Annotated in this window: 52 protein-coding genes (1 of these 52 only partly in view); 29 read left to right on the top strand and 23 right to left on the bottom strand. The window is 59.9% G+C overall.

What is annotated here, in order from left to right:
• Window positions 1–8 precede the first annotated feature (8 nt).
• From JZY08_RS11625 to JZY08_RS11615, 3 genes are all read left to right on the top strand, one after another.
• Entirely contained in the window at window positions 9–683 is a 675-nt protein-coding gene (locus JZY08_RS11625; RefSeq protein WP_216330209.1) for a response regulator transcription factor, read from the top strand.
• 35 nt (window positions 684–718) lie between these two features.
• A complete protein-coding gene (locus JZY08_RS11620) occupies window positions 719–2,119 on the top strand; it encodes a HAMP domain-containing sensor histidine kinase (RefSeq protein WP_253204015.1) in 1,401 nt (466 codons plus the stop codon).
• A 283-nt stretch (window positions 2,120–2,402) separates the two neighbouring features.
• Window positions 2,403–3,032 (top strand): outer membrane protein, encoded by a 630-nt coding sequence (locus tag JZY08_RS11615; protein ID WP_216330207.1) that lies wholly within the window; start codon window positions 2,403–2,405, stop codon window positions 3,030–3,032.
• 115 nt (window positions 3,033–3,147) lie between these two features.
• Here the strand turns inward: JZY08_RS11615 and JZY08_RS11610 are convergent, their stop codons facing one another.
• The gene (locus JZY08_RS11610; protein WP_216330206.1) at window positions 3,148–3,534 is read right to left on the bottom strand and encodes a hypothetical protein; all 387 of its coding nucleotides are present in this window, start codon (window positions 3,532–3,534) and stop codon (window positions 3,148–3,150) included.
• Window positions 3,535–3,638: 104 nt separating this feature from the next.
• A complete protein-coding gene (locus JZY08_RS11605; protein ID WP_035241856.1) occupies window positions 3,639–4,070 on the bottom strand; it encodes a MarR family winged helix-turn-helix transcriptional regulator in 432 nt (143 codons plus the stop codon).
• Between the two features lie 206 nt (window positions 4,071–4,276).
• Between JZY08_RS11605 and graD the strand changes: the two genes are divergently transcribed.
• The 7 genes from graD to JZY08_RS11570 all read left to right on the top strand — a co-directional run bounded on the left by graD (window position 4,277) and on the right by JZY08_RS11570 (window position 10,931).
• Complete coding sequence (gene graD, locus JZY08_RS11600) at window positions 4,277–4,816, top strand: FADH(2)-dependent resorcinol hydroxylase reductase component (RefSeq protein ID WP_003492118.1); 540 nt, start codon at window positions 4,277–4,279, stop codon at window positions 4,814–4,816.
• 52 nt (window positions 4,817–4,868) lie between these two features.
• Window positions 4,869–6,098, top strand: coding sequence for an FADH(2)-dependent resorcinol hydroxylase oxygenase component (gene graA, locus JZY08_RS11595; protein WP_216330205.1), 1,230 nt, complete (start codon window positions 4,869–4,871; stop codon window positions 6,096–6,098).
• A 45-nt stretch (window positions 6,099–6,143) separates the two neighbouring features.
• Window positions 6,144–7,127, top strand: a complete 984-nt coding sequence (gene tsdA, locus JZY08_RS11590; protein ID WP_216330204.1) for a gamma-resorcylate decarboxylase — start codon at window positions 6,144–6,146, stop codon at window positions 7,125–7,127.
• Window positions 7,128–7,130: 3 nt separating this feature from the next.
• Complete coding sequence (gene graC / locus JZY08_RS11585) at window positions 7,131–8,186, top strand: maleylacetate reductase (protein WP_216330203.1); 1,056 nt, start codon at window positions 7,131–7,133, stop codon at window positions 8,184–8,186.
• A 12-nt stretch (window positions 8,187–8,198) separates the two neighbouring features.
• The gene (gene graB / locus JZY08_RS11580) at window positions 8,199–9,089 is read left to right on the top strand and encodes a hydroxyquinol 1,2-dioxygenase (protein ID WP_216330202.1); all 891 of its coding nucleotides are present in this window, start codon (window positions 8,199–8,201) and stop codon (window positions 9,087–9,089) included.
• Window positions 9,086–9,424: a YciI family protein gene (locus JZY08_RS11575; RefSeq protein ID WP_216330201.1), complete on the top strand. Its 339-nt coding sequence runs from the start codon at window positions 9,086–9,088 to the stop codon at window positions 9,422–9,424. Before graB ends, JZY08_RS11575 begins: the two co-directional genes overlap by 4 nt.
• Window positions 9,425–9,644: 220 nt before the next feature.
• Window positions 9,645–10,931, top strand: coding sequence for an aromatic acid/H+ symport family MFS transporter (locus tag JZY08_RS11570; protein ID WP_035224413.1), 1,287 nt, complete (start codon window positions 9,645–9,647; stop codon window positions 10,929–10,931).
• Between the two features lie 103 nt (window positions 10,932–11,034).
• On the opposite strand, the gene JZY08_RS11565 is transcribed toward JZY08_RS11570, so the two are convergent.
• The 3 genes from JZY08_RS11565 to mprF all read right to left on the bottom strand — a co-directional run bounded on the left by JZY08_RS11565 (window position 11,035) and on the right by mprF (window position 16,573).
• Window positions 11,035–12,357 carry a telomere resolvase gene (locus JZY08_RS11565; RefSeq protein ID WP_035224416.1) on the bottom strand — a complete coding sequence of 441 codons (1,323 nt, stop codon included), beginning with the start codon at window positions 12,355–12,357 and terminating at the stop codon, window positions 11,035–11,037.
• A gap of 233 nt (window positions 12,358–12,590) precedes the next feature.
• Complete coding sequence (locus JZY08_RS11560; protein WP_080835925.1) at window positions 12,591–13,961, bottom strand: virulence factor; 1,371 nt, start codon at window positions 13,959–13,961, stop codon at window positions 12,591–12,593.
• An 11-nt stretch (window positions 13,962–13,972) separates the two neighbouring features.
• The gene (gene mprF, locus JZY08_RS11555; RefSeq protein ID WP_216330200.1) at window positions 13,973–16,573 is read right to left on the bottom strand and encodes a bifunctional lysylphosphatidylglycerol flippase/synthetase MprF; all 2,601 of its coding nucleotides are present in this window, start codon (window positions 16,571–16,573) and stop codon (window positions 13,973–13,975) included.
• Window positions 16,574–16,852: 279 nt separating this feature from the next.
• Between mprF and JZY08_RS11550 the strand changes: the two genes are divergently transcribed.
• Window positions 16,853–17,146 carry a hypothetical protein gene (locus JZY08_RS11550; RefSeq protein ID WP_080835919.1) on the top strand — a complete coding sequence of 98 codons (294 nt, stop codon included), beginning with the start codon at window positions 16,853–16,855 and terminating at the stop codon, window positions 17,144–17,146.
• A 58-nt stretch (window positions 17,147–17,204) separates the two neighbouring features.
• Here the strand turns inward: JZY08_RS11550 and JZY08_RS11545 are convergent, their stop codons facing one another.
• A complete protein-coding gene (locus JZY08_RS11545) occupies window positions 17,205–18,245 on the bottom strand; it encodes a dipeptidase (RefSeq protein WP_216330199.1) in 1,041 nt (346 codons plus the stop codon).
• A gap of 238 nt (window positions 18,246–18,483) precedes the next feature.
• Between JZY08_RS11545 and JZY08_RS11540 the strand changes: the two genes are divergently transcribed.
• From JZY08_RS11540 to JZY08_RS11510, 7 genes are all read left to right on the top strand, one after another.
• Window positions 18,484–20,079, top strand: a complete 1,596-nt coding sequence (locus JZY08_RS11540) for an ABC transporter substrate-binding protein (protein ID WP_216330198.1) — start codon at window positions 18,484–18,486, stop codon at window positions 20,077–20,079.
• A 2-nt stretch (window positions 20,080–20,081) separates the two neighbouring features.
• Window positions 20,082–21,095, top strand: coding sequence for an ABC transporter permease (locus tag JZY08_RS11535; RefSeq protein WP_035241041.1), 1,014 nt, complete (start codon window positions 20,082–20,084; stop codon window positions 21,093–21,095).
• Entirely contained in the window at window positions 21,092–21,994 is a 903-nt protein-coding gene (gene nikC, locus JZY08_RS11530) for a nickel transporter permease (protein WP_216330197.1), read from the top strand. Before JZY08_RS11535 ends, nikC begins: the two co-directional genes overlap by 4 nt.
• A 3-nt stretch (window positions 21,995–21,997) precedes the next feature.
• Window positions 21,998–22,828 (top strand): ABC transporter ATP-binding protein, encoded by an 831-nt coding sequence (locus tag JZY08_RS11525; protein ID WP_003492102.1) that lies wholly within the window; start codon window positions 21,998–22,000, stop codon window positions 22,826–22,828.
• Window positions 22,825–23,565: an ABC transporter ATP-binding protein gene (locus JZY08_RS11520; RefSeq protein WP_216330196.1), complete on the top strand. Its 741-nt coding sequence runs from the start codon at window positions 22,825–22,827 to the stop codon at window positions 23,563–23,565. The genes JZY08_RS11525 and JZY08_RS11520 overlap by 4 nt, the downstream gene beginning before the upstream one ends.
• Before the next feature lie 227 nt (window positions 23,566–23,792).
• Window positions 23,793–25,304 carry a serine hydrolase gene (locus JZY08_RS11515; protein WP_216330195.1) on the top strand — a complete coding sequence of 504 codons (1,512 nt, stop codon included), beginning with the start codon at window positions 23,793–23,795 and terminating at the stop codon, window positions 25,302–25,304.
• Window positions 25,305–25,507: 203 nt separating this feature from the next.
• Window positions 25,508–26,404, top strand: a complete 897-nt coding sequence (locus JZY08_RS11510) for a LysR substrate-binding domain-containing protein (protein ID WP_216330194.1) — start codon at window positions 25,508–25,510, stop codon at window positions 26,402–26,404.
• A 6-nt stretch (window positions 26,405–26,410) separates the two neighbouring features.
• Here the strand turns inward: JZY08_RS11510 and JZY08_RS11505 are convergent, their stop codons facing one another.
• The 9 genes from JZY08_RS11505 to JZY08_RS11465 form a co-directional block, all read right to left on the bottom strand.
• On the bottom strand, window positions 26,411–27,277 hold the full coding sequence (locus JZY08_RS11505) for a D-amino-acid transaminase (protein WP_216330193.1): 867 nt from the start codon (window positions 27,275–27,277) through the stop codon (window positions 26,411–26,413).
• 20 nt (window positions 27,278–27,297) lie between these two features.
• The gene (locus tag JZY08_RS11500; RefSeq protein ID WP_216330192.1) at window positions 27,298–28,356 is read right to left on the bottom strand and encodes a P1 family peptidase; all 1,059 of its coding nucleotides are present in this window, start codon (window positions 28,354–28,356) and stop codon (window positions 27,298–27,300) included.
• Between the two features lie 142 nt (window positions 28,357–28,498).
• Window positions 28,499–29,461, bottom strand: a complete 963-nt coding sequence (locus JZY08_RS11495; protein WP_216330191.1) for a sugar kinase — start codon at window positions 29,459–29,461, stop codon at window positions 28,499–28,501.
• 21 nt (window positions 29,462–29,482) lie between these two features.
• On the bottom strand, window positions 29,483–30,541 hold the full coding sequence (locus tag JZY08_RS11490) for an ABC transporter ATP-binding protein (RefSeq protein WP_003492088.1): 1,059 nt from the start codon (window positions 30,539–30,541) through the stop codon (window positions 29,483–29,485).
• A gap of 29 nt (window positions 30,542–30,570) precedes the next feature.
• Window positions 30,571–31,392 (bottom strand): carbohydrate ABC transporter permease, encoded by an 822-nt coding sequence (locus JZY08_RS11485; protein ID WP_216331555.1) that lies wholly within the window; start codon window positions 31,390–31,392, stop codon window positions 30,571–30,573.
• A gap of 14 nt (window positions 31,393–31,406) precedes the next feature.
• Window positions 31,407–32,345, bottom strand: a complete 939-nt coding sequence (locus JZY08_RS11480) for a carbohydrate ABC transporter permease (protein WP_059755090.1) — start codon at window positions 32,343–32,345, stop codon at window positions 31,407–31,409.
• Entirely contained in the window at window positions 32,345–33,676 is a 1,332-nt protein-coding gene (locus JZY08_RS11475; protein ID WP_216330190.1) for an ABC transporter substrate-binding protein, read from the bottom strand. The genes JZY08_RS11480 and JZY08_RS11475 overlap by 1 nt, the downstream gene beginning before the upstream one ends.
• Before the next feature lie 104 nt (window positions 33,677–33,780).
• A complete protein-coding gene (locus tag JZY08_RS11470) occupies window positions 33,781–34,437 on the bottom strand; it encodes a GntR family transcriptional regulator (protein WP_216330189.1) in 657 nt (218 codons plus the stop codon).
• Window positions 34,438–34,458: 21 nt separating this feature from the next.
• A complete protein-coding gene (locus tag JZY08_RS11465; protein ID WP_216330188.1) occupies window positions 34,459–35,343 on the bottom strand; it encodes a dihydrodipicolinate synthase family protein in 885 nt (294 codons plus the stop codon).
• 308 nt (window positions 35,344–35,651) lie between these two features.
• On the opposite strand from JZY08_RS11465, the gene JZY08_RS11460 reads away from it, so the two are divergent.
• The 7 genes from JZY08_RS11460 (at window position 35,652) to rutF (ending at window position 40,929) form a co-directional block, all read left to right on the top strand.
• On the top strand, window positions 35,652–36,263 hold the full coding sequence (locus JZY08_RS11460) for a biliverdin-producing heme oxygenase (protein ID WP_216330187.1): 612 nt from the start codon (window positions 35,652–35,654) through the stop codon (window positions 36,261–36,263).
• 462 nt (window positions 36,264–36,725) lie between these two features.
• The gene (gene rutA / locus JZY08_RS11455) at window positions 36,726–37,817 is read left to right on the top strand and encodes a pyrimidine utilization protein A (protein WP_216330186.1); all 1,092 of its coding nucleotides are present in this window, start codon (window positions 36,726–36,728) and stop codon (window positions 37,815–37,817) included.
• Window positions 37,814–38,554 carry a pyrimidine utilization protein B gene (rutB, locus tag JZY08_RS11450; protein ID WP_216330185.1) on the top strand — a complete coding sequence of 247 codons (741 nt, stop codon included), beginning with the start codon at window positions 37,814–37,816 and terminating at the stop codon, window positions 38,552–38,554. The genes rutA and rutB overlap by 4 nt, the downstream gene beginning before the upstream one ends.
• Window positions 38,555–38,579: 25 nt before the next feature.
• A complete protein-coding gene (gene rutC, locus JZY08_RS11445) occupies window positions 38,580–38,966 on the top strand; it encodes a pyrimidine utilization protein C (protein WP_003492069.1) in 387 nt (128 codons plus the stop codon).
• A 13-nt stretch (window positions 38,967–38,979) separates the two neighbouring features.
• Window positions 38,980–39,771 carry a pyrimidine utilization protein D gene (gene rutD / locus JZY08_RS11440; protein ID WP_216330184.1) on the top strand — a complete coding sequence of 264 codons (792 nt, stop codon included), beginning with the start codon at window positions 38,980–38,982 and terminating at the stop codon, window positions 39,769–39,771.
• 16 nt (window positions 39,772–39,787) lie between these two features.
• Complete coding sequence (locus JZY08_RS11435) at window positions 39,788–40,378, top strand: malonic semialdehyde reductase (protein ID WP_216330183.1); 591 nt, start codon at window positions 39,788–39,790, stop codon at window positions 40,376–40,378.
• Window positions 40,379–40,404: 26 nt separating this feature from the next.
• Window positions 40,405–40,929, top strand: a complete 525-nt coding sequence (rutF, locus tag JZY08_RS11430) for an NADH-dependent FMN reductase RutF (protein WP_137038202.1) — start codon at window positions 40,405–40,407, stop codon at window positions 40,927–40,929.
• A gap of 271 nt (window positions 40,930–41,200) precedes the next feature.
• Here the strand turns inward: rutF and JZY08_RS11425 are convergent, their stop codons facing one another.
• The 3 genes from JZY08_RS11425 to JZY08_RS11415 form a co-directional block, all read right to left on the bottom strand.
• On the bottom strand, window positions 41,201–42,646 hold the full coding sequence (locus JZY08_RS11425) for an NAD(P)(+) transhydrogenase (Re/Si-specific) subunit beta (protein WP_216330182.1): 1,446 nt from the start codon (window positions 42,644–42,646) through the stop codon (window positions 41,201–41,203).
• Between the two features lie 19 nt (window positions 42,647–42,665).
• On the bottom strand, window positions 42,666–44,240 hold the full coding sequence (locus tag JZY08_RS11420; RefSeq protein WP_142170144.1) for a Re/Si-specific NAD(P)(+) transhydrogenase subunit alpha: 1,575 nt from the start codon (window positions 44,238–44,240) through the stop codon (window positions 42,666–42,668).
• Between the two features lie 196 nt (window positions 44,241–44,436).
• Window positions 44,437–46,320: an MFS transporter gene (locus JZY08_RS11415; protein WP_035224467.1), complete on the bottom strand. Its 1,884-nt coding sequence runs from the start codon at window positions 46,318–46,320 to the stop codon at window positions 44,437–44,439.
• 507 nt (window positions 46,321–46,827) lie between these two features.
• Here JZY08_RS11415 and JZY08_RS11410 point away from each other — a divergent pair.
• Both JZY08_RS11410 and JZY08_RS11405 read left to right on the top strand, forming a co-directional pair.
• Window positions 46,828–47,862: an aspartate-semialdehyde dehydrogenase gene (locus JZY08_RS11410; protein ID WP_035241030.1), complete on the top strand. Its 1,035-nt coding sequence runs from the start codon at window positions 46,828–46,830 to the stop codon at window positions 47,860–47,862.
• A gap of 216 nt (window positions 47,863–48,078) precedes the next feature.
• Window positions 48,079–48,894, top strand: coding sequence for a lytic transglycosylase domain-containing protein (locus tag JZY08_RS11405; RefSeq protein ID WP_216330181.1), 816 nt, complete (start codon window positions 48,079–48,081; stop codon window positions 48,892–48,894).
• A 242-nt stretch (window positions 48,895–49,136) separates the two neighbouring features.
• On the opposite strand, the gene JZY08_RS11400 is transcribed toward JZY08_RS11405, so the two are convergent.
• Both JZY08_RS11400 and pdxY read right to left on the bottom strand, forming a co-directional pair.
• Window positions 49,137–49,778, bottom strand: a complete 642-nt coding sequence (locus JZY08_RS11400; RefSeq protein WP_035224474.1) for a carbonic anhydrase — start codon at window positions 49,776–49,778, stop codon at window positions 49,137–49,139.
• A gap of 74 nt (window positions 49,779–49,852) precedes the next feature.
• Entirely contained in the window at window positions 49,853–50,728 is an 876-nt protein-coding gene (pdxY, locus tag JZY08_RS11395) for a pyridoxal kinase PdxY (RefSeq protein WP_035224685.1), read from the bottom strand.
• A 284-nt stretch (window positions 50,729–51,012) separates the two neighbouring features.
• Here pdxY and JZY08_RS11390 point away from each other — a divergent pair, with 284 nt between their 5' ends.
• Window positions 51,013–52,473 (top strand): phosphatidylserine/phosphatidylglycerophosphate/cardiolipin synthase family protein, encoded by a 1,461-nt coding sequence (locus JZY08_RS11390; RefSeq protein ID WP_216331554.1) that lies wholly within the window; start codon window positions 51,013–51,015, stop codon window positions 52,471–52,473.
• A 16-nt stretch (window positions 52,474–52,489) separates the two neighbouring features.
• On the top strand, window positions 52,490–53,335 hold the full coding sequence (locus JZY08_RS11385; protein WP_216330180.1) for an endonuclease/exonuclease/phosphatase family protein: 846 nt from the start codon (window positions 52,490–52,492) through the stop codon (window positions 53,333–53,335).
• Between the two features lie 40 nt (window positions 53,336–53,375).
• Here the strand turns inward: JZY08_RS11385 and JZY08_RS11380 are convergent, their stop codons facing one another.
• The 3 genes from JZY08_RS11380 to JZY08_RS11370 form a co-directional block, all read right to left on the bottom strand.
• Window positions 53,376–53,579: a hypothetical protein gene (locus JZY08_RS11380; RefSeq protein WP_065114108.1), complete on the bottom strand. Its 204-nt coding sequence runs from the start codon at window positions 53,577–53,579 to the stop codon at window positions 53,376–53,378.
• A gap of 289 nt (window positions 53,580–53,868) precedes the next feature.
• The gene (locus JZY08_RS11375; RefSeq protein ID WP_216330179.1) at window positions 53,869–57,063 is read right to left on the bottom strand and encodes an efflux RND transporter permease subunit; all 3,195 of its coding nucleotides are present in this window, start codon (window positions 57,061–57,063) and stop codon (window positions 53,869–53,871) included.
• A 133-nt stretch (window positions 57,064–57,196) separates the two neighbouring features.
• Window positions 57,197–57,671: the 3' end of an efflux RND transporter periplasmic adaptor subunit gene (locus JZY08_RS11370; RefSeq protein WP_003491925.1), read on the bottom strand. The gene runs 716 nt beyond the window's last position; the window shows 475 of its 1,191 coding nt (coding positions 717–1,191); its start codon lies off the right edge, out of view — the gene reads right to left on this strand; the stop codon is at window positions 57,197–57,199.

Here is a 57,671-nt window from a genome sequence, read left to right as displayed (position 1 = left end):
AAAAGTCGTTGCGAATCCTGCTGCTTGAGGATGAACCCGAAATGGCGCGAGCACTGCTCGAGGCCCTGCGCCGGCGCGATGTGCTTGCGGATCACGTCAGCACCATCAGCGATGCCGATGCTCTCGCCCGCGACGGGTCCTATGATGTGCTCGTTCTGGATCGCCGCCTTCCTGATGGTGAGGGGCTGAACCTCGTGTCGTCGCTTCGTCGACGCAAACATTCCGTGCCGATCCTTGTGCTGACGGCGCTTGGCAGCGTCGATCACCGCGTTGATGGGCTCGATGCCGGGGCGGATGATTATCTCGCCAAGCCCTTCGCGATCGAGGAGTTGCTGGCTCGCCTTCGCGCACTGCACAGGCGCGGCCCTTCGCTTTCCGACAAATATGTGAGTTTTGGAAATCTGAGCATCGATCCGAAAAGCAACGAAATCAGTATTGCCGGTTCCATCATCGAGTTTCGGCGCCGGGAGTATCTGGTGCTTGAAGCCCTGATGCGCCGGCCGAACCGTATCGTCACACGATCCAATCTGATCGAGGCGGTTTACACCCTGGATGACGAGATCGAGTCAAATGCTCTCGATGCCCATATCTCCCGGATCAGGAAGAAGCTTGCGCAAGCCGAAGCCACGGTCGAGATAAGGGCCGTGCGCAACATCGGCTATCTTATCCGGTTGAATACATGAAGGAAAAACGAAACGGATCCCTGCGATGGGCGCTGATGAAGCGCCTTTTCGCCCTGCAGGCATTCCTGCTCGTCCTCTTTGTCATCCTTCTCGTCGGCTGGATCTGGATCATTGATCCACGGCTGGAGGGCGCCAATGAAGAGGCTGTTCGGATTGTTGCGGAAAGCGTGACAAGGGATGCGCAGGGGCGCGCGCAAGTGTCGCCCACGCCCGGCTTGGTAGAGCTGAAACAGCGCTATCCCAATCTTTGGTTCGTGGTGCGGAATGCGGATGACATCGTCCTGCAATATGGAGAAATCCCCGCACCCGCCTTGGCGGCGGATTTTCCCCGGAGCATCGAAAGAGCGCGCCTTGACGCCGGGGAAACTGTCCGGGCCACCATGGAAAACCGCGATACGCCCGCAGGCCGGCTGCAATTCATTGCCGGGACGGAGAAAGGTTTCCCGAATGACGGCCTCAGTCTCTGGATCAGTATGCAGCTTGATCTGGAAAAGGATGCCAATGGCGACATACGCTGGCTTACCGTGCTGCCGGGTGTAGGTTTCATCATCCTTATCGTCGTCGTGCCCATGCTGATCCTGACCGGCATCGCGACGTTGCTCGTGACCCCGAGAGCGGTCGGCCGTTCATTGAGTGGTCTGATTGAAACGGTCAAACAGGCGAAGTCGATCAATTTCGAGAACCGTTCCGCCCGTATCGATCGTTCGAAGGTGCCAAGTGAAATCATTCCTCTGGTCGACGCCTTCAATGTGGCGCTCTCCAAGCTGGATGAGGGATATAATCGCCGTAACCGCTTTCTTGCCGATGCCGCGCATGAGTTGAGAACGCCAATTGCGATTGCGCGTATCCGGGCCGACCTTTTGCCCGATGACGCGCTGAGCCGGCAGCTCCGGGTGGATATTGATCGCCTCTCACGCGTCGCGCATCAGCTTCTCGAAATGCAGGCGGTCGGCGCGGTGGAGCTGCCCGCCGTGCAGCAGGATCTCAACATTCTCGTCGAGCGTATCGCGACCGATCTCGCACCGATTGCTATGGATGCCGGTTACGAGTTTGATTTCGAACCGAGCGAAAGCCATGTCGTGTTGACGATGCAGACGTCGATTGTTGAGATGGCGGTCGTCAACCTCGTCCGCAACGCCATCGATCATGGCGGCGGCAGGGGCGCGATCACGATCCGGGTTAGCGCTGCGGGCTTCATTGATGTTTGCGATGAGGGGCCGGGCATACCCGTCTCGGAACGCGAGCAGGTGTTCGAGCCGTTTCACCGCGTCAACACGAACGCGCCGGGAGCCGGCCTCGGGTTGAACCTGGTTCAGAAGGCAGCGGAGCTTCATGGCGGGCGAGTGCTTTTTCTCGATCTCAATCCCGGTTTTTGTGTGCGGCTGGAAATTCGATCGGTTGCGTCGAAAGATGCAGCGGCTGACACTGTCTGCTGACGAGGTTCGAGCGATTGGAGGCGCCGCGATAACGATATTTCTTACTATTTAGTTAAAGAAATTCGTGTAACTCATTTAAATAAATAAATTATTCCTAATAAATCTCGATGCATGCAATGCAGGCGCAATTCTCGCGGGGAAAATGCCTCTATCTGCTGCACTCATCCGCACGTCGTGCTGAGCGGCGCAGCAGGCCAACGGGAGCCGGATTCCGGTTCTTTAACGCGAACTGAAACCTTGCGTGCGCCAGAAGACGGCGCATCGGTTTCGTCTGGAGTCATTCATGTCGATCATCAAGAAATCGCTTGTCGCCGTGACCATTGCCATTGCGGCTGCAACCAATGGCTATTCCGCCGATCTTACGAATTACAATTCGCAGCAATCCTTCGACTACGGCAATCAGCCGGCATTCTCATGGGGTGGCGCCTATGTCGGTGTGCACGGTGGTGTCGCTTCCCCAAGGCTGAATCCACTGGCCAGCGGCCGTGGACTGACAGGCGGTGTGCAGGCCGGCTATAACTTCCAGTTCGGCTCCGGCGTTGTCGGTGCGGAAATCGAAGGTTCCTATCTTGGGAACGATGCCCGCGTGCCGAACGGCCGGTTGAGGGAGCGTTTCCGCGGGGCTGCCAAGATGAAGGCCGGCGTGGCGCTCGACCGCACGCTTCTTTACGGCACCGCCGGCCTGACCACCACCAAGTTCAAGGATGGAAATGGCGTCACGGGTCCCGATGGCTGGAAACAGGGCTACCTGGTTGGCGCAGGCGTGGAGCAGAGCTTTGGCGGCGGCCTGTCGGCCAAGTTTGAATATAACTATGTAGGCACCGGAAATGTGAGCACGACTACTTCCAGTGGCAGGTCGAAGACCGATGTGAGCGATCACGTCATCAAGGCCGGCCTGAACTATCGCTTCTGACCGGTTCATCCGATGACAGATTTCAGGGAGAATGTTCAAAAGAAAGCCGCCGCTTTAAGTGTCAAAGCGGCGGTCAAACACAGGGTAGAGGGCGGAGTTTGAAATCCCGAAAAGGTCATTCGCATTCGAGCGAAGGCTGCCGGAAACTCGTGACGTACCATTCGTTGCCGGAACTGCGTGTGTAGAAAGTGTAAAAGCAGTCTATGCGCTCGACATAACCCGGCGTCTCGGACACTTCGTAACGCTCTCCACGCCGTGTTGTCCGCACTTCACCACTTGATGATCCGGCGACAGCCTGTGTCTTGTTCTTCCGCCACTGGTAGGCCTGCTGTCCGCCGCCCAGGCTATAGATATTGTCCGGCGGCCCATAGTCCAGCATCACGCTGGTGATGGGCGCGCCGATGTAGCCTTTCATGACTGTCGAGGCGCAGGCCGAAAGCAGGATCGAGCCCGTGACAAGGGTGACCGCTGCCGAAAAGGCGGGTGAGGATCTGTCGGACATCGGTAATTTCCTCCGCTGTGGTAAGTTTCCACAGGGATAGGAACCGGCCATTACAAGTACATTGCACGTGAAAACCGCGTTGCGGGCAGTGCACCCCCGGTTGATCAGAGACCGGCGATGTTGCGGCCGATATGGCGCAGGATGCTCTTGAAAAGTTTCACTTCCGCAGGATCGAGGCCCTCGATTGCGGTTTTTTCGAACATGGCCGCGATGGGCATGAGTTCGTCGGCAAGTTCCTCGCCCTTTGCTGTCAGCGTGATGCGCACGATGCGCGCGTTGTCGGCCGGCCTGACACGGCTGACGAGATTGCGCCTGACGAGCTGGCCAACGAGCCGGGAGAGCGTGGAAATCTCCACCGATACCATGTCGGAAAGCTCTGTCAGTGTCTTGCTCTCATCTTGTCTCAACGCCGCCAGCACGCGGTACATTGGCAGGGTCATATCGTAGGATGCCAGCCTTACGGAGAAGCGCTCTCCAAGCCGAACGCCCACCCAGTTGAGCAGATAGGGTACAGAGTCAGTGAACTGATAGGACACAAGCAAAACCCCGTTTGAGAACCACGTGCGCAGAGGATGCGACGCACCCATCGGCTGTACCGGCATAATCCATCTGTTTCAATAGCTTCGCTCCAGAAGATGGGGGAATGCGAGGCAAAATCGCGGCATTTAGCAGTGGAAAAACATTTGCATTGACAAATGTTGCAAATGAAAATAATTAAGAATGCAGGATTTGGGAGGATCTCATGACATCAGCATTGTTTGGCCTGAACAATCTTGCGCCTGAGGGTGTCGGCCAGAATTTCCGCACGACGATGCGCCGGTTTCCGGCGACCGTGACGGTCATCACCGCCTGTGCCTCGGGTGATCAGCGCGACCACGGCATGACGGTCACGGCCGTTACATCGGTCTCGATGGAGCCGCCCTCTCTTCTGGTTTGCCTGAACAATCGCACGCTGCTGCACGAATTGCTGCTCTGCCGGCCCGATTTCATCGTCAATGTGCTGACGCAGGATCAGATCGCCCTGTCCGACGCTTTCAGCGGCAAGGTGTCGCCGGAAGAGCGTTTCCGTAACGGCGACTGGCAGCGCCACGAAAACGGCGTTCTCTATCTGCCCCAGGCCCATGCCGCCATCGCCTGCCGCCGTGTCGCGGCAATGCCATATGGAACGCATACTGTGTTTATCGGGCAGGTGGTTTCGGCCGATGTCAGCGAGACGACGCGGCCGCTGCTTTATGAAAACGCCCAATATTGCGCCGCGAGCCCGGCAGGCGTGCCCGCCTGATATTTCCCGGCCATATTATTACCGGCCAAGTCATTTCCGGAAGGAGACAATCATGAACGATATGAGCCATGCGCCGCAGTCGGCGCAAACGAACCCGCATGTCCGCCTCGCCAGCCGCGTTGCCGGCATAGCCGATCTTTTCCGGTCGAGCGCCAGACAGACCGAGGAAGCCCGGCGCGTTCCCGCCGCCCATATCGCGGCGCTGCGCGGCATCGGTTATTTCGATATCGTCAAGCCCCGGGCTTTCGGCGGCAAGGGTGGCGAATTCGCTGAACTTGTCGAAGCCAATATAGAGCTTTCGGCCGCCTGCGCGTCGACCGGGTGGGTTGCCGGCCTGCTTTCCGCCCATCAGTGGCTGCTGGCGATGTTTCCCGAAGAGGCGCAGGCCGATGTCTGGGGTGAAAACCCCGACGCACTTCTGTGCGGTTCCTATGCGCCGGTGAAGATGGCGGAGGCGGCCGATGGCGGTTATCGCCTGAGCGGCAAATGGGCCTTCGCCTCGGGCTGCGAGAATGCGCAATGGTCTCTCTGCGCAGCCATCCTGCCGCCGCAGGGCGAGGGCAAGCCGGTTCCCGCCTTCCTTCTCGTGCCCGCAAGCGAATATGTCGTTGAAGATACCTGGCATGTGGTGGGTCTGGCCGGCACGGGCTCCAAGACGCTCGTTCTCGATGACGTCTTCGTTCCCAAACACCGTGTTCTGACCTTTCCCGACGCCACCAGCGGCAACACGCCCGGCGGACGCTACTATGAGGAAGAAGGCCTCTTCAACATGCCGCTGCTGACCGGCATTCCTTCCTGTCTCGCCTCAACGGGCGTCGGCGCGGCCAAGGGCGCGCTTGCCGCCTATGTCGACCATGTCGGCGGCCGGGTGACGCGCGGTGCAGTGGCCGGCGGCAATAACCGCATGGCTGAATTTCCCACCATCCAGCTGCGTGTTGCGGAAGCGGCGGCGAGTGTGGACGCGGCCTGCGAAATCCTGCTGCGCGATGTTGCCCGGGCACAGGCGCTTTCGCAGGCGAGGGTCGAGGGCCGGGCGGAATTTACGGTGGATGACCGCCTTGTCAGCCGTCGCGGCCAGTCCTTTTCCGTCTCTCTGGCGCTGCGCGCCGTGCAGGCGCTCAACGATTCCACCGGCGGTGTCGGGCTTGATCTTTCCAATCCCGTCCAGCGGGCCTGGCGGGATGCCAATGCGGTCGGCCGCCATATCAGCATGAACTGGGATGCCGTGGGCACCATGATCGGCCAGAGCATGCTGGGTCTCGAACCCAAGGGCCAATATTGACCGCTCATCTGGCGGCACATGAACAGCGATTTCGGAGGAAACAACATGCAAGGCAAGGTCGCTCTCGAAGAGCATTTCGCAATCCCGGAAACACTTCAGGATTCGGCCGGGTTCGTGCCCGGTGACTACTGGAAGGAACTGCAGCATCGCCTGCTCGACATTCAGGATACGCGCCTGAAGCTGATGGATGCGCATGGCATCGAGACCATGATCCTGTCGCTGAATGCACCGGCGGTGCAGGCCATTCCCAACACGAAGAAGGCGATCGAGATTGCGCGGCGGGCCAATGAGGTTCTGGCCGAGGAATGCGCCAAGCGGCCGGATCGTTTCCTCGCCTTCGCGGCTCTGCCGTTGCAGGACCCGGATGCGGCGACCGAAGAGCTTCAGCGTTGTGTCAACGATCTCGGTTTCGTCGGCGCGCTCGTCAACGGTTTCAGCCAGGAAGGTGACGGCCAGACGCCGCTTTACTACGATCTGCCGCAATATCGCCCGTTCTGGGGTGAGGTGGAAAAGCTCGATGTGCCTTTCTACCTGCATCCGCGCAATCCGCTGCCGCAGGATTCGCGTATCTATGATGGTCACCCCTGGCTGCTTGGCCCCACCTGGGCATTCGCGCAGGAAACGGCGGTTCACGCGCTGCGCCTCATGGCGTCTGGGCTGTTCGACGAGCATCCGCGTCTCAACATCATTCTCGGCCATATGGGCGAGGGCCTGCCCTACATGATGTGGCGCATAGACCACCGCAATGCCTGGGTGAAGCTGCCGCCGCGCTATCCGGCCAAGCGCCGTTTCATGGATTATTTCAACGAGAATTTCCACATCACCACCTCGGGCAATTTCCGCACCCAGACCCTGATCGACGCCATTCTCGAAATCGGCGCCGACCGCATCCTGTTCTCCACCGACTGGCCGTTCGAGAACATCGACCACGCTTCGGACTGGTTCAACGCGACGAGCATCGCCGAGGCCGACCGGGTGAAGATTGGCCGCACCAATGCGCGCCGCCTGTTCAAGCTCGACGGAGCCTGAGCCATGCAGCCGTTCGTCTATACGGCCGCCCCCGCCCGCATCGTCTTCGGTGCGGGCAGTTCAGCGGGGGTGGCGGAGGAAATCCGCCGCCTCGGCTTATCTCGGGCGCTGGTGCTTTCCACCCCCCACCAGAAGGGTGATGCGGAAGCCTTGGCCGCTCGGCTCGGTCCACTGGCTGCCGGTGTCTTTTCCGATGCGGCCATGCATACACCGGTCGAGGTGACGAAAAGGGCGGTCGAAGCCTATCGCGCCGCCGGTGCCGATTGCGTGGTGTCGCTCGGCGGTGGTTCCACCACCGGTCTCGGCAAGGCCATTGCGCTGCGCACCGATGCGGCGCAGATCGTCATTCCGACGACCTATGCCGGCTCCGAGGTGACACCCATTCTCGGCCAGACGGAAAATGGCGTGAAGACCACCATGCGCGGGCCTGAAATCCTGCCGGAAGTGGTGATTTACGATGCGGAGCTGACACTTGGTCTGCCTGTTGCCATCAGCATGACGAGCGGGCTGAACGCCATGGCCCATGCGGCGGAGGCCCTTTATGCGCAGGACCGAAATCCGATCATCAGTTTGATGGCGATGGAGGGATTGCGGGCGATGGTCGAGGCGCTTCCCGGCGTGAGTGCGCAGCCGCAGGATATCAAGGCGCGGGAAACGGCACTTTACGGCGCATGGCTGTGCGGCACGGTGCTGGGCGCTGTGGGCATGTCGCTGCATCACAAGCTTTGCCATACGCTGGGGGGTAGTCTGGACCTGCCGCATGCGGAAACCCATGCGGTGCTTCTGCCACATACCGTCGCCTATGTGGAAGAGGCGGTGCCGGATCTGTTGGCGCCGCTTGCGGCACTGGTTGGCGGCAGGGCCGGGGCAGGACTTTACGACTTTGCCGCCCGGCTTGGTGCGCCGGTTAGTCTTGCCGCGCTCGGCGTGCGGCCGGAAAATCTCGACCCTATGGCCGAGCTTGCGACGGCCAATCCTTACTGGTGCCCGCGGCCAATCGAAAAGACCGCGATCCGCGCCCTGTTGCAACGCGCCTTCGAGGGCGCACGGCCGGAGTGATGGGAGGAAGACATGACGGACATGAACACGACCGGTGACGACGGCTATTTTGTCGAGGAACGTTCGGCCGAAACCGTGATCGCCCGTATGCGCGATTGCGACGATCCGCGCCTCAAGGAGATCATGGCGGTCGTTACCCGCAAACTTCATGAGGCGGTGAAAGAGATCGAACCGACCGAGGAAGAATGGATGAAGGCAATCCATTTTCTCACTGAGGTCGGCCAGATCTGCAATGAATGGCGGCAGGAGTGGATCCTGTTTTCGGATATTCTCGGCGTCTCCATGCTGGTCGATGCGATCAACCATCGCAAACCGAGCGGCGCTTCGGAATCCACCGTTCTTGGGCCTTTTCATGTGGCCGATGCGCCGGAAATGCCGATGGGCGCCAATATCTGCCTGGACGGCAAGGGCGAGGACATGCTGGTGACCGGCCGCATCCTCGATACCGATGGAGTGCCGGTCGCAGGCGCCCGCATCGATGTCTGGCAGGCCAATGACGAAGGTTTCTACGACGTGCAGCAGAAGGGTATTCAGCCCGATTTCAACCTGCGCGGCGTCTTCATCACCGGTGATGACGGGCGCTACTGGTTTCGGGCGGCGAAGCCGAAATATTACCCGATACCGGATGACGGCCCTGTCGGGCAGTTGCTGCGGGCCATGGGGCGTCATCCCTACCGGCCAGCGCATCTGCACTATATCGTTTCAGCGCGGGGGTTTACCACGCTGGTCACGCATATTTTCGATCCTGATGATCCCTACATCCGTTCGGACGCGGTTTTTGGCGTGAAGGAAAGCCTGCTGGCCGATTTCCAGCGGGTGGAAGATGCGGAAAAGGCTGGGGATCTGGGTTTCACCGGCGACTGGTTCTGGTCGGTGACCCACGATTTCGTGCTCGCCAGATGACCGGCGCGAGTGATCGTCCGAGGTTTTACGTGCGCTTTGCCGAAAGCGATCCCGCTGCCGTGGAGCAACGGGCGGCACAGATGGATGCCCACAAGGCTCATTTGCGTAACGAGGTCGGTTTGCCGCAAGGGTTCAGAATTCTTGCATCCGGGCCGATGCAGGCTGGGAGCGGCGGGTCTGCAGCCGCCCTCATCATTGCCGAAGCTCTCTGCATTGAGGATGTGATTGCTTTCAGCGACGCCGATCCTTTTGTCATCCACGGCGTCTATAACCGCATTCGTATTTTGAGCTGGACGCCGACGCTATCGAGGATTTCAGGGCTGCAGCGCGACTGAAACCCATGTCTGTCATGGCAGCTGTTGGCCGTTAATATTTCAATTGCAATTTTTGCAAATGCAACATTTAATCGAAGGCGGGTAATATCGGCGATAGGTGTCTTGACAGGAGCGGGACACACATCAGGGTGGAGCAAGCCGGGTACCCACGGAGCAATCGCAAGAACGGGAAGACGCCGATCCATTCCGGATGGCGCGGTCGTGCGTGAAAGGGAGGAATATGTCCACGAATTATATGAGCGCCGCTTCAGTGCGGACGAAGAACCCGGCCGGCGTCATCGCGACATGCGGTCTGATGATCATGTTCGATGGGTACGATCTGGTCGTTTACGGCGCGGTTGCACCGGCATTGCTGAAAGAAGGCGCATGGGCGCTCAATCCCGCCATGGTTGGGCGGGCCGCGGCGCTGACGCTGTTCGGCATGCTGCTCGGCGCATTATTCGCCGGCACCATGGCGGACCGCATCGGCCGCCGGAAGGTCGTTCTCATCAGCCTCGCCGGATTTTCAGCAATGATGATCGCCTCGGCCATGACGCCGAACTTCCTCGCTTTTGAAATCACGCGGTTTCTCGCCGGTCTGGGGCTCGGCGCTCTCCTGCCGACGGTGACGGCACTGGTGCTGGAATTCTCGCCGCCCAAACGCAGGGCGCAGGCAAATTCCCTGTCGTTCCTCGGCTACCTTATCGGCGGCATCATTTCCGGCCTCATGGGCATCCTTCTTCTGGAAAGCTATGGCTGGCGTCCGCTGATGCTGATCGGCGGCCTGCCGCTCATTCTTCTGCCGCTGTTCATGCGGTTCCTGCCGGAATCGCCGGAATGGCTGGCGAGCAAGGGCCGGCAGGCGGAAGCTGACGGAATTTGCGATACCTACGGCCTGCAACGCATCGTGCCGCATGCCAAGATTGAAAAGGGCGGCGTGAGCGCCCTGTTTTCGGAAGGCCGGCTGCTTTCGACACTGAATGCCTGGGGCATTCACTTTTGCTCGCTGCTCTTGACCTTCGGCATGGTCAACTGGCTGCCCACCATCATGAACAAGATGGGCTACGATATCAGCTCGGCACTCAGCTTCTCGATCATGCTCAATGTCGGGGCCGCGATCGGCATTCTCGTGGGCGGACGCTTTGCCGACAAGGGGAACGTCAAGGTGGTCGTGGCGGTTCTCTTCGCCATCGGTGCCGCCTCCATCTGGGCCCTGACAGTCAACAAGGGGCCGCTTCTCTATTTCTTCGTCGCCCTTGCCGGTGCCGGAACGATTGGAACCCAGATTCTTGCCAATGTTCTGGTTGGACGGCTTTACCCCGTCCATATTCGTGGCACGGGTCTCGGCTTTTCGCTGGCAGTCGGGCGGCTGGGCGGCATTGCCGGTCCCATGATCGGTGGCCTCGTCCTGCAACGGGGGCTGGCGCCTGAGTGGAACTTCTACATTTTCGGCTCGGTGGCGCTGGTGGGGCTGGCGCTGACCGTCTTGACCCTGCTTTACCGGACGTCCAACGACGGACGAGCTTGACGGAGACCCTGCTGGCCGCGGGATGAAACCTGTGGCCAGCAGCGGCAAAGAACAGTGCCTCAAGCCATGCATTGCCGATGACCGGTTGCCGCGCTACGGGATTTTACCTGGAGACGGGCGCGATGGCAGCCATTTGCTGCAATGTCCGTTCATTCGTGCGCTTGGCTCGTGCCAGCGCATCGTCGCGATCTTCCGGTAGCGTGTAGGTCATATAGGATAGCGATGTTTCGAGGTCGTTGTTGTTGTGGCCGAGAATGGCGGCGAAATAGCTGTTCTTGGTGACGTGGGGCGGCGCGAAATTATGATAGGCGACCTCGGCGTATAGGTGTCTGAGGCCATAGGGCTTGGGAAGTTCTTGCCGCGGCCAGAGATCCTCGAACAGATTAAAGACCGTGTCCCGCAGCAGCAGGCGGGTTTCGGACGAAAAATCGTCGATCGACATGCCGTGCCACAGTTTTCCCTGCCCGCTCGTGCGCAGGCGCTCATAGGCGGACAGAATGGTGGCGGAGCGGGCAAGAACCGGAATTTCGTAGGTAATCCCGAACTTCGTTCCTTCGCCCTGTTTTGTCTTGGCCTGGCCGTTGAAAAGGATGCTCCATTTGGAAACGCCCTTGCCATAGGGCGCCGGCGAAAACTCGGCCTGGGTAAAAATCTCATAGGGTCGTCGCCCCGTCATGCCGATCAGGCCGATGCCGATCATCAGGGGATCGGCGGAGAGGAGTTTATCGGCGCAAATCTTCAGAACCTGCTGGTAATTGTCGAAGGTGATCAGCGCGCCATGCTTGTTGGCGATCTTCTCCATCTTCACCCGGCGGGCGTCTTCATACATGGCGGCATCGCCGGTGGCGATCTTCAGCATCGGATGGTCGTCGCCGAAGGCTTCGCGGATGGCGTTGCGATATTTCGTGATGTAGGAAATGATCGTCGTCTGCGCCCGGCCCTTCATGGTGTCGATTTCAGCGTTCCACAAAGCCTGCATCTCTTCTTTGGCACCCATGCCGTTCATTGCCGAAATGAAATCGGCGATGCGCAGAAGAACGGTCGGCTTGCGACCGGCGGTATTGAATTCCGCCCGTTCGATTTTTTCGACAATGGATGTCGCCACGCCGGTTTTCGGATAGTCCGCCCGCTCGATATAGGTGTTCAGCCGCTCACGCAGCTTTTTCATGTTGCAGATGGCAAGCGGCGTGCTCTTTGGGCCGAACTCGGCCTTCAGCGCATAGCGATATTTCATGATGTAAAGTTCGAGCGTCTTTTCCGTGCGGCCATTGTCGAAATGGTAGCGAACCTCGGCGTCCCACAGATCGCGGATTTTCCGGTTTCGCAAGGTGTCGTCGCTTTTCATCGCCTCCCTGACCCGGCCGACGAATTGATCGATCCGTTCCACGAGAACTGGTGTTTTTGTCTTTCTTTTTGACGTGGACATGCGGCGGCTCCCTGAACCGGTCGGGAAATATAAATCTGTGGTTGGCAATCAACAGAAGCATGGTTGTGGGAATACCATGAACATCCAGCGCCGGCCGGTTTCTTTTGAATAATACTTTAAGCGATTCCGCAAGCAGGGCCGCGAAGCGGGAACCATCAGGCAAGGTATTGGAGCCACATCGTCCATTCGGCAATGCCTGAAAGCCGCCAGTCTGGGCAGTCAGTCTGGTCAGTTTATTTGGGAAGCCGGGTCTTCAGCGATGTCACGATCCTGTTGGCAAGCGCTTCGTAATCCTCGTCGAAATGGTGGCCGCCTTCAATGCCGAGCGTTTCCACGCCCTTCGCCTTCAGGCCGGGGCAGGGGTCTTCATCCTCTTCCTCCGTGCCGTAAATGCACTGCACCAGTTTCGGATCGATCTTGGCGATGTCGTCCACCGTCTTGCCGCCCTTGCCTTCGCCGGCCACGCCGAGCCAGCCCTGAACGGAAATCTCGAAATCCACCTCCGTGGACAACCCCATGAGCGTGAGCTGTACGACATGCGATTTCGCGCGTTCCGGCAGCAGGTTGAAGGTCGCCGGAATGATGTCGGCACCGAAAGAATAGCCGATCAGCACAACGTTTCGAACCTTCCATTCCTTGCGGTAGGTGTCGATGATGCGTGCAAGGTCGCCTGCGACTTCCTGTGGCTGTTTTTCTTTCCAGAAATAACGCAGGGCATCGACACCGATCACGGGTATGCCCTGCTTCTGCAATGCGCCGCCCACTTCTTCATCGAGATCGCGCCAGCCGCCGTCACCGGAATAGATCACCGCCATGGTGTCCATCACAGGGCTTGTTTCCAGAACCTTGATCGGCAGGCCGAGCGGGCTGTCGGTATCGCCGGCGGCATCGACCTGATCGGACAAGGTCTGGGTCAGGACCTCGTCCGCCTTGTCGGTCACGTCCGTCACGTCGATATCGGGATGCAGCTTCACAAGCGCATTGACATGATCGCGGCCCTTCTGGTCCGCAGCGGGTGTGAACAGCACGCTGACCGGCGCAGGCAGCGGGCCATCGGTCAGGCCATAGACCGTTTCACCATCCACCTTGTCCTTGGTGGCGGGAGTGCAAAGTATCTTTTCAAGCGGCAGGCCTGCCTTGGGGTCGACGGCGATGGCTTCCCGCACGGTGGAGACCGGGCTTTGCGCGATCATCGCCAGCGCCAGTGTCCCGCCCTTGCCGATGCCGGTGAGGATGGGCTGGCGGTAGCTGCTGGTGCCGGCGGTGCGCTGGATCTGCTGCGACAGCGACTCGATGTCCGAGATCATATAGATGCACTCGTCCTCATCGGCCTCGAGCGCCTTCAGATACTCCTTGAAATCGATACCGACCACGGCGGCACCTTTTTCCACCAGCGCCTTGGCGCGGGTCTCATCGGCGGCCGTCCATCCGTCAGCATCGGAAATCAGGAAGACGCTGGCGAGAATTTCGCCATCCGGCACCATGATATGCTCGGAAGGGATCATGCCAGTCTCATAGGCCGGCTTATCCTGCGCAAAGGCGGCGCTGGACATGAACAGCGAGGAAGCGAACAGGGCGGAAGCGGCAAGCGCGGCCTTCAACATGGTGGGTTTTCTCATTTTCCGATCACTCCTCTGACGCCGCCGCTGATCAGAACCGTCGCATCCATCAACGCCAGAGCGGCGTCCGCACCGTTTTGCACGGCGAGGTAACGGGGTTCCCATTTCGGGTGGAACTTCGCCTTGAAGGCGCGAAGGCCCTTGAAGTTATAAAAACGGTCGCCGTGTTCGAACAGCGTGCTGCCGATACGGTCCCAGACCGGGGCCGCATCACGCTTCGACATGCCGGACATGGGCGCCATGCCGAGGTTGAAGCTTTCATATCCAGCCTCGCGCAGATGCTGCATGATGCTGACGAAGAGAAAATCCATCGCGCCGCGCGGCGCATCCGGCGAAAAACGCATGAGATCGACGGTGGCTTCCTTTTTCGTGTCCGTTACCATCAGATTGGCGAAAGCGGTGATCTTTCCATCCTTGCGCAATACGGCGACGGGCTGCGACAGGATGTAATCCGGCTCGAAAGCGCCAAGCGAAAAGCGCTTTTCCCGTGTGTTGTGATGCGCAAGCCAGCTGTCGGAGACCTGTTTCAGCTCGTCCAGAATATCCGCCACATGCGCCTGTTCGACGACCTCGAAGCTCAGCCCGTCCCGCGCACCGCGGCTCAGCGACTGGCGAAGGGTCGCGAGCTTGCCGCCCTTCAGTTCGAAGGCGGTGAGATCGACCAGCGCCAGTTCGCCGAGCTTGAAGGCGCGCAGGCCGGCATCGGCACAATGGGAGAGAAGGAAAGGCGATATCTGGTAGAAGGCGGCGCGTGCGCCCGCCGAACGTGCGGCTTCGACGAATTGCCAGACCAGATCGGGGAAATCCTCCTCGTCGCCCACCGGGTCGGCGAAGGCGATCCAGGAGCGGCCCTGAATACCATACATGATGAAGGCATTGCCGCTTTCCGAGAACATCACGTGCTTGTCGCCCATACGCACCAGATTGGCGTCGGCCGCGTCCTGTTTCAGCACGATTTCGGTGGCGCTTGCCACGTCGTCGGCCTCGATTGCGTCCGGCCTGTAGGCCACCGGCCGCATGAGGCTGAAGATGGCGATTGTGGAGGAGGCGAGCACGAGGCCGAGAAGCGCGCGCAATCCGCGCGGCGCTTCCTCGGAGAATTCGAACTGCCACCACAATGTCTGACTGTAATCCGTATCGCGATAGACGAAGAGCAGAATGGTTGCCGCGCCCGCGACGATGACCGCCATGGCCGCAAGCCAGCTCGGCCCCAGCGCCTGTTTCACCAGCGAGGCATGGCGATTGAAGCTGCGCATATTGGCGGCAAGGGCGGCGATGAAGACACCGAGAATGGCCGCTTCGAAAACCGCGATGGCCTTGAGGAGGGACAGAACCAGCGCCAGCGACGCAGCCACGAGGGCGATCCACCAGGCGCCGTCCAGCCGCTGTCCGAGGCCACGCGAGGCGACGACGAGCACGAGGCCGAGAATGCTGGTGAGAAAATGCGCCGCCTCGATGATCGGCAGCGGCACGAAATTGGACAGGAAATCCAGATTGCTGTCCGGCGTCGGCGTCACGCTCGAGAAGATCAGCATGGTGCCGAGGATCATCGCGAAGGTTGACAGCAATGGCGGGGCAAGGCGCACGGCAAGCTGGCTGATGTCGGAGACAACAGGCTTTGCCGCAAACTGCTTCATCTCCGAGACGAGCATCACCAGAATGGCGACCACCAGCGGCAGGACGTGATAGATCACGCGGTAAAGCACGAGGCTTCCGAGCAGCTGGTCAACGCTGATGGCGTTGCCGAGCCCTGCGACCATTACGGTTTCGAAGACGCCGAGACCGGCCGGCACGTGGCTGAGGACGCCGAGGCCGACGGCGGTGGCGTAGATCGCGAAGAATGTCGGCCAGCCGAGATGGGTGTCGGGCAGGAGCACATAAAGCACGGAGGCGGAGGCGGCGATATCGAAGGCCGAGACGAGGAACTGGCGGGAAGAGGTGCGGCTGTCCGGGAGGCGCAGACGCCAGGCGCCAAGCTTGATCGTGTGGCCGTTGCGTCCGATATAGGCCGCAATGACAAGCGCCGCGATGACGGCCAGCGCGGCCCCTCTGAGGATCAGGGCATCGACGCCGATGATGGAGGCGATGCGCGGTGCGACGATGAAGGTGGAGATGGCGCTGACCGAAAGCAGACCAAGCCCGAAGGACAGGGTGACGAAGGCGATGACGCGGGCGATTTCGCCGGGTGAAAGCCCAAGCCGCGAATAGGCGCGAAAGCGGATTGCGCCGCCGCTCAAGGGTCCGAAACCGGCGGTATTGCCGATGGCGTAGGCAGCAAAGGCGGTTGCCGCCATGGGCGGAAACGGCAGCTTGCGGCCGATATATTCGATGGCATTGGCGTCGTAGAGTATCAGCGCGAAAAAGCTGAGCGCCGTGAAGACGATGGCGAGCAGGACCGCGGAGGTCGAGGTCTGCGTCAGCGCGTCGATGACATCGTCATAGCGGACTTCCGACGTCAGGTGATAAATGGCGAAGGTCATCATCACGAAGACCAGTGTGATGGCGATCGCGGTCAGATAGGGTCGGTTTCTGGTAAAGAAGCTTTCAACCGCGGATTCTGCGAGGTCGGTCTGTGTGATTTCGCTCTTGTCTGCCATGTGCTTTATCCAGCGCCCGTTCCCAAGGTTGGCGAACCACAGGAATGTGTCGCTAATTCGTTTCGGTTGAGGAAATGTGATTAGCAGAAAAGCATGAAGTGTCGATGTGAAGTTTGTGACCGATTATCCCTGAATTGCGCCAAGTCTAAAGGTAAAAATGCAACTATGGAATGCATGATTTGCAGGATTGTTCCTAAAGGCGGCCAATTGACCGTTACGGTTGCTTGGTGGTGAGGTTTGATGCGACTACACGCTCCTTTCAATTGAAGGAGAATGCAAATGAACATGCCCACAAGAATAGTGCTTTCGCTCGTCGCCGCCATCGTGGCGGGCGGCGGCTTCATGACCTATGACAAGATGCGGGGTGCCGAATGGGTCGTTTCGCCGCAGCAGATCGACGACGCCAGGGCCAGCGGGCAGGCCGGTTATGAATCGCGTCCGGGTACCGTGACCGTTCGCCCGATCCGCAGTGAAACGGCGGATGTGCTGCCGATGAAATGGGCGATGTTTGCTCTGGTCGCAGGCCTTCTTGCCTTCCGGGCGACGGGCAAGAAAAAAGCGGCGAAGGCTTAAGGCCTGCTGCTTCATGTCTCCGGCGTTTCTGCGCCGGAGATGAATCTCAATTTATGCCTCACGCGCCCCAGGTCTTTTCCAGCACACGGATCCAGTTGCCGTGGCAGATCTTGGCAAGCGCCTCGTCGTCATAACCGCCCTTGCGCAGAGCCTCGACCAGCAATTGCAGGTCGGCCGCATCCTTCATGGCGGCGGGAATGGTGGTGCCGTCGAAATCCGAACCGAGGGCGACGTGATCGATGCCGATGCGGTTGACGATATAGTCCACGTGGCGGACCAGTTCGTTCAGGTCCGTATTCGGGTTCTTCACGCCGTCCTGACGCAGGAACAGAACGCCGAAATTGATGCCGGCAAGGCCGCCCGTGTCGCGGATGGCGTCCAGTTGGCGGTCCGTCAGATTGCGGCTGTGATTGCACAGCGCATAGGCGTTGGAATGCGATGCCACTAGCGGCGCATCGGAAATCTTGGCGATATCCCAGAAACCCTGCTCGTTCATGTGCGACAGGTCGACCATGATCTTCAGTTCGTTGCAGGTCTTCACCAATCGCTTGCCGGCATCGGTGAGGCCGGGGCCAATATCCGGCGTCGACGGGAAACGGAAGGGAACGCCGTAAGCGAATATGTTCGGGCGGCTCCAGACCGGCCCGAGCGTGCGAAGGCCCGCTTCGTAGAGAACGTGGAGTGCATCCAGATCGGCGCCGATCGCTTCCGCACCTTCGATATGGAACACGGAAGCGAAAGCGCCCTCGGCTATCGCGTTGCGGATATCGGCGGCCGTGCGGCAGACCTTCAGAGCGCCCTTCGACTGCTTCTCGGCACGGAACAGCAGCCCCGCCATCGCAAGCGTCGCCTTCAGCGCGTCTGCCTCGGTCGGTGTCGAGTAATCGCCGTTTGCGTCCTTTTCCATGCTGGGCGAGGGCACATAGGCGGCGCAGAGGCCGCCGGCCAAGCCGCCCTTCTTCGCGCGCGGCAGGTCGATGTGGCCGACCGTATCCCCTTCGATGAGAAGCGTTTCGGGAGAAGCATTGCCCGATCGCCATAACCGCAGAAGCACGTCGTTGTGGCCGTCGAAGACGGGTACGGTTTTTTCATCGGTCATGGTCATTCACCTTTGGATATGCGGAGCCGCGCGGGCGCGCGTCCGTCAGACTTTGTGGGAATTGGTAGAGGAAAGGTCAAGGCGGGAGCAAATGCAATCCGTGCATAGGCTCTGCCAAATTTGGAATTGGTCGCGCCTCGTTTGCTCATGGTAATCGCGGGGAAACATAAAAAAAATGACTGGATTGGGGCAGACCCATACCGTTTTCCGAAAAATAAGGTCCGAAAGGGGATTTTCGATGATTTCAAGACGCAACCTGCTGATTGCTGGCGCAGCCGTACCGTTCCTGTCCTATGCGCGCATTCCGGCATTCGCCGCAACGCCCAAGGATATTCTGGTCGTTGCGCAGCAGCTGGACAACATGACGAGCCTTGATCCGCATGAAGGCTTCGAAGCCGTCGGCGGTGAAATCATGTCCAACATGTACCAGAAGCTCGTGCGCGCCAATCGCGAAGATTCCACCAAGGTCGATCCGGTCATCGCGAAATCCTGGGAAGCCGATGCTGGCAGCAAGGTCTTCACCTTTGTCATCGGTGACGAAGCGACCTTCTCCAGCGGCGCGAAAGTCACGGCGGAAGATGTTGCCTTCTCGCTGCAGCGCGCCATCAAGATGAACAAGAGCCCGGCCTTCATCATCAGCCAGTTCGGCTTCACGGCTGAGAATGCCGAGACGACCATCGTTGCCGCCGATGACAAGACGGTGAAGCTGACGACGGCGAAGCCGACCGCCATCTCCTTCCTGCTCTATTGCCTCTCCGCCAATATCGGCGCCATCGTCGAAAAGAAGGCGGTTCTCGCCAATGCTTCCGGCGAAGATCTCGGCAATGGCTGGCTGCAGAAGAACAGCGCCGGTTCCGGCGATTTCATGCTTCAGGCCTGGAAGCCGAGCGAAAGCGTCGCACTCACGGTCAACCCGAACGGCCCCTACAAGGGTAACATCAAGCGCATCATCCTGCGCCACGTCACCGATCCGTCTTCCCAGCTTCTGATGCTGCAGAAGGGCGATATCGACATTGCCCGCGACCTCACCTCGGAACAGCTGCGCAGCGCCCAGAATGACGCGAACATCGAGCTGGATCGCAAGAGCATTGCCTCGCTGGTGCTGATCTCGCTCAACCAGGGCAATGAGAACCTTGCCAAGCCACAGGTCTGGCAGGCCATCAAATGGGCGCTGGATTACAAGGGCATGCAGGAAAACATCGTTCCGCTGTCCCACAAGGTTCACCAGAGCTTCGAGCCGGAAGGTTTCCCTGGCGCCGTCAACGACATCCCGTTCCAGCGCGACGTCGAAAAGGCCAAGGCACTGATGGCGGAGGCCGGTCTTGCCGACGGTTTCGAAATCAGCATGGACCACTATTCCGCGCAGCCCTATCCGGACCTGGCGCAGGCCATCCAGGCAAACCTTGCTGATATCGGCATCAAGGTACGTCTGCAGTCGGCTGAAAACCGTCAGGTCCTGACCAAGATGCGCGCCCGCGAGCACCAGATGGCGCTTTCTGCATGGGGTACGGATTATTTCGATCCGCATTCCAACGCGGATGTCTTCAACATCAACAAGGACAATGGCGACGACGCCAAGTCGAAGCCGTTCCTGTGGCGTTCGCGTTTCAAGAACGACGATTTCGCTGCCAAGGCGGAAGCCGCCCGCGACGAGAAGGACCCGGCAAAGCGCGTGGAGCTTTATGAAGCCCTGCAGCGCGAGCACATGCAGAACAGCCCGTTCGTCTTCATGTTCCAGACGACAAAGACGGCCGCCTTCCGCAAGGGCGTATCCGGTTTCGAACTCGGCGTTCTCTCCGAGGGCAATTCCTACCACGATGCGAAGAAAGCGTGACATTGAACAAGCGCGTCAAAAGCATATCGTCGATACTGAGCAGCGTCATTCTGACGCTGTTCGGTTTGATGGTCATCACCTTCATGATCGGGCGCGTCATGCCCGTCGATCCCGTCATTGCGGCGGTCGGCGACAACGCGCCTGAAGACGTCATCGTGCGCGTGCGTGCGGAAATGGGCCTCGACCAGCCGCTGGTCGTGCAGTTCTTCCATTATGTCTCGCAGGTCCTGCACGGCGATTTCGGCAATTCCATCCTGACCCGCAATCCGGTCTGGGTGGATATTACCCGTGTCTTCCCCGCCACGTTCGAACTTGCCACGGCAGCCCTCATTCTCGCAGCCCTGATCGGCATTCCGCTCGGCGTCTGGGCCGCCGTCAGGCAGGGCAAGACGACCGACCAGATCATCCGCATCGTCTGCCTTGCCGGCCATTCCGTGCCCGTCTTCATGCTGGCGCTGATTTCGCTGCTGGTATTTTACGCCACGCTCGGCGTCGCGCCCGGACCGGGCAGGCAGGACATCATCTATGACGGCATGATCTCGCCGGTCACCGGCCTGATGACGGTCGACACGCTGCTTGCCGGCGACTGGGGCGCGTTTTACGACGCACTTGCCCATATGGTGCAGCCGGTCTGCATCCTCGCCTATTTCAGCATGGCCTATATCACCCGCATGACGCGCGCCTTCATGATCGATGCGCTGAAGGGCGAATATGTCATTACCGCCCGCGCCAAGGGGCTTTCGGCCACGACCGTCATCTGGGGACACGCCTTCCCGACGGTTGCCGTGCAGCTCGTCACGGTTCTCGCACTCACCTATGCCGGCCTTCTGGAAGGTGCCGTGGTGACGGAAACCGTCTTCAGCTGGCCGGGCCTTGGTCAATACCTCACCGTCTCGCTCATGAACGCGGACATGAACCCCGTCGTCGGAGCAACCCTGTTGATCGGCCTGATCTATGTTGGCCTCAACCTGCTCGCAGACGTGCTTTACCGAGTAATGGATCCCCGCGTTCGATGATGTTAGCTAATTTCAGAAACTGGGCTCTGGATGAGACTCCGCATTCCCGCAGCCAGGCTGCCTGGGGAAACCGGTACCGCATCTGGCTGAACCTCAAGTCCAACCCGCTGGCGGTGATCGGTCTGACCATCATCGTCGTCTTCATTGCGCTGTCTTTGCTGGCGCCGCTCATTGCGCCTTACGATCCGGCCGCGCAGAACCTTGGCAACCGCCTTGCCTTCCCGAATGCCGAGCACTGGTTCGGCACGGATGAGCTGGGCCGTGATATCCTTTCGCGCATCCTTTACGGCGGCCGCGTCACGCTCGGCATGGTCATCGCCGTCGTTGTTCTCGTCGCGCCGATCGGGCTCGCCATCGGCTGCATCGCCGGTTATTTCGGCGGCATCGTCGATACGGTGCTGATGCGGGTGACGGACGTGTTCCTGGCCTTCCCGCGCCTTATCCTCGCGCTCGCCTTTGTTGCGGCGCTGAAGCCCGGCGTCGAAAGCGCCATTCTCGCCATAGCGCTCACCGCCTGGCCGCCCTATGCGCGTCTTGCGCGCGCCGAAACAATGACGGTTCGCGGTAGCGATTTCGTCGCGGCTTACCGGCTGACGGGTGCTTCCGCCTGGCGCATCATTGCGCGTCACATCGCGCCGCTCTGCGTGCCGAGCCTTATCGTGCGCATCACGCTCGACATGAGCTCGATCATCATCACCGCCGCCAGCCTCGGCTTCCTCGGCATGGGCGCACAGCCGCCTTCGCCGGAATGGGGTGCGATGATCGCAACCGCCAAGCGCTTCATTTTCGAACAATGGTGGGTCGCCACCATTCCGGGCATTGCCATCTTCCTCGTTTCGCTCGCCTTCAACTTCCTTGGTGATGGCCTGCGCGACGTGCTCGACCCGAAGGGACATTGAGCCATGCTGGTCGAAATCGAAAATCTGAAGATCGCTTTCCAGACCCGCACCAGCCGTTTCGAGGCGGTGCGCGGTGTTTCCATGAAGCTTGGAACCGAAAAGCTCGGCATCGTCGGTGAATCCGGTTCGGGCAAGAGCCTCACGGCGCGTGCACTGATGAAGCTTCTGCCCTCCAATGCCGATATCAGGGCCGACAAGCTCTCCTTCGACGGTATCGACGTGCTTTCCGCCAGCGAAAAGCAGATGCGCCAGATCCGGGGGAAACGGGCGGGTTTCATCCTTCAGGATCCGAAATATTCGCTGAACCCGGTCAAGACCATGGGTGCACAGATCGCGGAAGCATGGCGCGCCCACAAGGGCGGCAGCAAGCGCGCGGCCATGGAAGCGGCAATTGCGCTGCTCGATCAGGTGAAAATCCGAAATCCGCGCCAGGTCGCTTCGTCCTACGCGCATGAGGTTTCCGGCGGCATGGGCCAGCGCGTGATGATCGCCATGATGCTGGCGCCCGATCCGGAACTCCTGATCGCCGACGAACCGACGAGTGCGCTCGACGCCACGGTACAGGCGGAAATCCTGCGGCTGATCGAGGAACTGGTGTCGGAACGCGGCATGGGTCTCATCCTCATCAGCCACGACCTGCCGCTCGTTTCGCATTTCTGCGACCGCGTCGCCGTCATGTATTCCGGCCGGGTGATGGAGGAGCTGAAGGCTTCCGAACTCCTGAAGGCCGAACATCCCTATACAAAGGGACTTCTGAACTGCATTCCCTCGCTGACGCATCCGCGCGAGCGTCTTCCCGTTCTCAACCGTGATGCAGCGTGGTCCAGCCTATGATCGACGTCGAAAACCTCCGTATCAAGTTCGGCGACCGTGAAGTGGTGAAGGGCGTGTCCTTTTCTGTCGAAAAGGGCGGCAGCTTCGGCATTGTCGGCGAAAGCGGCTCGGGCAAGTCCACCATCCTGCGCGCCATGGCCGGCCTTAATGAAAGCTGGGAAGGCCGCATTGCCTTTGCCGGCAAGGACGCACCGCTGAAGCGCACGCCGGAATTCTTCCGGCAGGTGCAGATGGTGTTTCAGGATCCCTACGGTTCACTGCATCCGCGCCAGACCATCGACCGCATTCTCAGCGAATTGCCGCTGGTGCACGGCATGGACAATATCGAAAAACGCATCCAGCAGGCCTTGTCGGACGTGGCCCTTCCACAGGCGGTGCGCTTCCGTTACCCGCACCAGCTTTCCGGCGGCCAGCGCCAGCGCGTTGCGATTGCCCGTGCGTTGATTGCCGACCCGCAGGTGCTGCTGCTCGATGAGCCGACTTCGGCGCTCGACGTTTCGGTTCAGGCGGAAATCCTGAACCTGTTGCAGGACCTGCGTGCGGCGCGCAACCTCACCTATATCCTCGTCAGCCACAATCTGGCGGTCATCGCGCATCTCTGCCCGCAGGTGGGCGTGATGCTGAACGGTGAAATGGTTGAACAGTTGAGTGCAGGCGATCTGCGCGAGGGCCGTATCAAACACCCACATACGGAAGAGTTGCGCAGCCTGAGCATCAGGTTGGAAGAGCCGGCCTGAGGGCCAGCCCCGTAGCCCGCGTTGCGCATAGATCGAGCGGGTGCCGCTCGCTTCTTCTCCCCGCCGGGGAGAAGGTCGCGGCAGCGGGATGAGAGGGCAAGCTCTCCGAAATCCGGCAACGTTGCCCCCTCATCCGACCCTTCGGGCCACCTTCTCCCCGGCGGGGAGAAGAAACAAGTGGTGACGTCGAGGCTATCGACGTCGAAACAAAGACACGAGACCGAACAATGTCACAGCAATTCGACTGGAACGCCGCTTCAACGCTTGCCGAGACCTTCGTCTCGCACTGGGCAGCCAACGAGCCGGGCGGGGCAGTCATCGGTTTCGATCTCGACGGCATCCGTTTCGCCCATGCGGGTGGCGTGGAAAGCCTTTCCACCTTCACACCCTTCACGCCGAAAAGCGTGGTGCGTTATGCCTCCGTCACCAAACACGCCTTCTGCGCCATGGTGCTTGCCCATTCCGATCTGATCGGCCTTGACGATCCGCTCGGCAAGCATCTGCCGGAGCTGCAATCGCCACTCCGCGACGTCACTGTCGGGCAGGCGCTGGATATGAGCGGCGGCCTGCCGGACACGCGCGAATGCCTCTCTCTGCTCGGTCTTTCCGTCTACACCGAAACGAAGGCCGGTCCGCTGCTAGACTATATCTCGCGGCTGATCCGACTGAACTTCGATGCCGGCAGCGAGGTTTCCTATTCGAATACTGGCTATCGTCTGGTGGAAGCGGCGCTGGAGCGTCATGGTTTCCGTTTCGATGATTTCGTGCAGGCGCAAATTGCCGGTCCGTTCGGCGTTTTCCTGAAGGCGCCGGATGTCTGGAACGATCCGGTCGATGGATTGGTACCCGGCTACTGGAAGGCGGAAAGCAACTGGCAGCTCTCGGCAGCCGGCCTGCATATTTCCGCTTCGGGCAGTCTTGCCGGCAGTGCCGAAGCGCTGACCCGCTGGCTGCAGGGCCTGATGCGGGGTGAGGGCAGCTTGGCGGGCGTTCTGGACGGGCTTTCCACCGAGCGGCCGCTCGCCGATGGACGGATGAGCGAATATGGTCTCGGCCTGCGCTGGTCGCACCTTGGCGACAGGCGCTTCGTCGGTCACGGCGGTTCGCATCCGGGATACAAGACCTATTTCTTGCTCGATCCGGAAAACGGCACGGGTTTCGTCGTGGTGTCTAATCGCGAGGATACCAATGGCTTCAAGATCGCGCTGGAAAGCATGGCAGCCCTGACAGGTCTGCCTTTGCCCAAACCCGCCGCCAGCCTGCCGGAAGGCCTTTATGTTACTGAAAGCGGACCGTGGTGGCTGGAGATCAAGGGCAGCACATCCGCTTTCATCGATGGCGACGACACGCTTTATGAAGATGCCGATGGCTGGGTGTCGTCGCGTTCGGCATCGTCGCCCATGCACCTGAAGCTCGAGGATGATGCGATTATTGGGGAGGCTGGTCACGCCGCCCGCCGCTTCCTGCCGGTAGGCGATCATGCTGTGCCCGATGATCTTTCGGGGTCGTGGCGCTCCGATGAGGGAGCGGAATTTGCGATCAGCGGCTCCTCGCTGACGATGGGCATCGGCCCCACGCGACGCAGCATGCCTCTGAAGGCACTCGGCAATGGCCGTTTCCTCTTCACGCTGGTTGACGGGCCATGGACGAAGCGTGTCTGCCTCAATCGTCTCGGCGATGACCGGATCGAGCTGGTTTCCAGCCGCGCGCGGATGATCGAATATTCGCGAAGCCGCTAACGGTCTGAAATCGATCCCGTTGGCTCCTACAAACTCAACGTCATCCTCGGGTCAGGCCCGAGGATGACGGAAGAGAGTTTCGTGGCCGTTTATCCGCATTTTCGGCCTTCCTAAAAGGGTTTCAATCAGCCCTTATTGCTCCTAATAAAGACCCCATGTTCCGGTTGAAGGCCGGGACGACATCTTTGTGGGAGAACAGGCCCTTGGAAGTCAAATGGCTCGAGGATTTCCTGGCGCTGGCCGGAACGCTCAATTTTTCGAAGGCGGCGGATGAGCGGCATGTGACGCAATCCGCTTTCAGCCGAAGGATCAAGCAGCTGGAAGCCTGGGTGGGCGCCACGCTGGTCGACCGCGCGTCTTATCCCTCCCGGCTGACCGAAGCGGGGGTGAAATTCGTGCCGGTGGCGCAGGAAACGCTGAAACAGCTTTACCACGCCCGGCGCACACTGCTTCAGGAGGAGGGGGCGGATGCGAAGACCGTGCGGCTGACGGCGCTGCACACGCTGTCTTTCACCTTCTTTCCAGACTGGCTGAAAAGGGTAAACGAGACGGCGGGGCCGCTGTTTTCGGTTCTGCGGCCCGATTCCGGCAGCATGGAGGAAAACCTCAATTCGCTGGTGGATGGGCAGAGCGATTTTCTTCTGACCTATGCCCATCCCGAAGTGCCGATGCTGCTCGATGCGCAGACCTTCGAGTTCCGCGTGCTGGGTGCAGAAAATATCATTCCCGTTTCCGCGCCGGCGAAAGATGGTTCACCGCTGCATGAACTCGTGGAAAACGCGAAGAAACCCTTTGCCTATCTGGATTACGAAAAGGCGTCGTTCTTCGGGCCGCTGCTGCGCGATCTCTTGAGCGCGCGCCTGCCGCAGTTCGAGCGGGTGCATGAGGGCAGCATGTCGGTGGGGCTGAAAGCCATGGCAATGGCTGGCTGGGGTGTCGCCTGGGTGCCGGAAAGCCTGATGCGGCACGAGCTGGACAGCGGCACGCTGGTGCGTGCCGCCGATCACAGTTTCGATATTGCCGTCGATATCAGGCTTTATCGCTCAAGAGAGAACCGCCGCCCCGTTGTCGAGCGCATATGGGCGGTTCTCGAAGGTTGATCTTGGTCAGATCGCCGTGCGGCGGGCGTTTTCGAGATAAAGCGCGCGCAGGCGGCTCACCAGCGGGCCGGGCTTGCCATTGCCAACCGGCTTGCCGTCGATCTTCGTCACTGAAACCACGAAGTTGGAGGCGCTGGTGAGGCAGGCCTCATCGGCATTCAGCGCCTCTTCCAGCGTGAAAGGCCGCTCTTCCAGCGTGAAGCCGGCTTCCTTGGCCAGTTGCAGGGCGGCAAGGCGGGTGCAGCCGGGCAAGGTCTTGTTGCTGTTGCCGCGGGTGATGATCTTCCTGTCGCCGGTGATGATATAGGCGGTGGAGGATGCGCCTTCGGTGACAAAACCGTCCTCGATCATCCACGCCTCGTCGCAGCCTTCGGCCTTGGCGATGCGTTTTGCCATCACCTGCGGCAGAAGGCAGACGGTCTTGATGTCGCGGCGCTCCCAGCGCTGGTCGGGAACGGATTTGACCGCAAGGCCCGCCTCTTCGACAGGGGTGCCGATGAGTTTCTTGGCCTGGGTGAACATGACCAGCGTCGGCTTGATATCAGCGGAGAACAGGAAGTTGCGGTCTTCCGCACCACGCGTCAGCTGCAGGTAGATCATGCCTTCGGCGAGGTTGTTGTCGGCGATCAGGCGGCGTTCGGCCTCGACGATTTCCTTCGTCGTGACCGGCAGCGGCACGTCGATTTCACGGGCGCTGCGTTCAAGCCGGGCCATATGCAGGTCGCTGTCGATCAGCTTGCCTTCCAGAACGGAGGTGACTTCATAAATGCCGTCGCCGAACAGGAAACCGCGGTCGAAGATGGAAAGGCGGGCGTCCGCCTCAGGCAGGAATTCGCCGTTGAGGTAAACGATGCGACCGGATTGGCTAGTCATGAAAACTCCGTCTGGAAAGGTCAGGCTGAAAGAAGGGTTTTGAGGGTATCGATGGAAATGGCCTCGACAGTTGAGACTTTGCCGGTTGCGGCATTGAAGCCCGTTGTCGTCGATGCCGTGCAGAGCGAATTGAGGATCGCCTCTTCGCTCGCCTCTATGGCGGCCTCGAACAGCGGCGAAATCGCATCGTTGGAGAGTTCAGGGAAATCGGCGACGGCCTTGCGGCGCGCAGGTGTTTTGCGAAGCCGCTCGTCGGTCGAAAATGCCAGTGCATAGTCGCCGGAACCATTGCTGAGTGCGGCGCCCGTGCGGGCCAGCCCGCCGAAGCTTCTGGTGGCCAGACGCTTCAGATTGCGGGAGGAAAGCGGCGCATCGGTTGCGATGATGATGACGATCGAGCCGTCCTTGTCCTTGTGCTCCGGGCTCACATAGGGCTTGCCGCAGACGAGGAGATGGCCGCCATAGTTGGACTGTACGAGAACGCCGAGCGTATAGGTCTCTCCGGCGATGGTGACGATGCGCGAGGCGGTGCCGATACCGCCTTTCATGCCGAAAGCGACCGTACCGGTTCCGGCACCCACGCCGCCCTCGGCCACCGGGCCTGTGGCCGCGTTTTGCAGCGCGGCTGATATCTCATCGACCGTCGGGCGGCCGGCACGGATGTCGTTCAGGCGGGAATCGTTGGTTTCGCCGACGACGGCATTGATCGAGACGACTTTCTCATTGCCCGGCTGCGCCAGCGTATGGCGGTTGATCGCCTCGATGGCTCGGCCTGTCGCCAGCGTATTGGTGAGGATGATTGGTGTTTCGAGTTCGCCCAGTTCCTCGATCTGGGTGGAGCCGGCGAATTTGCCGAAGCCGTTATAGACGGCGAAGGCGGCGGGTACCTTGTCCTGAAAGAGATTACCGCCATGCGGAAGGATCGCGGTTGCGCCGGTGCGGATCGTGTCGCCTTCGATGACGGTCGAATGGCCGATGATCACGCCTTCGACATCGGTGATGGCGTTGAGCGGGCCGGTCTCGAAATGGCCGGGCCGGAAACCGATATCGCGCAGTCTCTGGCGGGTCGTCTGATGCATCGGGCGATCACTTTTGCGAAATGCAGGCTGAAATTGGAGCGGGCGCGGCTTGCAAAAAGCTTTGCCTGTCCGAACGTTAGCCTAGTTCTCCGCGAAACGGCATCGCAAAAATGGAATAGTTTTATGCGGGCAATGGATGCGCTCAGGAGGCGCGCAGCGCGGTTTCGCCTCCACGCTCCAGCCATTGCCACATGGCTTCCTCGGTCTCTTCGCGCGTGGGCGCGCCGACGCGGCCGCCGAAGACGGTGCATTTGAGTGCGGCGGCAACGGAGGAGAGCCGGATGGCCGCGCGGCTTTCCATGCCCTCAGCCATCGCAAGCGCAAAGGTGCCGTGGAAGATGTCGCCCGCCGCCAGCGTATCTACCGCCTCGACCTGCATCGTTTCCTGAAAATGCACGGTCGGATCGCCAGCTTCCGTCCAGTAGCAACCTGCTGGTCCGGCGGTGACGGCGATGAAGGTCTGCGGGTAGCGGGCATGCAGCACCGGCAGCATGGCTTCCACGACCTCAAGCCCCGTCAGCCGGGCGGCGGCGGGTTCGGAAAAAACGATGTGGGTTGCGGCAGGCGCGAGCTTTTCAAGCGTTTCGACGGGCGCGACATCACCGTCCAGAATGGCGGGTTTGCCGAGGGCGCGTGCCACCGTCAAAACATCGAGCGCCAGTTCCGGCCAGCGCACATCTACCAGAACGGCGTCGAAAGTGGCGAGGTCTGCCGGCGTGCAGGAGCGCTTCTTCTCGTGCAGCCGGTGATCGTAGAAAGGCACGATCAGCCGTTCGCCACGATCATCGATTATGATTGTCGAGAGCGCCGAGCGCGCGCCGGTAGCGACCGTCATGCCTTTGGTGTCGATGCCGCTTTCGGCGAGGTCGCGCAGGATACGGGTGCCGGTCTCGTCGTCGCCGACTGCACCCCACAGGCTGGCGTGGCCGCCCATGCGGTGCACCGCATAGGCCGCGCTGGATGCCATGCCCTCGGCAATCTGCAGCATCTCATAGGGCAGGACCTTGCCTTCGCCCTTCGGCATGTCATGGACGCGAAACAGCGTGTCGAGCACGGCAGCGCCCACGCACAGCACATGCCTGCGGCTCTCGTGTTGGCTCTCCATGCCCGTCACCCTTCTCAGTTCTCAGATTCGCTTACCGCTTGCCTTGTCGAAGAGATGCACCATTTCCGGGTCGATGGCGATATGGATCGTATCGCCGAACCGAACGTCCAGCCGTTCGCGGAACAGACAGGCGATCTCGTCGCCCTTGCAGTTCAGCTTGGCATAGATTTCCGAGCCGGTGCCTTCAACCAGTTCGACACGGCCTTCGATGCCGCCGCTTGCTGCGCGGATATGTTCCGGGCGCACGCCGTAGACGAGGTCGCGACCGCCCAGTGCAGCGATGTCTGCGTTTGCGGGCAGGGGCAGGCTCAGGCCCTTCACCGTGCGGAACACGCCTTCTTCAACGCGTCCGCGAATGAAGTTCATGGCCGGTGAACCGATGAAACCGGCGACGAAGAGGTTGGCTGGGCGATCGTAGAGCTCCAGCGGCGCGCCGATCTGCTCGATGACGCCATCATGCAGCACCACGATCTTGTCGGCCATGGTCATGGCTTCCACCTGGTCGTGGGTGACGTAGATGGTGGTGGTGCCAATGCGCTGGTGCATGGCCTTGATCTCGCCGCGCATCTGCACGCGCAGCTTGGCGTCAAGGTTGGAGAGCGGCTCATCGAACAGGAAGACCTGCGGATCGCGCACCAGCGCGCGGCCCATGGCGACACGCTGGCGCTGGCCGCCGGAAAGCTGGCGTGGATAACGGTCCAGCAGCTTTTCCAGTCCCAGAATGGCGGCCGCCCTGTCCACCTTCGCCTTGGTTTCCTCGGCACTCACCTTCTTCAGCTTCAGCGCGAAGCCCATATTATCCTTCACCGTCATGTGCGGATAAAGGGCGTAGTTCTGGAAGACCATGGCGATATCGCGGTCGCGGGCGGGCAGGTGGCTGACCTCGCGCGCGCCGATGTGGATTTCGCCGTCGCTCAGCTCTTCCAGCCCGGCGATCATGCGCAGCAGGGTGGATTTGCCGCAGCCGGAAGGGCCGACGAGCACGACGAATTCGCCATCCTTGATGTCGATATCGATGCCGTGGATGATGTTGACCGCGCCGAAGCGCTTCTGGACGTTCAGGATATTGACCGGTGCCATTGTAAAGGTTCCCGTTATAATTTGTTGGTTCAGCCGCCCTTGACGGCGCCGGCGGTCAGGCCCGCCACGATCTGTTTCTGTGCGAACATTGTGAGCAGCAGCACGGGCAGCGTGACGATCAGCGCGGCTGCGGCAAGCGGTCCCCAGCTCACCTGTTCGAAGGAGAGCATGTTGTAGACCGCGACCGGCAGGGTGCGCGTTTCACGGCTGGCCAGCACGATGCCGAAGACGAAGTTGTTCCATGAGAAGATGACCGCGAGGATGAAGGAAACGACGATGCCGGGCTTGGCGATCGGCAGCGCCACCAGCCGGAACACCTGCCATGAGGACGCGCCGTCAATGCTTGCCGCTTCTTCCAGTTCCTTCGGCGTGGTTTCGAAATAACCGACCATGATCCAGACCACGATCGGCACCGTCACCACCAGATGGATGATGATCTGCGGCCAGAGCGTGCCCAAGAGGTTCAGCCATTGGAACAGCAGGAACAGCGGGATGAGGAAGGAGAGACCGGGCGTCATGCGGGCGATCATGATGACGACCGCCGATTTTTCTGCTTTCAGCCGAGCGATGCCGTAACCGGCGGGCACACCGATCACCAGCGCCAGAATGGTGGCCGCACCGGTGACGAGGACCGAGTTCCAGAAATAAAGGAAGAAATTGTTCTCCTCGAACACCTTCACATAATTCGACCAGGCGAAACGTTCGGGAATGAGGATCGGCGGATAGGCGCCGTTGTCGATCTCGTATTTCAGCGACAGTGAGATCATCCACATGAAGAACAGGATGACAGGAGAGATCATCACCAGCGCCACGAAGAACAGGCCGATGCGATCAAGCGTCTTGCGTTTCAGGATTTTTGCAGACATCAGCGATCCTCCATCTCGTTCCATTGCGAGCGCTGGCGCACCATCAGAAGCACGAAGGAGAGCGCCACGATGATGATGAAGAAGACGACGGCCATGGCCGAGCCGTAACCGATGTCGTAATAGGCGAATGCCGTGTTGTAGAGATAGATGTTGATGGTTTCGGACGCCGTGCCGGGTCCGCCTTGAGTCATCGCATAGATGATGTCGAAGCTTTTGACGGCGTCGATGGAGCGGATGATGACGGCGATCATCAGGAACGGCGCGATCATCGGCATCGTCAGGTAACGGAATTTCTGCCAGGCATTGGCACCGTCGATTTCGGCGCTCTCATAGGGCTCGCGCGGCACGGCAGCGAGACCACCAAGCACGATCAGCATGACGAGTGGCGTCCATTGCCAGGTCTCCACCAGCACCAGCGAGGGGATGACGGTGGACTGGTTGTAAATCCATTCCAGCGGCCCGATGCCGACGAAGGAGAGCAGATAGTTCAGGACGCCGAGCTGCGGGTGGAACATCATGGTCCAGACGAGCGCGATGGCGACCGGGGTCGCCATCATCGGCATGACGAAGACGCCGCGCAGGAAACCGCGCAGCGGAAACTGCGCATCGAAAACCAGCGCCGCCAATGTTCCGAGGAACAGCGGAGCGACGACCGACAGCACGGTATAGATGAGCGTGTGCCAGAGCGATTCCCAGAACCGGGCGTCGCTGGCGAGCCGGATGTAGTTCTCGAAACCAATAAAGCTCTGCTCCTGTCCAAGCGTCCAGCGATGTGCGCTCATCCAGAGGGTGAACACCCATGGAAAAACGATCACGGCTGATATGACGACAAGTGCCGGTATGACAAAAGGCCAGTAGTTGGGAGCAAGCCTTGCCGGCCTGCTCCCTTCTTTACGACTGACGCCTGTTTTGGTGTTTTCGATGCTCACGGAGGCCATTATCCCTCGCTACGCGCCAGAACGGGTGCGAACTGTTCCGTCGCCTTCTTGAGTTCGGCTGCCGGATCCGCGCCACCGATCATGTTGGTGAGGCCGACGCCGTAGATGTCGCGGAATTCCGTCACCGGAATGATGACGGGCAGGGCAAGCTGCGAGACCTTGCCGGAACCGACGACCGCATCCAGCCAGGCGGCCGGCATCTTCACGCCTTCACGCACTTTCTGGTCTTCGAGGATGGACTGGCGGAACGGAACGCCGGCACCGGCCTGCAGGAGACGCGCGCCCATTTCATGCGAAATCGCCCATTGGCAGAAGAGATAGGCAGCTTCCTTCTTGCTGCTGGCTTCGACAACGCCGAGACCATCGCCGAAGGTGCCGGCGGCCTGGGTTGCCGGGCCCTTCGGCATAACGCCGTAACCGACCTTGCCGACGACGCGGGATTTTTCCGGGTTCTCGATTGGCGGTGCAAAACCGACGCCATCGAACCACATGCCGATCTTGCCCTGCAGGAAGGCCGATTGCGCTTCCGCCCAGTTGAAGCCGGAGACACCGGGAGGGGCGGCTTTGGTCATCAGGCGCTGGTAAAGCGCTGCCGCTTCCACCGCTTCCTTGGATTCGGTGTCGATTTTTCCGTCAGCACCGATCGGCTTTGCGCCGTAACCCAGCATCAGCGAGGTCCAGACGGGGGTATTGGCGTTCTTCAGGCCACGGGCGACGAAACCATAGGTGTTGGTGGAAGGATCGGTGATCTTTTCCGCTGCGGTCACCAGTTCCTCGAAGGTTTCAGGGTATTTCAGGCCCTTGGCCTCGAAGAGTTCCTTGTTCCAGTAGACGATCCAGTAATCCACCGAGAAGGGCAGCGAGCGCAGCACGCCGTCACTATCCTTGGCAAACAGCATGCCGGCTTCGGCAAAATCCTTTTCGACGAGCGACGGATCGGTCAGCGACGGGTCTTTCAGGAAACCGCTGATATCGGCCAGCCACTTGCCCTTTTCGAACTGGCGCTTCTGCACGTGGTAGCTCAGATGCACCACATCGAAGCTCGGCTTGCCGGAGGAAAGCTCGATCACCACCTTCTGGCGCTGCTGCTGTTCCGGCGTTGCCTCGGCATTGACCTTGATGCCGGTCAGTTCTTCGAATTCGCCGAGATATTTGATCAGCGTTTCGCTGCGCGGGCTTTTGACGAGATTGACCTCAAGCGTGGTGCCGGCGTGTTTTTTCCAGTTCACCGCTGCCGATGCCGGGCGAATGCCGAGCATCGCGCTGCCGCCGATCGCTGCCGTGCCTGCCAGAAAGGCGCGACGCGTGGGGTTGAGCAATGAATGCGTCATGTCAGTTCTCCTCCAGTTAGCCGGAAATTCTCCTCACCCCGGCTTGTTGCTTATTTTCATGCAATTCCGGCGCAGAACCCTCATTAGACCCTGCCGGAATTGCCCTATACCGCCAGCGCCCTGTCCCTTGCGTTGCGGATATGGGCGGTCAGCCGCTCCACGGCGTCTTCGACAGACCGCTTCTCGATGGCTTCGAGAATGGTGAGATGTTCCTTCATCACCGACTTCACATGGCCGGCGATGCGGAAGCGCTCCTGATTGATGAGGCGCATCTTGATGGAATTGACCCGGTAGGCGTTCGAGATGATCGAATTGCCGAGCGCATCGATGAAGGCATCGTGCATGCCCCAGTCCACCTGCTGCGCATGCTGGTCCAGTTCCGGTGATTCCCCACCGTTTTCAGCCGCTTCGGCGATATCGCGATGCTGTTTCAGGAGCTTTGCGATGGTTTCGTCGGAGGCCGAACGGGTAAAGAGCGCCACGGCCTCCTTTTCGAGAAAGATACGGAACTGGAACGCCTCGCGAATGAGGTTGAGGTCGATATGGGCGACCTGCAACCCCCGTTGCGGCACGGTCTTGATCAGGCCCTCCGCCTCCAGCCGTGGAATTGCCTCCCGGATCGCGCCGAGCGGTAGACCCGTCAATTCCACGAGGCGGCGCTGCGAGATGAATTGCCCCGGGCGAACGTCGCGCGAGAGAAGGTGATGCGTAAAGCTTTCATACGCCCGTTCCCGCAATGTCTGTTCGCCGGTATCGTCCATGCTCAACCTTTCAAGGTCTGTTCAGGCGGCCTGTTTGCGAAACAGCGCATCAAATGCACCTTCGATCTGCCGCCGGTCCTCCGGTGAAATGGCAACGAGCGGCGCGCGCACGTCAGACCAGATATTTTCCCCTGTCGTGTGTGATACCAGCACCTTGACGGCGGGCGTAACCGGGAATTTCAGAAGTTCCACAACAAGATCGACGATGCGTGGGTCGTCCTTGCCGTCAACGGCCATGGCACGGACTTCCTGCGTCAGGAAATTGGCGACGCCTGATATCGCGCCCTGACCGCCGAGGCGAACGCCCTTGGCGAGATCGCGCTCATCGCCGATCAGGATCGCGAGATCGCCGTGGTCCTTCAGCAGACGCTCGGTATGGCTCCAGTTGCCGGAGGAATCCTTCACACCGGTGACGATTCCCGGGAAGGCCTTCTTGAGACGACCCACCAGTTCGACCGACAGTGTCACCATGGTCACGGAAGGGATGTTGTAGACGAGAATATCGCGTGCGCCCTTGCCGATCTTTTCGAAAACCGCCGAGAACCAGGCAAACAGCCCGTCATCGCTGACATTCTTGAAATAGGAGGGCGGGGCGAGAAGAATGTTGCGGGCGCCCGCTTTCAACGCCTCGGCGGATTGTTCGGCCGCATCCTCGATGGAATCCACGAGAACGCCGGTAACCAGACGGGAAGGCGCGATGCCTGCCTCGATGAAGCGGGAAAGAATGATCTGCCGTTCATGGCTGCCGACGGAGCATCCCTCGCCGGTGGTGCCGAAGAGCGTCACGCTGTCGCAGCCCTTTTCAAGGCAGCGGCGGGCATGGGTGATCATGGCGTCGATATCGACCGTTCCGTCCGTTTTGAAAGGGGTCGTCAGGGCTGCCGAAAGGCCGAATTTCTGGGTCAATTAAGATGCTCCTCCAAGGTGACCGCGAATTGATGGCATACTGACATGTTAGTTGTAAAGAGGTAATCGCAATATGACCGTTCGGAAAGAGGAGGTGACGGAATTCGCCTCCAAGTCAGGCTGAGGAGTGGCCTTGTGCGGGGCGGAATGGAACGATTACCCCGGTCAAGGCAGCGGCTGTTTCATCACGACGACAGTTGGCCTATCCTCTCTGCGGAGGGAGCGGATAAATGCGAAAATAAAATTTGACTGTTGGAGTAAAGATTTTTATCAGGCAGTCTGAATATAGGGATAAAGGGACTATCATCATGAGCATTGCGGAGCCGTCAGCGCCTGTGGAACAGATCGAGCAGAGCCGCGTCAAGCGCCTGAAAGCGGCAACGCGCGGCGCACATGGCGGTCTCGATGCCTTCATCATGGCAGCGAAGCCGTTCGAGAGCCGGGAGAACTTCGGCAAATTCGTGGAAACGCAGTATCTTTTCCATCGCGATCTCGATGTCTTCTTCGCCAATGCGACGCTTGACGGCCTGCTTCCCGATCTCAAGGGTCGCCGCCGTCTTGCGATGATCGAGCAGGACCTTGCCGATCTCGGCCACGCAATTCCCGAAACCGCGGCACCGCGCTTTACCAGCGAGACGCCGTTTGATCTGCCGGAGGCCATGGGCTGGCTTTACGTGGTCGAAGGCTCCAATCTCGGCGCGGCTTTCCTTCTGAAAGATGCAGCCAAGCTTGGCCTCACCGAAGAATTCGGCGCGCGCCATCTGGCCGGCGCTCCGGAAGGACGTGGCCTGCACTGGCGCACCTTCACCGCCGCGCTCGATGAAATTTCGCTGACGGTCGAAGAGGAAGAGCGGGTTGTCGCGGGCGCCGAGGCTGCCTTCCGGGCCGTACATGCTTATGCGCAGCAGCGCCTCGTCTGAGATTTCGGCATAGCTTTGCGATTGTTGTCCTCATCGCGCAGACGTGCCCCGTTGCGCGGGTGTGTTCGATTGAGTCATAAAGTCCCTGCGGCGTCACCCCGGACTTGATCCGGGGTCCAGTGCGATCAAGTCCTTGATCGCGAAAGACTCCTCTCACGGCGCAGACGCGCCGTGGCTGGATGCCGGATCAAGTCCGGCATGACGGAGGTGAGCATTTCGGATGCCGTGCCACGCTCTGCGACCGTTTAGAGGGTCTCCCATTTCCCGCACATTGTGTTCGGTATTTGCTGAATAAACAGGCAAATATTTTTACCAAATGATAAAAATTTTATCTTTTGGTCAAGGCTTGATGGGCCTCGAAATTTTATCCATTTGATAAAATTATTTTATTTGGTCTGGCACAGAACCTGCTACTCTTTTGTCAAGTCAGGAGACACCTGACGCTAAAAAGGGAACAGCAAAATGGAAGTTGGTGTTTTTATCCCGATCGGGAACAATGGGTGGCTTCTTTCCGAAAACGCGCCGCAATACAAACCGAGCTTCGATCTGAACAAGGCGATCACGCTCAAGGCGGAGCAATATGGTTTCGACTTCGCGCTGTCGATGATCAAGCTGCGCGGTTTTGGCGGCAAGACCGAGTTCTGGGATTATAATCTGGAATCCTTCACGCTGATGGCGGGCCTTGCCGCTGTCACCTCCAAGATCAAGCTGTTCGGCACGGCCGCCACGCTGGTCATGCCGCCGGCCATTGTCGCGCGCATGGCGACGACGATCGATTCCATTTCCGGCGGCCGTTTCGGCATCAACCTGATTACCGGCTGGCAGCGGCCGGAATATAGCCAGATGGGGCTTTGGCCGGGCGACGACTATTTCGGCGACCGCTACGAATATCTCGGCGAATATACCTCCATCCTGAAAGAGCTGCTGACAGACGGACAATCGGACTACAAGGGCAAGTTCTTCCAGATGGACGATTGCCGCATGAAGCCGGTGCCGCAGGGCGACGTCAAACTCATCTGCGCCGGTTCCTCCAACTCTGGCATGGCGTTTTCGGCCAAGTTTGCCGATTACAGCTTCTGCTTCGGTGTCGGCGTCAATACGCCGAAAGCTTTCGCCCCCACCAATGAGCGGCTGCTGGCGGCAACGGTAAAGACTGGCCGCGAGGTTAAATCCGTCGTGTTGACGATGGTGCTTGCCGAGGAAAAATCCGAGGATGCCTGGGCGAAATGGGAGCATTACAAGGCGGGTGCCGATGAGGATGCGATCAAGTGGCTCGGCCTGCAAAGCGCTGTCGATACCAAATCCGGCTCCGACACCAATGTCCGGCACATGTCCAATCCCGTCTCGGCGGTCAATATCAACATGGGAACGCTGATCGGCTCCTATGAGGAAGTGGCGGCCATGCTGGACGAGATGAGCGAAGTGCCGGGAACGGGCGGCGTGATGCTGACCTTTGACGACTTCCTCGAAGGCGTCGAAAAATTCGGCAAATATGTGCAGCCGCTGATGAAGAGCCGCAAGCATGTTCTGGCCGAACTGGAGGCAGCGGAATGAGTGAAGCCGTCGTGGCGGGTTACAAGGGGCCGGAAAGCCGTTCGGAAAGCGTGACGCTTCCCGCCCGGCCGGAGCCGATCACCCTCAAGCCCAGCGAGACCGCCGTTGTCGTGGTCGACATGCAGAACGCCTATTCGACCGAGGGCGGTTATGTCGACCTTGCCGGGTTCGACATTTCCGGGGCCAAGGGCACCATCGCCAACATCAAGAGGACGCTGGATGCGGCGCGGGCGGCTGGCGTTCAGGTCATTTATTTCCAGAATGGCTGGGACAAGGACTATGTCGAGGCGGGCGGGCCGGGTTCGCCCAACTGGCACAAGTCCAATGCGCTGAAGACGATGCGCAAAAGGCCGGAACTGCAGGGCCAGCTCTTGGCCAAGGGCACGTGGGACTATGCCATTGTCGACGAGTTGCAGCCGCAGCCCGGCGATATCTTGGTGCCGAAGACGCGTTACAGCGGGTTCTTCAACACCAATATGGACAGCGTGCTGCGCGCTCGCGGCATCCGCAATCTGGTCTTCGTCGGCATCGCCACCAATGTCTGCGTCGAAAGCTCGCTGCGCGACGCCTTCCATCTCGAATATTTCGGGGTGATGCTGGAGGATGCCACGCATCATCTCGGTCCTGACTATATCCAGCAGGCGACGGTCTACAATGTCGAGAAGTTTTTCGGCTGGGTCGCCACCGTCAATGATTTCTGCGGCGTCATCTCGCAGGCCGCACCCGTCAGCGCTTGATATCCAACCACAAGAGGAGAACGAAATGCCGAAGAAGATCGTCGTGCCCGCCGGCACCAGCAAACCCATCGCTCCCTTTTCGCCGGGAACCCTTGCCGATGGCGTGGTTTATGTTTCCGGTACGCTGCCCTTCGACAAGGACAATAATGTCGTGCATGTGGGCGATGCCAGCGCGCAGACCCGCCATGTTCTGGAGACCATCAAGTCCGTCATCGAGACCGCCGGCGGCACGATGGAGGACGTGACGATGAACCATATCTTCATCACCGACTGGGCGAACTACCAGGCCGTCAACACGGTCTATGCCGAATATTTCCCCGGCGACAAGCCGGCGCGTTATTGCATCCAGTGCGGCCTGGTAAAGCCTGATGCTCTGGTGGAAATCGCCACCGTCGCCCATATCGGCAAATAGGGCGAAACGGCAGATGATGCATTTCGAGGTTCATGGCCGGACTGATCCTGGGGCGCCCACAATCCTGCTGTCATCGGGGCTGGGCGGATCGGGCGCCTATTGGACGCCGCAGATCGAAGCCCTTTCCGATCATTTCCGGATCGTCACCTACGACCATCGCGGAACCGGCAGGACCGGTGGCGAGGTGCCGCTGGAGGGCGGCATATCGGCGATGGCGGATGATGTGCTGGAAATCGCTTCGGCGCTGGACCTCGATAAATTCCACTTCATGGGTCATGCGCTTGGTGGTCTGATCGGCCTCGATATCGCGCTGCGCCGGCCCGGCCTTGTCGACAGGCTTGTTCTGATCAATGCCTGGAGCAAGGCCGATCCGCATTCCGGGCGCTGCTTCGATGTGCGGATCGAGCTTCTGGAGAAATCCGGTGTCGAGGCTTTCGTGAAAGCCCAGCCGCTGTTTCTCTATCCGGCCGCGTGGATGTCGAAACATCAGGAGCGGCTGGCGCGGGACGATGCCCATGGCGTTGCGCATTTTCAGGGCAGGGCGAATGTGCTTCGGCGCATCGCGGCGCTGAGGGCCTTCGATGTGGATACCCGCCTTGGCGAGATCGGCAATCCGGCGCTAGTGGTGGGCACGAAAGACGATCTTCTGGTGCCCTACACCCGCTCCATGCGTCTCGCTGAGGGTTTGCCGCAGGGCGAACTCTGCCTTCTCGATTTTGGGGCGCATGCGGTCAATATTACCGAAGCTGACCTTTTCAACGCTCGGCTTTTGCAGTTTCTGCTACCGGCAACACGAACATTCTGACGGGATTTCCAGGACAATGACGACAGCACTCGACGACAAGGCACTTGCAGCACTTTTCACCGCGGCGCGCACCCATAATGGCTGGGCTGACAGGCCGGTCGGCGACGAGACTCTGAGAGAGCTTTACGATCTGACGAAGATGGGTCCGACCTCGGCCAATTGCTCGCCGGGGCGTTTCGTGTTCGTGCGTAGCCAGGAAGCGAAAGAAAAACTGCGGCCAGCGCTGTCTTCGGGCAATCTTGAAAAGACCATGGCAGCACCCGTCACCGTGATCGCTGCCATCGACCGCGAATTTTACGAGAAACTGCCGGTGCTGTTTCCACATGCCGACGCGCGTTCGTGGTTTACCTCCAGCCCTGATGTGGCCGAGGAAACGGCCTTCCGTAATGCCACGCTACAGGCGGGTTATCTCATCCTAGCAGCCCGCTCCTTGGGACTGGATACCGGGGCAATGTCCGGTTTCGACAAAGGCAAGGTGGATGCGGCGTTTTTCGCAGGCACGACGTGGAAGTCCAATTTCCTGATCAATCTCGGCTATGGCGATCCGTCGAAACTCTTCGGTCGCCTGCCGCGCCTTGGCTTTGAAGAGGCCTGTGTCCTGGCTTGAGGGCCTGTTAAGGAAGGATAGTTTAGATGCAGATGATGTCTCTTGAAAAGGAAGCGGATATGGAGACGAAGACTGCACAGCAGCGCAGCCTCGAATACAGAAACGCCATGGCGCGGCTCGGTGCGGCGGTCAATATCGTCACCACGGATGGTGCGGCAGGCCGGGCGGGCTTTTCAGCGACGGCGGTTTGCAGCGTTTCCGACAATCCGCCCACGCTTCTCGTCTGCCTCAACCGCAATGCCTCCGCGTATAAGGTGGTGAAGACCAACGGCGTCATCTGCGTCAATACGCTTGCTTCAAAACACGAGGTGCTGAGCACGCTCTTCGGCGGCAAGACGCCTGCGGAAGAGCGTTTCGCCGCTGGCAGCTGGGGTGTGCTTGAAACCGGCGCTCCGGTTCTGGAGGACGCGCTCGTTTCCTTCGATTGCCGCATCCGCGAGGCGCATGATGGCGGCACGCATGATATTCTGATCTGCGAGGTTGTGGATATGAAGATCAATGAAGGTGATGAGGCGCTGATGTATTTCAACCGGCGTTACCGGGTACTTTGAGCGCGGTCCTTTGAAAGTTGGAAGTGGCGGCAGTCTACGACAAACTCCCGTGGAACGGTTCCGTTTGGCGCGGCCGTAGCATCCGCACACCGTCACCCCGGACTTGATCCGGGGTCCAGCGCGATCAGGTCCTTGATCGCGTAGGGCTCTTTTCACGGCGCAGACGCGCCGTGGCTGGATGCCGGATCAATTCCGGCATGACGGACGAAACGTATCGTCGTTTCTCAGAAATTCGAAGGCGTTTCCGGCCTCCCGGAAACGCCCTTTTCTTTTACTTGATGAGCGGCAGAAGGTCGTTGATCGACTTCTTGGCGTCACCGTAGAACATGCGGGTATTGTCCTTGTAGAACAGCGGGTTCTCGATACCGGAGTAACCCGTGCCCTGGCCACGCTTGGAGACGATGACCAGTTTGGACTTCCACACTTCCAGAACCGGCATGCCGGCAATCGGCGAGTTCGGATCGTCCTGGGCGGCCGGATTGACGATGTCGTTGGAGCCGATGACGATGACGACGTCGGTATTGGGGAAGTCGTCGTTGATCTCGTCCATTTCCAGCACGATGTCGTAAGGCACTTTGGCCTCGGCGAGCAGCACGTTCATGTGGCCGGGAAGACGGCCTGCCACCGGGTGGATGGCGAAACGCACGGTCTTGCCGTCAGCGCGCAGCTTGCGGGTCAGTTCGGACACCGCGCTTTGCGCCTGCGCCACCGCCATGCCGTAGCCGGGAACGATGATGACGCTATCGGCGTCGTTCAGCGCCGAAGCAACGCCTTCGGCATCGATCGCTACCTGTTCGCCATCGATTTCCATCGCCGGACCCGTGGTGCCGCCGAAGCCGCCGAGGATGACGGAGACGAAGGAGCGGTTCATCGCCTTGCACATGATGTAGGACAGGATCGCACCCGAGGAACCGACCAGCGCACCCGTCACGATCAGCAGATCGTTGCCAAGCGTGAAGCCGATGGCTGCCGCCGCCCAGCCGGAATAGCTGTTCAGCATCGAGACGACGACCGGCATGTCGGCGCCGCCGATGCCCATGATCAGGTGATAGCCGATGAAGAAGGCGGCCAGCGTCATCAGCACCAGCGTCCATGCACCGGCGCCGTTGCAATACATGATGAGCAGCACGAGCGACAGGATCGCGGCGCCGGCATTGAGCAGATGTCCGCCCGGCAGCTTCTTCGCCTTGCCGTCCACCTTGCCGGCAAGCTTGCCGAAGGCGACGACGGAGCCGGTGAAGGTGACCGCGCCGATGAAGACGCCGAGGAAGACCTCGACCTTCATGATCGCCAGTTCAACAGGCGTCTTGTGGGCGAGGATGGCGGAAAAGCCGGTTAGCAACGAACGCGCGGTCTCATCGAGCGAGGCGACATGCGCTTCCTCGATATGGGCGTTGAAGCCGATGAAAACGGCGGCTAGACCGACGAAGGAGTGAAGGGCTGCAACAAGCTGCGGCATTTCGGTCATCTGCACGCGGCTTGCGACGAAGTAGCCGAGCACGGAGCCGCCCGCCAGCATCAGCAGCACGACGAGCCACTGCCCGACGCCCTTGCTGATTTCAGGGCCGAAGACGGTGGCGACAACGGCAAGGCCCATGCCTGTTATGCCGTACCAGACGGCGCGTTTGGCGCTTTCCTGTCCGGAAAGACCACCGAGAGAAAGGATGAAAAGAACGGCTGCGGCAACATAGGCCGCGGAAACGATACCAATGGTCATAAACTGTCCCCTACACGGCTCAGGACTTCTGGAACATGGCGAGCATGCGCCGTGTCACGAGGAAACCGCCGACGATGTTGATCGTCGCGATCAGGACGGAAAGCGAGGCGAGGATCACCACCAGCCAGTTGCCGGAACCGATCTGCAGCAGAGCGCCGATGATGACGATGCCGGAAATCGCGTTCGTCACCGCCATCAGCGGTGTATGCAGCGAGTGGCTGACATTCCAGATGACCTGGAAGCCGACAAAGCAGGCGAGCACAAAGACGATGAAATGGCTCATGAAACTTGCCGGCGCATAAAGGCCGACGAGAAGCAGGACAGCAGTACCGGCGACGAGCAGACCGACCTGGCTTTTCGTCTGCGCCTTGAACTCGGCGCGTTCCTTGGCGTGCTTTTCCTCCGGCGTCAGTTCCTTTGCTTTTTCCTTTGGTTTCTGCGCGGCAATGGCCTGGATCTTCGGCGGCGGCGGCGGGAAGGTAATTTCACCCTGATAGGTGACCGTCGCGCCACGGATGACATCGTCTTCCATGTTGTGAACCGGCTTGCCGTCCTTGGCGGGCGTCAGATCGGTCATCATGTGACGGATGTTGGTGGAGTAGAGCGTCGAGGCCTGTGTGGCCATGCGGCTCGGGAAATCCGTGTAGCCGATGACGATGACGCCATTGTCGGAAACGACACGCTGGTCGGGAACCGTGAGATCGCAATTGCCGCCGCGCTCGGCGGCGAGGTCGATGATAACGGAACCCGGCTTCATCATCGCCACCATGTCGGCGAGCCACAGTTTCGGGGCGTCACGGCCCGGGATCAGCGCCGTGGTGATGACGATATCGATCTGCGGTGCAAGCTCGCGGAATTTTTCGAGCTGCTTCTCGCGGAATTCCGGCGAGGAGGGGGCGGCGTAACCGCCGGTGGCGGCGCCATCCTGCTGCTGGTCGGCGAAATCGAGATAGACGAATTCGGCGCCCATGGATTCGATCTGTTCGGCCACTTCAGGGCGAACGTCGAAGGCATAGGTGATGGCGCCGAGCGAGGTGGCCGTGCCGATGGCGGCGAGACCGGCAACACCTGCGCCGATGACGAGCACCTTGGCGGGCGGCACCTTGCCGGCGGCGGTGACCTGACCGGTGAAGAAGCGGCCGAAATTATTGCCGGCCTCGATGACCGCGCGATAACCGGCGATATTGGCCATGGAGGACAGCGCGTCCATCTTCTGGGCGCGGGAAATGCGCGGCACCATGTCCATGGCGATGACATTTGCGCCCTTTTCCTTCGCCTGTTCCAGAAGGTCCTTGTTCTGGGCTGGGTAGAAGAACGAGATCAGCGTCTTGTCCGAAGACAGGCGATCAATCTCCGACGTTTCCGGCGGACGAACCTTGGCGATGATGTCAGAACCGGCGTAAAGCGCATCGGCGCTGTCGACGATTGTTACACCGGCGGCGCGATAGGCGTCGTCGGAAAATCCCGCCGCCTTGCCTGCTCCGGTTTCGAGGATGCAATCATATCCGAGTTTCTGCAATGCCTGGGCGCTGTCGGGCGTCATACCGACGCGCGCTTCGCCCTCATATAATTCCTTAGGCGTCCCGATCTTCAAAATGGCTCTCCCTCTGCCTGAAAATACAGGGGGGTCATAACCTATTCAGGGGGGCTTTGTCTCCATATTGATTTTGTCTTGCCTGCGACGCAATGACAGCCCCCTGCGACAGTTCATTCGATATCGCTGCGTGTGGCGCAATAAAAGAACCCGGCACCTGTGCGCCGGGTTCCGAAAATGTCCGTCAGGACGTGGTTCAATCCATGGTGTGGATGTCGCGATCCTTGGTTTCCGGCAGGAACAGCAGGCCGACGACCAGCGTGATGCCCGCAAAAACGATCGGATACCAGAGACCATAGTAAATATCGCCCTTCGCCGCGCTCATCGCAAAGGCGGTGGCGGGCAGAAGGCCGCCGAACCAGCCGTTGCCGATGTGATAGGGCAGCGACATGCCGGAATAGCGGATGCGGGTCGGGAACAGTTCGACCAGCAGCGCCGCGATTGGGCCGTAGACCATCGTCACATAGATGACGAGGACGGTCAGAACCGCGATGATGACGACCCAGTTCACGGCGGCCGGATCGGCGACCATGGCGAAGGTGCCACCGCCGGCAATCGTGTAGACGGCCATTTCCGCCGCTCCGGCGGTCTCGGCCGGCGTCAGCAGCTTGTCCGCCACCAGCTTGTCGGTCGCAACCATCTTCTTGTCGGCGGCACGAACGGCTACCGCATTGAGGTTGAGTTCCGGGTTGGCGGCGATGAAGGCATCCAGTTTCGCGTCCGGCACCTGTGCTGCGCCGCGCACCAGCGGGTAGCCGCCGTCATGCAATGCGATGTTGACCTGCTTCTGGAAGGCCTTGTCCTTCGCGGAAGCATCCGCGCCGGCTGCGATGGCGTCGTAGCTGGCGATGGTGGCGTCGCCGATCTTGACGCTCGCCGGCTCGCCGGCCGCTCCAGCAACGACGTCATAGGGAACGGAGTTGCGAGTCAGGAACGAGGTGGCGATATCGCAGGATGTGGTGAATTTCGCCGTGCCTGTCGGGTTGAACTGGAACTTGCAGTCACCCGGAGCGGCAGTCACGGTGGCGCGAACGCTGGCCTGTGCTTGCGCAAGTGCCGGGTTGCCCGCCCAGGTGAGCGCCTTGAACAGCGGGAAGTAGGTCAGCATAGCGAGAACGAGGCCGGCCATGATGATCGGCTTGCGGCCGATCTTGTCGGAAAGCCAGCCGAAGAGCACGAAGAAGCCCGTGCCGAGGATGAGCGCTGCCGCGACCATGATGTTGGCGGACTGGCCGTCCACTTTCAGAATGCTCTGCAGGAAGAACAGCGCGTAGAACTGGCCTGTGTACCAGACGACGGCCTGACCGATGACGGCGCCGACGAGGGCAAGCAGGGCGATCTTGGCGTTTTTCCACTGGCCGAAGGCTTCGCTGAGCGGGGCCTTGGAGGTCTTGCCCTCTTCCTTCATCTTCTTGAAGGCGGGGGATTCGTTCATTTTCAGACGAATCCAGACCGATACGCCGAGCAGCAGAACGGAGACGAGGAAGGGAATGCGCCAGCCCCAGGCGGCGAAGGCTTCCTTGCCGAGTGCGAACTGCACGCCGAGAATGACCACCAGCGACAGGAACAGGCCGAGCGTCGCCGTCGTCTGGATCCAGGAGGTGTAATAACCCCTGCGGCCATTCGGGGCGTGTTCGGCCACGTAAGTGGCGGCACCGCCATATTCGCCGCCGAGCGCCAGACCCTGAAGCATGCGCAGGACGATCAGGATGATCGGGGCTGCGATGCCGATCTGGGATGCACCGGGCAGGACACCGACGAGGAAGGTCGAAACGCCCATGATGAGAATGGTGATCAGGAAGGTATATTTACGGCCGACAATGTCACCCAGACGGCCGAACACCAGCGCGCCGAAGGGGCGCACGAGGAAGCCCGCGGCAAAGGCCAGAAGCGCGAAGATATTACGTGTCGTTTCCGGATACTGACTGAAGAAGTTCGCGCCGATATAGATCGCGAGCGAGCCGTACAGATAGAAATCGTACCATTCGAAGACTGTTCCGAGAGAAGAGGCGAAAATCACCTTCTTCTCCTCACCCGTCATGGGACGGGCGGCGCCGCTCACGGCTGCAACGTTTGCCATTGTCTGTCCTCCACAGATGTCAAATGAGCGCATTGCGGAGCCCTGTCTCTCCTCCGGACTCCCCCTTGAGGGTGCAATGCGCATGACATCAGAGTGACAGAAAATTAACCCCAATAAGAGCGATGCTTTCGGATTATGACTTTAGTCTAATGTATAACGTGCAAAAATGTCGCAGGGCGGTTTTTGCATCTTCGCGCCGGGTGGCCCGGGACATGCCTTTTTTCTTGACACAACAGAGAAACCTTCTAATAGCTTCTCGCGAAGAAGGAGCATCACCTTGCGCAGGCATGTTGCAGACATGATTGTCATGGAAGGACCGGCACAATCCGCCGGCGATGATCCGCGTCTTTCTTATTCTATCCGAATTACGGCCAAAACGACGATTAAAACCGTCTAACGTCTCTGGCCACCGCTCTCTCCCCGGTTTGGCTGGGGATCGAGGAAGCCGCAATGCGATGCGGGTTCCCACCTCACCCAAAAGAGGAGAGACAGAAAGAGAGCTTGATCATGGGTTTCAAAGTTGCAATTGTAGGCGCCACCGGCAATGTCGGTCGCGAAATGCTCAATATCCTGGCCGAACGTGGTTTTCCCGCAGATGAAGTCGTGCCGCTTGCCTCCTCCCGCTCGCAGGGCACGGAAGTCTCCTATGGCGACCGCACGCTGAAGGTTGCCAACCTCGAAAATTACGATTTTTCCGACACGGATATTTGCCTGATGTCGGCCGGCGGCGAGATTTCCAAGAAGTGGTCGCCGAAGATCGGCCAGCAGGGCTGCGTTGTCATCGATAACTCTTCCGCATGGCGCTATGATCAGGACGTTCCGCTGATCGTGCCGGAAGTTAATGCCGATGCCGTCGAGGGCTTTACCCGCAAGAACATCATCGCCAACCCGAATTGCTCCACGGCCCAGCTCGTTGTCGCGCTGAAGCCGCTGCATGACTTCGCCAAGATCAAGCGCGTCGTTGTCTCCACCTATCAGTCTGTTTCCGGCGCCGGCAAGGAAGGCATGGACGAGCTGTTCCAGCAGACCCGCGCCGTCTTCGTGGCCGATCCGGTCGAAACCAAGAAGTTCACCAAGCGCATCGCCTTCAACGTCATTCCGCATATCGATGTCTTCATGGAAGACGGTTATACCAAGGAAGAGTGGAAGGTTCTGGCTGAAACCAAGAAGATGCTCGATCCGAAGATCAAGGTGACCTGCACGGCCGTGCGCGTTCCCGTCTTCATCGGCCACTCGGAATCGGTCAACATCGAGTTCGAAAACGAGATCACCGCCGATCAGGCGCGCGATATCCTGCGCGAAGCGCCGGGTTGCCTCGTCATCGACAAGCACGAGGATGGCGGCTACATCACCCCGGTTGAATCTGCCGGTGAGGACGCGACCTATATTTCGCGTATCCGCGAGGATGCAACGGTCGAAAACGGCCTCAACATCTGGGTCGTTTCGGACAATCTGCGCAAGGGTGCAGCACTCAACGCCATCCAGATCGCCGAACTGCTGGTCAATCGTGGTCTCATCAAGCCCCGCAAGGCGGCTGCCTGATACCATTTTTTAAGGTTCGTTAAGTATAACCCGTCTGTTCTGTGTGGGGCAGGCGGGTTTTCTGATTGGTGACGATCACGGCCAGTTTATTTGCAGGCCTTGCTGCCGAAAGGCAATTTAGGCCGCCAAAAGGCAATTTTGGCACCTGAATTCATACAGCGGTGACGTTTTTGTTCTCGGGATGAATTCCCCAAAGGATATCGAAGGCAGATTTTGATGCGGGCAATGAAGGCAATCCTGGCTGGTGTGGCCATGGTCTCGGTTTTGGCAGCGACGCCGGTTCTGGCTGCGCAATGCGGCAATACTTCGGCAGGGTTTGAGGCCTGGGTCGGCGCCTTCAAGCAGGAGGCGGTGGGCCGCGGCGTCAGCGCTTCGGTGCTTGATCGCGCTTTCGCCGGTGTTTCCTACAACCGGGCCACTATCAGCGCCGATCGCGGCCAGCACAGCTTCAAGCTGTCCTTCGAACAGTTCATGCAGAAGCGCGGCGGTCAGACGATCATTTCGCGCGGCAAGACCATGAAGAAGAACAACGCCTCTCTCTTCGCCTCGATCGAAAGAGCCTACGGCGTGCCGGCCGGCCCGCTGCTCGCCATCTGGGGCATGGAAACCGGCTTCGGCGGCTTCATGGGCAACCAGCACACGCTTTCCGCCGTTGCAACGCTTTCCTTCGACTGCCGCCGTTCGGATTATTTCACCGAGCAGCTCTATGCAGCCCTGAAGCTGGTTGGCAGCGGCTCGCTGAACGTCAACGCCAAGGGTGCAGCCCATGGTGAAATCGGCCAGACGCAGTTCCTGCCGTTGAACGTCGTCCGTTACGGCGTCGATTTCGACCGCGACGGACGGATCGATCTCGTCGGTTCGCGCGCTGATGCGCTGGCTTCCACAGCCAATTTCCTTGTCGGCCATGGCTGGCAGCGCGGCGCTGGCTATCAGCAGGGACAGGCAAATTATGCGGCCATCCAGGGCTGGAACGCTGCAAGCGTCTATCAGCAGGCCATCGCCTTCATCGGCAAGGCGATCGACGGCCAATAAGGCTGCTTTCCAAGGAATAAGGCCCACTTTCGTCATGCCGGACTAGATCCGGCATCCAGCCACGGCGCGTCCGGCAAAAGTCTCCCGCATAATCGACGTCATCCTCGGGCTTGACCCGAGGATCCGTCGCGCATCAGGTTGTGGATCCTCGGGTCAAGCCCGAGGATGACGAAGGAGAGGTTGGTAGCCGTTGGACTTGCGGCTGATACGATCCTGTCGTTCTTTCAACCAAAAACCTGTTTTCACAGATCCGGGCGACGAAAATCACCTGTCTTGCCGTCCATCACCCACAATTCGCCGGTCGAAATATCGAACCAAGCGCCATGCAGCTTGACCTTGCCGGCGGTTTCCTGCGCCTTGACGAAGGGGAAGCCGCGCAGATTGGCGATGGAGTTGCGGATGGAAACCCGTTCCAGCGCCGTCTGGCGCTCCGACGCGGTCATGACATCGTTGCTCTGGATCTGCTCGGCGGCCGACTTGACCATGTTCATCCATTTGCCGATGAAGTCGCCCGGCGACAGGGGTTCGAGATTGGGATCGAGTGCGGCCTGAATGCCGCCGCAGCGGCCGTGGCCCATGACAACGATATCCTTCACCTTCAGAACCTGAACGGCATATTCGATGGCCGCCGAAGTGGCGTGGTACTGCCCGTCCGGCTCGAAGGGCGGCACCATGTTGGCGACGTTGCGGACGACGAAAAGCTCTCCCGGTCCGCAGTCGAAAATGGTTTCCGGCGCCGAGCGGGAGTCACAACAGGCAATGAACAGGGTCTGCGGTTTCTGTCCGGTGTCGGCCAGAACGCGGTATCTTTCGCGTTCATCGACATAGCGACCGCTCATGAAGTTCTTGTAGCCGTTGAGAAGGGTTTCCGGAAAATCTTTCATCTATCGCAGTACCGTTATGCTTGGACCAAGATCACGGGGCGAACCTGGTGCGTTGAAGACCAATTCCTGAAGCGCTATTTGCGCTTGCTGCGTGAAGGATGCAAGAGATGACGCATCTGCACCATGGCCATGGGTGTGGAAAGACTTGAAGAATCGGTCTCAAGCGTCAGTTCGTTCATCTCGCGTTTTTTCGTGCGGGCCAGAATTTCGAACACACTGGCGGTGGCCAGCTGCAACGCCTTTTCATCATCCAGGCCTTCGAGCAGGCGGGCGAGGAACAGCGCGGACATGAGGTCACCAAGCCCGTTCGGCGCATTCTCGATGGCGCGGTGTTCGGCAAGCAGGGCGTGCCGGCCGCTGAGATAAAGATTGCCGGTGCCGCCCGCCATCATCGGCACGGCCGAGGTGACCAGCATTTTCGGCGGCCCGAGTGCGAGCGCCGCATCCATGATGGCATTGTTGGTTTCAAGCTCGGCGCCGCTCATCCACGCCAGTTCGTAGCGGTTCGGGGTCGCGACGGTCGCAAGCGGGATGAGATGATCGCGGATGGCTTCGGCGGTCTCAAGGGGAATGTAAAGCCCGCCCAGATCGCCCATGACCGGGTCGCAGGCATAAATCAGCGCCGGGTTCTTTTCCTTCAGATTGCGGATCAACCTTGCAACGGCGCGCACCTGTGCTGCGCTTCCGAAATAACCGGTCAGAACGGCCTTGACCTCGCCAATCCATTTGGCGTTTTCAAGATCGGTCATGGCCTTGTCGAAGTCGTCGTCCTGAAAGCGCATCCGCGTGGAGGGGCCGTGGCCGGGGTGCCAGGGCATGACGATGGTGGGCACGGCCCAGACCGGATAACCCAGCGTCTCCAGCGCAAAGACCGCTGCGCGATTGCCGACGGAACCACGCATGACGTGGCTGGAAATGACGATAACAGCGCCTTGGGTATTTTCCTGCATCACGGCCTTCTTGCTTTCAAACATCGCAGAAAGCCCGCAAGAACCCCTGCCTAAAGATCAAGATGCGCTCTCATGACATATCGCAAGGCCGGTTTCCACCGTTAATCCCGCAAGGGTCTGTCCCGCAAAAGGATGGGCGGGAAGCCTGCAGTCCGCTCACCGACCGCGTCTGCATCGCCGGGTTGTGATCGCTGGACAGACAAATCGCTCAACCATTCCGTTCAGGTATCGGGTTTTCCGAAAACCGCGATACACTTTTCGGCCCGATGCCCTATAGTTGCATCATGCTCGATCTCGTCATCGCCTATTGGCCGCATATCCTTGCCGTTCTCTCCATTTTGATGGGAACAGTGGCAGCCGTGCATGCAACCATGACGAAGGAGGAGGTCCGCTCGGCGCTTGGCTGGGTCGGCGTCATCGTCCTGTCGCCGATTGTCGGTGCCGTCATCTATGCCATTGCCGGCATCAACCGCATTCGCCGGTCCAACATCACCCAGCAGCGATCCTTCATGATGGACGAGATCATGGATCGCGTGGCGCGTCTCGATGCGAGCGGCGAACTCATCGCCGCGCGGTTCGGACGCCGTTTCGAGGCGATGAAGACGCTGGGTGACCGGGTGACGCGCCATGCGCTGACAACGGGAAACACAATCGAGCCGCTTGTGACCGGCGATGTCGCTTATGCCGCCATGCTGGAAGCGATCGGGGAGGCGAAGCGGTCGATCATTCTCGAAACATATATTTTCGACAATGACAGGATCGGTGCGCGCTTTGTGGCGGCGCTCGAAAGGGCGAAGTTTCGCGGCGTTGAAGTCAGGGTGCTCATCGATGCCGTGGGTGCGCGTTATTCCGTACCGAGCATTCTGCCGACGCTCAGGGAAAAGGGCATCGTCGCGGATGTCTTCAACGGCAATGTCATCATGGGGCTTCGGCTGCCCTATGCCAATCTGCGGACCCACCGCAAGATTCTCGTGGTGGACGGACGCATTGCCTTTAGCGGCGGCATGAATATCCGCGAGGGTTTCACACTGGAATTCGGCGGCGAAAAACAGTCGCACGACACCCATTTCAGGATCAGCGGCCCGGTGGTATCGGATTTTTTCTCCATCGCGGCAGAGGACTGGCGGTTCACGACGGGGGAGCTTCTTGATACGCCCGTCTGGGACATCGCCATTCCCGATGGTGTGCCGGGATCGCAGATCGTCGCCCGGGTATCCTCCTCCGGGCCGGACAGGAGCATCGAGACCAGTCACAAGATGCTGATGGGTGCGTTTTCCGTCGCCCGCTCCTCCATTCTCATCATGTCGCCCTATTTTCTCCCCGATCGGGAGCTTATTTCGGCACTCATTACCGCAGCGAGGCGGGGGGTCGTGGTGGATATCATCGTGCCGCAAAGCAACAATCTGGTGCTGGTGGACAGGGCGATGACGGCGCAGTTCGACCAGATGCTGAAGAATTACTGCCGCATCTGGCGGGCAACGGGAGCTTTCAACCATTCCAAGCTTCTGGTGATTGACGGGTGCTGGACCTATATCGGTTCTTCCAACCTCGATCCGCGTTCCCTGCGGCTGAACTTCGAGATCGATCTCGAAGTCATGGATAAGGAATTCGCCGCGGCGATCGGAAACCGCATCCGCGATGCGAGGGCAACCGCTTTACCTGTCCGGCTGAGCGAACTGAATGCGCGGCCATTCGTTGTCCGTTTAGTGGAGCGTGTCCTTTGGCTCGCTTCGCCCTATCTTTAGTCGGAGGCATTGCAGCGTGAAGAAAAACGGTTTGCTGAACAGCGAAAAAACGGCTCTGGCGGCGAACAGCAGTTTGCCCGCCTTCGTCATGCAGTCGCTCCGCGACCGTCGCCAGCGGCAGAATGCGGTGCAGGCGGGAAAAGATCATTCATTCCCCGTCATCGCTTCCTACAATGTGCATAAATGTGTGGGCCGCGACCGCAAGTTCGATCCGGATCGCACCAGCCGCGTCATTCAGGAAATCGGCGCGGACATCATCGCGTTGCAGGAAGCGGACAGCCGTTTCGGCGAGCGAACGGGCCTGCTCGATCTTGCCCGGCTGGAGCGGGAAAGCGGGCTCGTTCCCGTGCCCGTACAGGCAGGCGTCAAGGCGCATGGATGGCACGGCAATGTCGTGCTGTTCCGGGAAGGTGCGGTCCGGGACGTTCATACATTGAAATTGCCGGGGCTCGAGCCGCGCGGTGCGCTTGTCGTGGAACTCGACCTGAAGAGCGGTGGCACGCTGCGCATCATCGCCGCGCATTTCGGCCTGTTGAGACATTCCCGCGCCCAGCAGGCGAAGGCGCTTATCGGACTTCTGGACGCGCGCGATGAATGTGCGACCATTCTTATGGGAGACCTGAATGAATGGCGTCTCGGCAACGGTTCGTCGCTCAATACGTTCAGGGACGCTTTCGGCGTCCTGCCACCCGCCGTGCCGAGCTTTCCGTCCAATCTGCCGGTGCTGGCGCTCGACAGGATCATTGCCAATCGCGAGGGGCTGATCGAGCAGGTGGAGGCGCATGACAGCGCGCTGGCGCGCATCGCCTCGGATCATCTGCCGCTGAAGGCCGCAATCCGGACTGACCTGCTTCCGGTCTGAGCCGGTTGCGAAAGCGCGCATGTTCGGAGTCTAGCCGAGTTTAAAGGCGTTGCGCCGCCGTCAGGTGGCTGCGCGAGCGGGCTTCCAGCAACGACGTGCGAATGGCTTCCATCAACCGTTCACGGTTGTTTCTGGTTTTGCCCCTGTCCAGATTCTGCGCTGAAAGCGCGAGATCAAGACCTTCATGCATCACTATCGAATAGGCAACGGTCGTTGCCCAGCTTTCGTCATCCTGCTCCATCATGCAGCCCCTGAACTAAATCATTTAGTCCGAATCACCCTTTTCTTGAAATTACCACAAAATACAAAGCATAAAATAGGACTGTTTCTTGCTCCGCCTTTACCCTGAAGCGGATATATTGATTTCTGGCAGTTTCAATGCCGCACAATATAGGCACCTATGACGCTTAAGTATTTGAAACAGATTCGATTTCAGGAAATTCTCACAGACCTTTCGGACCATGAAAAACGCCGCGCATCGGGGATGCGCGGCGGGCTTGCGTCGAAGGTTGCGGTGGATGGGAGGTCTGGTTTCAGCCGGCCTTTTCGAGCTTGTAGTCCGAATTGGCCGGTTCTTCCTGCTTGTGCTGGATGAGCGGGCGGTTGCCGGAGAGCTTGCGCACCAGCACGTAGAAGACTGGTGTCATGAAGATGCCGAAGAACGTCACGCCGATCATGCCGGAGAACACCGCGACACCCATGGCGGCGCGCATTTCCGCACCCGCACCGGTGGAGATGACCAGCGGCACCACGCCCATGATGAAGGCGAGTGAGGTCATCAGGATCGGGCGAAGGCGAAGCCGGCTTGCCTCGACCGCTGCCTGAAGCGGCGTTCGTCCCTCGAATTCCAGCTCGCGGGCGAATTCCACGATCAGGATCGCGTTCTTCGCCGACAAGCCCACAAGGACGACAAGGCCGATCTGCGTAAAGATGTTGTTATCCCCTCCCGTCAGCCAGACGCCGGTCAGGGCTGCCAGCACACCGAGTGGCACGATCAGAATGATCGCGATCGGCAGTGTCAGGCTTTCATATTGCGCAGCCAGGACGAGATAGACCAGCAGCAGCGCCAGCGGGAACACGACGATACTGGAGTTGCCGGCCAGAATTTGCTGGTAGGTCAGGTCCGTCCACTCGTAGTCAATTCCGGCAGGCAGGGTTTCAGCGAGGATTTTTTCAATCGCCGCCTGCGCCTGTCCCGAGGAGTAACCCGGTGCCGGGCCGCCGTTTATGTCGGCCGCAAGGAAGCCGTTATAACGGTTGGTGCGTTCCGGTCCCGTCGTCGCATCCACCTTCAGCAGCGTCGACAGCGGGATCATCTGACCTGTTGCGGAGCGTACCTTCAGGCGGCCGATATCTTCCGCATGGGCGCGGAACTGCGCGTCTGCCTGCACACGCACGCTGTATGTCCGCCCGAAGGCGTTGAAGTCGTTGACATAGAGCGAACCGAGATAGATCTGCAACGTCTGGAAGACGTCGCTGACGGAAACGCCCAGCTGCTCGGCCTTGGCGCGGTCGAGGTCGGCGAAGAGCTGGGGCACATTGATCTGGAAGCTGGAGAAGATACCCGCCAGCTCCGGCGTCTGATATGCCTTGGCGATCACCGCCTTTGTCGCTTCATCGAGCGTCTGGTAACCGTAACCGGCACGATCCTCGATCTGCAGCTTGAAGCCGCCCGTCTGGCCGAGACCGTTGACCGGCGGCGGCGGGAACATGGCGATGAAGGCATCCTGAATGCCTGCATATTTCTGGTTCAGCTGCATGGCGATGGCGCCGCCCGACAGTTCCGGCGTCTTGCGGTTTTCGAAGTCGTCAAGAACCGCAAAGACGATGCCCGAGTTGGAGCCGATGGTGAAGCCGTTGATCGACAGGCCGGGGAAAGCGATGGCGTGGCTGACGCCCGGCTGTTCAAGGGCGATGTCGCTCATCCGCTTGATGACGCTTTCCGTGCGGTCAAGTGTTGCTCCATCAGGAAGCTGGGCAAAACCGATCAGATACTGCTTGTCCTGCGCCGGCACGAAGCCGCTCGGAACGGTGCTGAACATGCTGTAGGTGGCCGCGACCAGCGCCATATAGACCATCATCACCAGGCTTTTGCGCGTTACCAGACCGCCCACGGTTTTGCCGTAGCCATTGGAGGCGGCCCCGAAGGCGCGGTTGAAGCCACGGAAGAACCAGCCGAAAAGCCGGTCCATGACGCGGGTCAGCCAGTCTTTCGGCGCGCCATGTTCCTTCAGCAGCAGGGCTGCAAGAGCGGGCGACAGCGTCAGTGAGTTGATCGCCGAAATGACGGTGGAGATGGCGATGGTCAGCGCAAACTGCCGGTAGAACTGTCCGGAAAGGCCTGAGATGAAGGCGAGCGGCACGAAGACGGCGACCAGAACCAGCGCAATGGCGATGATCGGGCCGGAGACTTCACGCATCGCCTTGTAGGTGGCGTCACGCGGTGACAGTCCGTTTTCGATGTTTCGCTCGACGTTTTCGACGACCACGATTGCGTCATCCACCACGATGCCGATGGCGAGCACGAGCCCGAACAGCGTCAACGCGTTGATGGAGAAACCGAAGGCATACATGACGGCGAAAGTGCCGATGATCGAGACCGGAACGGCGATCAGCGGAATGATCGATGCGCGCCAGGTCTGCAGGAAGAGGATGACGACAAGAACCACGAGGCCAACGGCCTCGAGGAGTGTGTCGACAACCTTTTCGATGGAGGAGCGTACGAATTTCGTCGTGTCGTAGACGATCTCGTATTTTACGCCATCCGGCATCGCCAGCTGCAGATTGTCCATGGTGGCACGGACATTGTCGGCGATTTCGATGGCGTTGGAGCCCGGGGCCTGCAGCACGGCGACAGCGACGGCGGGTTCGCCGTCGAGGAGCGAGCGCAGAGTGTAATCGGCCGCACCGAGTTCGATGCGGGCGACATCGCGCAGGCGGGTGATTTCACCGTTGGCGCCGCTCTTGACGATGATGTTGCCGAATTCTTCCGGCGTGGTCAGACGGCCCTGGGCATTGACGTTGAGCTGCAGGTCGACGCCGTTCGGGCTTGGGGAGGCACCGATAACGCCGGCTGCGGCCTGCACGTTCTGCTGGCGGATGGCGTCCGAGACGTCGCTGGCGGCGAGATCATGCTCGGCAACCTTCTGCGGATCGAGCCAGACGCGCATGGAATAGTCACCCGCGCCGAAGACCTGAACCTGGCCGACGCCTTCGATACGGGCGAGCCGGTCCTTGACGTTCAGCGTTGCATAGTTGCGCAGATAGGTGATGTCATAGGCATCTGTCTTCGAGACGAGGTTGACGACCATGATGAAGTCGGGCGAGCTTTTGACGGTGGTGATGCCGAGTGCGCGGACTTCCGCCGGCAGGCGCGGTTCGGCCTGCGACACGCGGTTCTGCACCAGCTGCTGCGCCTTGTCGGGATCGGTGCCGAGCTTGAAGGTGACGGTCAGCGTCAGCACGCCGTCGGACGTCGCCTGACTGCCCATATAGAGCATGTCCTCGACGCCGTTGATCTGTTCTTCAAGCGGCGTGGCGACGGTTTCGGCGATAACGGCCGGGTTCGCGCCGGGATAGGTGGCGCGGACGACGACGGATGGCGGAACGACTTCCGGATATTCGGAAATCGGAAGGGCGCGCATGCCGAGAAGGCCCGCCACCACGATCAGGATCGATAGAACACCGGCGAAGACCGGCCTATCGACAAAAAATCTGGAAATATTCATATCCAGTCCCTCTCCGGGTATATTTTGGAATGCAAAGGCCGTTCCGGCGGCTTTTCTGCCGCCGGTGAAGGCCGGTTCTGTCTGAAGGGGCGTCTCGCGAAAGCGCGGGACGCTTACTGATCAAAGAGGAGGGTTACTGCGAAGCAGCAACCTTGTCTTCCGCTTGTGGTGCGATGGTCGCACCGGGACGAATGCGCTGCAGGCCGTTGACAACAATCGTATCACCGGCGGCAAGGCCGCTATCGATGATGCGCTGGCCATCGGCCGGTGCGCCCGGCTTGATCTGGCGGTAGCTCACCTTGTTTTCGGCATCGACCACGAAGACGAACCGCTTGTCCTGATCCGTGCCAATGGCGCGGTCGCTGATGACGATGCGGTTTTCCGGCTTCGGTTCACCCATGCGAACCCGAACGAACTGGCCGGGAATGAGCCTGCCATCAGGGTTCTCGAAGACGGCGCGCACACCGATGGTGCCGCTTGCCGAATCCACCTGGTTGTCGATGAGATGCAGCGTGCCCTTGATCGGCGTGCCTTCATCCGAAAGCGTGCCGATTTCCACCGGGATCTGTTCCAGAGCGGGCAGGGCGTCGGTCGTCTTCGGCAGTTCG

The sequence above is a fragment of the Rhizobium sp. X9 genome (assembly GCF_018873185.1).
GTDB classification, from domain to species: domain Bacteria; phylum Pseudomonadota; class Alphaproteobacteria; order Rhizobiales; family Rhizobiaceae; genus Agrobacterium; species Agrobacterium oryzihabitans.
Note: the sequence above shows the minus strand (reverse complement) of the source record. Positions and strands in the feature narration are given on the sequence as shown.

Bases quoted from the DNA above. Each gene is read 5' to 3' on its own strand.
- JZY08_RS11620 (WP_253204015.1), top strand. From the start codon at position 719: ATGAAGCGCCTTTTCGCCCTGCAGGCATTCCTGCTCGTCCTCTTTGTC.
- JZY08_RS11615 (WP_216330207.1), top strand. From the start codon at position 2,403: ATGTCGATCATCAAGAAATCGCTTGTCGCCGTGACCATTGCCATTGCG.
- JZY08_RS11610 (WP_216330206.1), bottom strand. From the start codon at position 3,534: ATGTCCGACAGATCCTCACCCGCCTTTTCGGCAGCGGTCACCCTTGTC.
- graD (WP_003492118.1), top strand. From the start codon at position 4,277: ATGACATCAGCATTGTTTGGCCTGAACAATCTTGCGCCTGAGGGTGTC.
- graA (WP_216330205.1), top strand. From the start codon at position 4,869: ATGAACGATATGAGCCATGCGCCGCAGTCGGCGCAAACGAACCCGCAT.
- tsdA (WP_216330204.1), top strand. From the start codon at position 6,144: ATGCAAGGCAAGGTCGCTCTCGAAGAGCATTTCGCAATCCCGGAAACA.
- graC (WP_216330203.1), top strand. From the start codon at position 7,131: ATGCAGCCGTTCGTCTATACGGCCGCCCCCGCCCGCATCGTCTTCGGT.
- graB (WP_216330202.1), top strand. From the start codon at position 8,199: ATGACGGACATGAACACGACCGGTGACGACGGCTATTTTGTCGAGGAA.
- JZY08_RS11575 (WP_216330201.1), top strand. From the start codon at position 9,086: ATGACCGGCGCGAGTGATCGTCCGAGGTTTTACGTGCGCTTTGCCGAA.
- JZY08_RS11570 (WP_035224413.1), top strand. From the start codon at position 9,645: ATGTCCACGAATTATATGAGCGCCGCTTCAGTGCGGACGAAGAACCCG.
- JZY08_RS11565 (WP_035224416.1), bottom strand. From the start codon at position 12,357: ATGTCCACGTCAAAAAGAAAGACAAAAACACCAGTTCTCGTGGAACGG.
- JZY08_RS11560 (WP_080835925.1), bottom strand. From the start codon at position 13,961: ATGTTGAAGGCCGCGCTTGCCGCTTCCGCCCTGTTCGCTTCCTCGCTG.
- mprF (WP_216330200.1), bottom strand. From the start codon at position 16,573: ATGGCAGACAAGAGCGAAATCACACAGACCGACCTCGCAGAATCCGCG.
- JZY08_RS11550 (WP_080835919.1), top strand. From the start codon at position 16,853: ATGAACATGCCCACAAGAATAGTGCTTTCGCTCGTCGCCGCCATCGTG.
- JZY08_RS11545 (WP_216330199.1), bottom strand. From the start codon at position 18,245: ATGACCGATGAAAAAACCGTACCCGTCTTCGACGGCCACAACGACGTG.
- JZY08_RS11540 (WP_216330198.1), top strand. From the start codon at position 18,484: ATGATTTCAAGACGCAACCTGCTGATTGCTGGCGCAGCCGTACCGTTC.
- nikC (WP_216330197.1), top strand. From the start codon at position 21,092: ATGATGTTAGCTAATTTCAGAAACTGGGCTCTGGATGAGACTCCGCAT.
- JZY08_RS11525 (WP_003492102.1), top strand. From the start codon at position 21,998: ATGCTGGTCGAAATCGAAAATCTGAAGATCGCTTTCCAGACCCGCACC.
- JZY08_RS11520 (WP_216330196.1), top strand. From the start codon at position 22,825: ATGATCGACGTCGAAAACCTCCGTATCAAGTTCGGCGACCGTGAAGTG.
- JZY08_RS11515 (WP_216330195.1), top strand. From the start codon at position 23,793: ATGTCACAGCAATTCGACTGGAACGCCGCTTCAACGCTTGCCGAGACC.
- JZY08_RS11505 (WP_216330193.1), bottom strand. From the start codon at position 27,277: ATGACTAGCCAATCCGGTCGCATCGTTTACCTCAACGGCGAATTCCTG.
- JZY08_RS11500 (WP_216330192.1), bottom strand. From the start codon at position 28,356: ATGCATCAGACGACCCGCCAGAGACTGCGCGATATCGGTTTCCGGCCC.
- JZY08_RS11495 (WP_216330191.1), bottom strand. From the start codon at position 29,461: ATGGAGAGCCAACACGAGAGCCGCAGGCATGTGCTGTGCGTGGGCGCT.
- JZY08_RS11490 (WP_003492088.1), bottom strand. From the start codon at position 30,541: ATGGCACCGGTCAATATCCTGAACGTCCAGAAGCGCTTCGGCGCGGTC.
- JZY08_RS11480 (WP_059755090.1), bottom strand. From the start codon at position 32,345: ATGGCCTCCGTGAGCATCGAAAACACCAAAACAGGCGTCAGTCGTAAA.
- JZY08_RS11475 (WP_216330190.1), bottom strand. From the start codon at position 33,676: ATGACGCATTCATTGCTCAACCCCACGCGTCGCGCCTTTCTGGCAGGC.
- JZY08_RS11470 (WP_216330189.1), bottom strand. From the start codon at position 34,437: ATGGACGATACCGGCGAACAGACATTGCGGGAACGGGCGTATGAAAGC.
- JZY08_RS11460 (WP_216330187.1), top strand. From the start codon at position 35,652: ATGAGCATTGCGGAGCCGTCAGCGCCTGTGGAACAGATCGAGCAGAGC.
- rutA (WP_216330186.1), top strand. From the start codon at position 36,726: ATGGAAGTTGGTGTTTTTATCCCGATCGGGAACAATGGGTGGCTTCTT.
- rutB (WP_216330185.1), top strand. From the start codon at position 37,814: ATGAGTGAAGCCGTCGTGGCGGGTTACAAGGGGCCGGAAAGCCGTTCG.
- rutC (WP_003492069.1), top strand. From the start codon at position 38,580: ATGCCGAAGAAGATCGTCGTGCCCGCCGGCACCAGCAAACCCATCGCT.
- rutD (WP_216330184.1), top strand. From the start codon at position 38,980: ATGATGCATTTCGAGGTTCATGGCCGGACTGATCCTGGGGCGCCCACA.
- JZY08_RS11435 (WP_216330183.1), top strand. From the start codon at position 39,788: ATGACGACAGCACTCGACGACAAGGCACTTGCAGCACTTTTCACCGCG.
- rutF (WP_137038202.1), top strand. From the start codon at position 40,405: ATGCAGATGATGTCTCTTGAAAAGGAAGCGGATATGGAGACGAAGACT.
- JZY08_RS11425 (WP_216330182.1), bottom strand. From the start codon at position 42,646: ATGACCATTGGTATCGTTTCCGCGGCCTATGTTGCCGCAGCCGTTCTT.
- JZY08_RS11415 (WP_035224467.1), bottom strand. From the start codon at position 46,320: ATGGCAAACGTTGCAGCCGTGAGCGGCGCCGCCCGTCCCATGACGGGT.
- JZY08_RS11410 (WP_035241030.1), top strand. From the start codon at position 46,828: ATGGGTTTCAAAGTTGCAATTGTAGGCGCCACCGGCAATGTCGGTCGC.
- JZY08_RS11405 (WP_216330181.1), top strand. From the start codon at position 48,079: ATGCGGGCAATGAAGGCAATCCTGGCTGGTGTGGCCATGGTCTCGGTT.
- JZY08_RS11400 (WP_035224474.1), bottom strand. From the start codon at position 49,778: ATGAAAGATTTTCCGGAAACCCTTCTCAACGGCTACAAGAACTTCATG.
- pdxY (WP_035224685.1), bottom strand. From the start codon at position 50,728: ATGCAGGAAAATACCCAAGGCGCTGTTATCGTCATTTCCAGCCACGTC.
- JZY08_RS11390 (WP_216331554.1), top strand. From the start codon at position 51,013: ATGCTCGATCTCGTCATCGCCTATTGGCCGCATATCCTTGCCGTTCTC.
- JZY08_RS11380 (WP_065114108.1), bottom strand. From the start codon at position 53,579: ATGATGGAGCAGGATGACGAAAGCTGGGCAACGACCGTTGCCTATTCG.
- JZY08_RS11375 (WP_216330179.1), bottom strand. From the start codon at position 57,063: ATGAATATTTCCAGATTTTTTGTCGATAGGCCGGTCTTCGCCGGTGTT.